The sequence below is a fragment of the Limnospira sp. PMC 289.06 genome (assembly GCF_032350395.1).
GTDB lineage: Bacteria > Cyanobacteriota > Cyanobacteriia > Cyanobacteriales > Microcoleaceae > Limnospira > Limnospira platensis.
Window position 1 is genome coordinate 1 of record NZ_JARPLC010000028.1, and the last position, 46168, is coordinate 46168.

General features: G+C 43.2%; 37 protein-coding genes. 18 read left to right on the forward strand and 19 right to left on the reverse strand.

The genetic code is table 11. From position 1 onward, the window contains the following. The 3 genes from P5674_RS08575 to recJ all read left to right on the forward strand — a co-directional run. The coding region (locus P5674_RS08575; RefSeq protein ID WP_315669932.1) for a hypothetical protein at positions 1 to 275 on the forward strand (275 nt) is incomplete at its 5' end. Between the two features lie 138 nt (positions 276 to 413). Further along, on the forward strand, positions 414 to 1193 hold the full coding sequence (locus P5674_RS08580) for a photosystem II S4 domain protein (RefSeq protein ID WP_006616573.1): 780 nt from the start codon (positions 414 to 416) through the stop codon (positions 1191 to 1193). A 14-nt stretch (positions 1194 to 1207) separates the two neighbouring features. Continuing rightward, entirely contained in the window at positions 1208 to 3577 is a 2370-nt protein-coding gene (gene recJ, locus P5674_RS08585) for a single-stranded-DNA-specific exonuclease RecJ (RefSeq protein WP_315669933.1), read from the forward strand. Here the strand turns inward: recJ and P5674_RS08590 are convergent. The 7 genes from P5674_RS08590 to P5674_RS08620 form a co-directional block, all read right to left on the reverse strand. After that, the gene (locus tag P5674_RS08590; protein WP_315642679.1) at positions 3574 to 4263 is read right to left on the reverse strand and encodes a Uma2 family endonuclease; all 690 of its coding nucleotides are present in this window, start codon (positions 4261 to 4263) and stop codon (positions 3574 to 3576) included. The genes recJ and P5674_RS08590 overlap by 4 nt on opposite strands. A gap of 74 nt (positions 4264 to 4337) precedes the next feature. Further along, positions 4338 to 5030, reverse strand: a complete 693-nt coding sequence (locus P5674_RS08595) for a Uma2 family endonuclease (protein ID WP_035737833.1) — start codon at positions 5028 to 5030, stop codon at positions 4338 to 4340. A 68-nt stretch (positions 5031 to 5098) separates the two neighbouring features. Next, positions 5099 to 5710 carry a hypothetical protein gene (locus P5674_RS08600; RefSeq protein WP_006619307.1) on the reverse strand — a complete coding sequence of 204 codons (612 nt, stop codon included), beginning with the start codon at positions 5708 to 5710 and terminating at the stop codon, positions 5099 to 5101. An 88-nt stretch (positions 5711 to 5798) separates the two neighbouring features. Beyond that, a protein-coding gene (gene prfB, locus P5674_RS08605) for a peptide chain release factor 2 (RefSeq protein WP_126277584.1) occupies positions 5799 to 6924 on the reverse strand; the annotation gives its coding sequence in 2 pieces (ribosomal slippage) (positions 5799 to 6851 and positions 6853 to 6924; 1125 coding nt in all). Between the two features lie 380 nt (positions 6925 to 7304). Continuing rightward, the gene (locus P5674_RS08610; RefSeq protein WP_035737829.1) at positions 7305 to 8015 is read right to left on the reverse strand and encodes a PEP-CTERM sorting domain-containing protein; all 711 of its coding nucleotides are present in this window, start codon (positions 8013 to 8015) and stop codon (positions 7305 to 7307) included. Positions 8016 to 8466: 451 nt separating this feature from the next. Then, positions 8467 to 9036, reverse strand: a complete 570-nt coding sequence (locus tag P5674_RS08615) for a PEP-CTERM sorting domain-containing protein (RefSeq protein WP_014275784.1) — start codon at positions 9034 to 9036, stop codon at positions 8467 to 8469. 299 nt (positions 9037 to 9335) lie between these two features. Continuing rightward, on the reverse strand, positions 9336 to 10505 hold the full coding sequence (locus P5674_RS08620) for a class I SAM-dependent methyltransferase (RefSeq protein ID WP_006619311.1): 1170 nt from the start codon (positions 10503 to 10505) through the stop codon (positions 9336 to 9338). 330 nt (positions 10506 to 10835) lie between these two features. On the opposite strand from P5674_RS08620, the gene P5674_RS08625 reads away from it, so the two are divergent. From P5674_RS08625 to P5674_RS08645, 5 genes are all read left to right on the forward strand, one after another. Next, positions 10836 to 11774, forward strand: a complete 939-nt coding sequence (locus tag P5674_RS08625; RefSeq protein ID WP_006619312.1) for a class I SAM-dependent methyltransferase — start codon at positions 10836 to 10838, stop codon at positions 11772 to 11774. A gap of 164 nt (positions 11775 to 11938) precedes the next feature. Further along, a complete protein-coding gene (locus P5674_RS08630) occupies positions 11939 to 14785 on the forward strand; it encodes a response regulator (RefSeq protein ID WP_006619313.1) in 2847 nt (948 codons plus the stop codon). A gap of 8 nt (positions 14786 to 14793) precedes the next feature. Beyond that, the gene (locus tag P5674_RS08635; RefSeq protein WP_014275780.1) at positions 14794 to 16245 is read left to right on the forward strand and encodes a diguanylate cyclase domain-containing protein; all 1452 of its coding nucleotides are present in this window, start codon (positions 14794 to 14796) and stop codon (positions 16243 to 16245) included. 168 nt (positions 16246 to 16413) lie between these two features. Beyond that, the gene (locus P5674_RS08640; protein WP_006619315.1) at positions 16414 to 17955 is read left to right on the forward strand and encodes a phosphomannomutase/phosphoglucomutase; all 1542 of its coding nucleotides are present in this window, start codon (positions 16414 to 16416) and stop codon (positions 17953 to 17955) included. A gap of 145 nt (positions 17956 to 18100) precedes the next feature. Next, the gene (locus P5674_RS08645) at positions 18101 to 19288 is read left to right on the forward strand and encodes a methyltransferase domain-containing protein (RefSeq protein WP_006619316.1); all 1188 of its coding nucleotides are present in this window, start codon (positions 18101 to 18103) and stop codon (positions 19286 to 19288) included. A 22-nt stretch (positions 19289 to 19310) separates the two neighbouring features. On the opposite strand, the gene P5674_RS08650 is transcribed toward P5674_RS08645, so the two are convergent. After that, complete coding sequence (locus P5674_RS08650) at positions 19311 to 24137, reverse strand: PAS domain-containing protein (RefSeq protein ID WP_014275779.1); 4827 nt, start codon at positions 24135 to 24137, stop codon at positions 19311 to 19313. A 200-nt stretch (positions 24138 to 24337) separates the two neighbouring features. Between P5674_RS08650 and psb27 the strand changes: the two genes are divergently transcribed. From psb27 to P5674_RS08680, 6 genes are all read left to right on the forward strand, one after another. Next, positions 24338 to 24736, forward strand: coding sequence for a photosystem II protein Psb27 (gene psb27 / locus P5674_RS08655; RefSeq protein ID WP_006619318.1), 399 nt, complete (start codon positions 24338 to 24340; stop codon positions 24734 to 24736). 87 nt (positions 24737 to 24823) lie between these two features. Further along, positions 24824 to 26383, forward strand: coding sequence for a family 10 glycosylhydrolase (locus tag P5674_RS08660; protein ID WP_035737827.1), 1560 nt, complete (start codon positions 24824 to 24826; stop codon positions 26381 to 26383). Positions 26384 to 26459: 76 nt separating this feature from the next. After that, a complete protein-coding gene (locus P5674_RS08665) occupies positions 26460 to 27305 on the forward strand; it encodes a prohibitin family protein (protein WP_006619320.1) in 846 nt (281 codons plus the stop codon). Positions 27306 to 27393: 88 nt separating this feature from the next. Then, positions 27394 to 29334 carry an ABC-F family ATP-binding cassette domain-containing protein gene (locus P5674_RS08670; protein WP_062945803.1) on the forward strand — a complete coding sequence of 647 codons (1941 nt, stop codon included), beginning with the start codon at positions 27394 to 27396 and terminating at the stop codon, positions 29332 to 29334. Positions 29335 to 29404: 70 nt separating this feature from the next. Next, positions 29405 to 32266: a hybrid sensor histidine kinase/response regulator gene (locus P5674_RS08675; protein ID WP_014275776.1), complete on the forward strand. Its 2862-nt coding sequence runs from the start codon at positions 29405 to 29407 to the stop codon at positions 32264 to 32266. 308 nt (positions 32267 to 32574) lie between these two features. Next, positions 32575 to 32724: a hypothetical protein gene (locus P5674_RS08680; protein ID WP_014275775.1), complete on the forward strand. Its 150-nt coding sequence runs from the start codon at positions 32575 to 32577 to the stop codon at positions 32722 to 32724. On the opposite strand, the gene P5674_RS08685 is transcribed toward P5674_RS08680, so the two are convergent. After that, positions 32721 to 32975, reverse strand: coding sequence for a hypothetical protein (locus tag P5674_RS08685; protein ID WP_315669934.1), 255 nt, complete (start codon positions 32973 to 32975; stop codon positions 32721 to 32723). The genes P5674_RS08680 and P5674_RS08685 overlap by 4 nt on opposite strands. A gap of 430 nt (positions 32976 to 33405) precedes the next feature. Between P5674_RS08685 and P5674_RS08690 the strand changes: the two genes are divergently transcribed. Next, positions 33406 to 34068 (forward strand): calcium-binding protein, encoded by a 663-nt coding sequence (locus tag P5674_RS08690; RefSeq protein ID WP_231852233.1) that lies wholly within the window; start codon positions 33406 to 33408, stop codon positions 34066 to 34068. A gap of 35 nt (positions 34069 to 34103) precedes the next feature. On the opposite strand, the gene dusA is transcribed toward P5674_RS08690, so the two are convergent. Beyond that, positions 34104 to 35120: a tRNA dihydrouridine(20/20a) synthase DusA gene (gene dusA, locus P5674_RS08695; protein ID WP_035737825.1), complete on the reverse strand. Its 1017-nt coding sequence runs from the start codon at positions 35118 to 35120 to the stop codon at positions 34104 to 34106. Between the two features lie 217 nt (positions 35121 to 35337). Between dusA and P5674_RS08700 the strand changes: the two genes are divergently transcribed. After that, on the forward strand, positions 35338 to 36231 hold the full coding sequence (locus P5674_RS08700; protein ID WP_014275771.1) for an ATP adenylyltransferase family protein: 894 nt from the start codon (positions 35338 to 35340) through the stop codon (positions 36229 to 36231). Here P5674_RS08700 and P5674_RS08705 read toward each other — a convergent pair. After that, complete coding sequence (locus P5674_RS08705) at positions 36228 to 37151, reverse strand: MauE/DoxX family redox-associated membrane protein (protein WP_043469045.1); 924 nt, start codon at positions 37149 to 37151, stop codon at positions 36228 to 36230. The two genes, P5674_RS08700 and P5674_RS08705, sit on opposite strands and share 4 nt — an antisense overlap. A gap of 331 nt (positions 37152 to 37482) precedes the next feature. Here P5674_RS08705 and P5674_RS08710 point away from each other — a divergent pair, with 331 nt between their 5' ends. Together P5674_RS08710 and P5674_RS08715 are read left to right on the forward strand one after the other, a co-directional pair. After that, on the forward strand, positions 37483 to 38442 hold the full coding sequence (locus P5674_RS08710) for a thermonuclease family protein (RefSeq protein WP_006617568.1): 960 nt from the start codon (positions 37483 to 37485) through the stop codon (positions 38440 to 38442). Positions 38443 to 38459: 17 nt separating this feature from the next. Further along, a complete protein-coding gene (locus tag P5674_RS08715) occupies positions 38460 to 38978 on the forward strand; it encodes a heme-binding protein (RefSeq protein WP_006617569.1) in 519 nt (172 codons plus the stop codon). Between the two features lie 275 nt (positions 38979 to 39253). On the opposite strand, the gene cysH is transcribed toward P5674_RS08715, so the two are convergent. From cysH to P5674_RS08755, 8 genes are all read right to left on the reverse strand, one after another. Next, entirely contained in the window at positions 39254 to 40075 is an 822-nt protein-coding gene (gene cysH, locus P5674_RS08720; RefSeq protein ID WP_014275769.1) for a phosphoadenosine phosphosulfate reductase, read from the reverse strand. A 642-nt stretch (positions 40076 to 40717) separates the two neighbouring features. Further along, complete coding sequence (locus P5674_RS08725) at positions 40718 to 41110, reverse strand: RNA-guided endonuclease InsQ/TnpB family protein (protein ID WP_014275768.1); 393 nt, start codon at positions 41108 to 41110, stop codon at positions 40718 to 40720. A gap of 51 nt (positions 41111 to 41161) precedes the next feature. Then, positions 41162 to 41737, reverse strand: a complete 576-nt coding sequence (locus tag P5674_RS08730; protein ID WP_035737818.1) for an RNA-guided endonuclease InsQ/TnpB family protein — start codon at positions 41735 to 41737, stop codon at positions 41162 to 41164. A gap of 310 nt (positions 41738 to 42047) precedes the next feature. Then, entirely contained in the window at positions 42048 to 42686 is a 639-nt protein-coding gene (locus P5674_RS08735) for a dual OB domain-containing protein (protein WP_231852231.1), read from the reverse strand. A gap of 12 nt (positions 42687 to 42698) precedes the next feature. After that, on the reverse strand, positions 42699 to 43154 hold the full coding sequence (locus tag P5674_RS08740; protein WP_006617572.1) for a DUF488 domain-containing protein: 456 nt from the start codon (positions 43152 to 43154) through the stop codon (positions 42699 to 42701). After that, positions 43144 to 43779 (reverse strand): DUF488 domain-containing protein, encoded by a 636-nt coding sequence (locus P5674_RS08745; RefSeq protein ID WP_006617573.1) that lies wholly within the window; start codon positions 43777 to 43779, stop codon positions 43144 to 43146. Before P5674_RS08745 ends, P5674_RS08740 begins: the two co-directional genes overlap by 11 nt. 279 nt (positions 43780 to 44058) lie before the next feature. Further along, a complete protein-coding gene (locus P5674_RS08750; protein ID WP_234933778.1) occupies positions 44059 to 44232 on the reverse strand; it encodes a hypothetical protein in 174 nt (57 codons plus the stop codon). Positions 44233 to 44304: 72 nt separating this feature from the next. After that, positions 44305 to 46168: CHAT domain-containing protein (locus tag P5674_RS08755; RefSeq protein WP_315642678.1), on the reverse strand; the 1864-nt coding region annotated here is incomplete at its 5' end.

Below are 46168 nucleotides of genomic sequence, written 5' to 3' on the forward strand. Positions count from 1 at the left end.
AGAGCCCTCACCCCAAACCCCTCTCCCAAGGGGAGAGGGGCTTTGAAAAGTACCTTACTAATCCGGGAAACGCTATATACTATTTTAAACCACCTTGCGCCCCAGAGATTAATCATCATCAAAAATGCCGAATTTTTTGGGTGTTTTTAAGGGTTGGTTGTTCACGGCAATTAATGCTGGTGGAAAATTACAATATTATCGAGGTGATGCACCCTAAAGTTGTGGCTGTTGGTGATGTGATTTGGCGATATTTAAAGAATCATAACTCACCCTAGACCCCCCCTAGGACTACTACATGACAAAATAACTAGCCAGCAAGATATTTGCCGATCCAGAAAAGAAAATGTGACGATCGCCCAAAACCTGTTAAAATTGAAAATGACTAATTGCATCAACCTACAATCGAAAAACTGATGCTGCCAAGGCAAGAACTACTTAACGGTATTGAAAATCGAGATTGTATCGCCAGAATTATCGACCTGGCGGAACAAGCATTGAAAACCTGGGAAATTACACAGACTGAGTTTCTCTCACCCCCAGAAATCGCAGAAGCACAAGGAATTTTTCAGCGACTGACAGAGGTACAAGCCTTCTCCTGGGGGGGCTATCCGCAAGCAGAACGTCAGCGAATGGCGATCGCCCGATCAGAACTCCCCCTCGACTCAAGCCATGTAGAAATCGCAGCGATCGACATTTCCGGGAACTTTTTATTTGACACGGCTACCCACCGAGACTTTCTGGGTTCCTTATTAGGTACGGGAATTGTGCGAGAAAAAACCGGAGATATAATAGTATTAGGAGAACGCGGCGGTCAGGCTATTGTGATTCCTGAATTGGTCGAATATCTGGAGATGAACCTAACCCAAGTGCGGACGGTTCCCGTCAAGGTTCAACCGATTGATTTAAGCGAGTTGAAAGTCCGAGAACCCAAGAAAAAAGCCATGACTACCGTTGAGGCTTCCTTGCGTTTAGATGCGATCGCTTCTGCCGGATTTGGGATGTCTCGCAGTAAAATGGTGACGCTAATTGATGGGGGTGATGTCCGAGTTAATTGGAAAGAGGTTAAACAAGCCAGCATTGCTATTAAAACCGGAGATTTAATCGCTATTCGCGGGAAAGGTAGACTCGAAATTGGGGAGGTTTCTGTGACCAAAAAACAGCGCTATCGAGTCGAATTAACTAGATATAATTAACAGATAATTAACCTATGTGGAAGGTTCAACCATCCCCAAACATCCCTCATTGGATGATTCCAGAAATCCAGCGACATCACCCTAATATTTCGGGAAAATACTTGTGTCAACTATTACTGTGTCGGGGAATTTCGACGCGGGAACAGTTGACTAGATTTCTGGAAATTGACAGCTATCAACCCGCTAGTCCGGGAGAATTTGGGGCGGAAATGCAAGAGGCGATCGCCCGATTAACTCTCGCTTATCAGAAATGTATCAGCCACAATAACCCTGAAAAAATCGTCATTTGGGGAGACTTTGACGCAGACGGTATCACCGCCACCGCCGTTTTGTGGGAAGGGTTGCGACAGTTTTTTGGGTCCTCTGTTTCCTACACTATTCCTAACCGTTTGACCGACTCCCACGGACTAAACCAACGGACAATTGAAACCTTGGCGGCGCAAGGTTGTAGTCTGATTATTACCTGCGATACCGGAAGCACAAATTTAGCCGAATTACAACTAGCGCAAGATTTGGGTATTGATGTCATTATCACAGACCACCATACCTTACCACCCACACGACCCCCCGTCCTGGCGATTATTAATCCTCGCAATTTACCGACTGACCATCCCCTTTATCATCTCTCAGGAGTAGCGATCGCTTATAAGTTAATAGAAGCATTATATATGGCTTTACCAGGCGTTTCTCAACAGCCTTTAGAGAATTTACTAGATTTGGTGGCTATTGGTTTAATTGCGGATTTGGTTGAACTTAGCGGAGACTGTCGCTATTTAGCTAAACGAGGGATTCAACAACTCCAAAAACAACTAGATCAACCCACCCGTCCGGGAGTTGCGGAATTGCTGAAATTGTGTCAAAAAAATGGCGATCGCCCTACCGATATATCCTTTGGTATCGGTCCGAGAATTAATGCAGTTAGTCGCATTTATGGGGACGTTAGTTGTGTCGTGGAATTACTCACCACCCCCGACCCCCAAAGGGCGAAACAATTAGCCATCAATACCGAAATAGCTAACCTTCGCCGCCGAGAGTTGCAGAAAAATCTCGCCTATGAGGTGCGGGAAAAGTTGCAAAGAATCGACTTATCTACTACTTATGCGATCGTCCTGAGTGACCCTCAATGGTCTGTGGGAGTATTAGGATTAGTCGCCGGTCAAATCGCCCAAGAATATAGCCGTCCTACTATTTTACTGACTACCGAAGGCGGCACAGAAACCGGACTGGCGAGGGGTTCGGCGCGTTCAATCAATCAAATTGACCTCTATGATTTAGTATATAATCAACGGCATCTATTGCATAATTTTGGGGGTCATCCTTTCGCCGCTGGCTTGAGTTTACCCATTGAGAATATCCCCATATTTACACAAGCCATAGACCGAGAACTCCGACAACGTATGGGGGGAATATTACTCTCTCAATCTCCTATTATAGTCGATTTGGTTTGTACTGTGGCAGAATTGGGTTCTCATTTATTCAAAGAGTTAAAATTGTTGGAACCCTGCGGAATGGGAAATCCGGTTCCCAAGTTGTTAATTAAGAATTGCTGGTTTGATAATGTTTGGAATGAAAATCCTTATGATTTACGGGGTAAAAAAGTTCAGTATATTAGGACTACCTATCACCTATTTGATGATTCTACGGAATTAGGTTTTCCGGGGGTTTGGTGGGGTCACTATAAAGAGGAATTACCCCCTGGTCGATATGATGCGATCGTCGAGTTGGATTTTAATGCTCATAAAAGATGCTACGAGGTGCGACTATTGGCTGTGCGTCCTGCTTTATCAGAAACGGAAATTAACCCCCCCTTAATTGCTGTTGATATAGCGGATTTTCGGAATCATCCCCCTGGAGAAAGTACAGTTTTAGATGATGATAATCAGCCGATTAGTTGGGAAAGTAATTATTTGGTGGTGAGTGATTGTCCGGGGAGTTGGGAGGAATTAACAGGCTGGTTTGCTGAGGCTGTCAAGGCTGGTAAAAAATTGGCGATCGCCTATTCTCCACCCCCCAGGATATCCCCCCAAGAAGTTTGGCAAAAACTCACCCAAATCGCGGATAATTTAAGCAATAATCATCAAGGAATTAGTCTCCAGGACTTATTAGAAAAATTAGCCATTGGGGATATAGCTTTAACTAGGGGTTTGCATTGTCTAAAATCCCTAGGCTACCAGATAGAATTAGCTGAGGATACCCCATCAAATAAACTGTTATATATTAGCTCTCAGACCACTGGTAAAATCGCGGATATATCTGAATCTGACCAGGATTTTGGCTCCTTACTAGACATATTTTTTGCCACCATTGAAGAAGAACAATTTACCCGGCAATATTTCTGTGAAGTTCCCCTAGAAACCATTGATGGTATGTGTAGAATCAGTTAACTGGGCATAAATCTTGCCACAAATTCCTGATATTCTGGGGTAGCTATTCCCTCCTGTAACTTAGCTAAAACCTGTGCCATATTACCCGATAATAGCGCATTGACATCTAACCATAAACCTGGGAAAAATTGACTTTTCAGACAACCCGACTCATCTATCTGTTGTAGCTGATAGCGTCCTTCAAAGAGTACATACCAGCGAAATTCTGACCCATCAACTAGCCAGACTAAATATTCCCTTACACCATTACGGCGATAGGCGTGTAGCTTATCGTGGAGGTCTTTTGAGGCGCTACTGGCTGCAATTTCTACAATCAATTCTGGCGGTCCTTCTATATAATCATCCTCACTAATGCGCGACTGTCCCCCCGCCGCCTCTTCCATACGCAATAAAGCGTCTGGTTGGGGTTCATTATCCATGTCTAGGCGAACACTGGTGTTGTCACAAACCATAATGTTAGGTGTAAAACTGCGGTAGAAAACCAGCCAACCAATAACATCACTATGAGGTTTTCCGTGTTGTCGGACTCTAACAGGGGATGTCATATAAACGACTCCTTCCACTAATTCAGCCTTTTTTATATCCGGTAGCAAACTATAGCGACGCTCAAATTCTACCATCGATAAGCGATCGCCATTTTCCAAAGTTGGGAGAATTGTTTGAGAAACTGATGGAGTATAATTCATAACATCACCTAACCATTAAAGTCTATTATTTATTATAGCTATCCGCGATCGCCTTTCCAGCCACTTCCGCCATGTTAGGGATTGATTGACAATCTTTGTACAAATTCCTGATATTCTGAGGTAGCTATTCCTTCCTGTAACTTAGCTAAAACCTGTGCCATATTACCCGATAATAGTGCATTGACATCTAACCATAAACCTGGGAAAAATTGACTTTTCAGACAACCCGACTCATCTATCTGTTGTAGCTGATAGCGTCCTTCAAAGAGTACATACCAGCGAAATTCTGACCCATCAACTAGCCAGACTAAATATTCCCTTACACCATTACGGCGATAGGCGTGTAGCTTATCGTGGAGGTCTTTTGAGGCGCTACTGGCTGCAATTTCTACAATCAATTCTGGCGGTCCTTCTATATAATCATCCTCACTAATGCGCGACTGTCCCCCCGCCGCCTCTTCCATACGCAATAAAGCGTCTGGTTGGGGTTCATTATCCATGTCTAGGCGAACACTGGTGTTGTCACAAACCATAATGTTAGGTGTAAAACTGCGGTAGAAAACCAGCCAACCAATAACATCACTATGAGGTTTTCCGTGTTGTCGGACTCTAACAGGGGATGTCATATAAACGACTCCTTCCACTAATTCAGCCTTTTTTATATCCGGTAGCAAACTATAGCGACGCTCAAATTCTACCATCGATAAGCGATCGCCATTTTCCAAAGTTGGGAGAATTGTTTGAGAAACTGATGGAGTATAATTCATAACATCACCTAACCATTAAAGTCTATTATTTATTATAGCTATCATAGCCCGATACCGCTGATCATGAATTAGCAAATAGGTAATTTACCCGATCGCACAGCGTGTATATATTCACTACCAGAATCCGGCCATCCACGCCGATCCGAGGCTTCTCCTGGCTGTCCCCAACCCAATTGTAACAACATCTCCAAGAAATGGGATTTTTCCCACTTCCAAACACAAGCCCACTCTGTCCTTTGGGCGATCGCATCTATATCATAACCCTTTATTTGGCGGTGATTTTTCCCCCCATTAAGACTCAAATATAAATCCATATTTTCCGTCACCCGATACCAGAAATCAATCAACCTATCCTTAGCCTGTTTGAGAATTTCCAAATCTTCAGGTAAAGCAATTAGTTGTTCTCCAATCATCGGATAATCTAGGATAATTTCTGCCACTTGTATCTGTCGCCACACAATCCCAGACACCTGATTTTCCCGTTGATATTCATGAACCGCCGCCTTAAAATCTTGATAGGCGGTAAACTTCTGAATAGCATCAGGTTTCAAAAAGTGATCAATCACCGGATTTCCCACCCCAGGAGTCGCCTTTAAATTCAGGCGTTTACCATTTAGACAAGCCTTTTTCTCATCTTGTAAAATGCGTAGCAGTTCCTGTGTAGTATAAACTTTGGACATGGAAACTATCCCCTAAAAGGCAGCGGGAGGCAGTCCATAATAATTAGTAATTAACTATTAATTAACCCCTCCCGTAACTCCTCATTTACTAAGCAGACTGATTATCAATTACCTGATTTTCTTGGCGTAGATAGGCTTGAATAAACCCATCCAATTCACCATTCATCACATCATTAATAGCCGTGGTTTCCTCACCCGTCCGCAAATCTTTAACCATCTGATAGGGATGAAATACATAGTTGCGGATTTGATTTCCCCAAGCCGCCTCTACCAGGTCGCCGCGAATTTCTGCGATCGCCTGCGCCCTTTGTTCCTGCGCCACTACCAATAACTTAGCTTTCAGTAAAGCCATAGCCTTTTCCCGGTTTTGTAGTTGGCTACGTTCCTGGGTACAACGAACCGCTATCCCCGTCGGAATATGAACTATGCGGACTGCTGTTTCCACCTTATTAACATTCTGACCACCCTTTCCCCCAGCGCGAGACGTGGTAATTTCCAGGTCCTTTTCCGGGATATCTAAATTTATAGCCCCTTCATCCAGAATCGGCATGATTTCCACTCCCGCGAAACTGGTCTGGCGTTTACCATTGGCGTTAAATGGGGAAATTCTGACCAGGCGATGGGTTCCCTTTTCCGCCTTTAAATAGCCATAGGCGTAGGGTCCCTCCATTTCCAAAGTAGCAGATTTAATCCCCGCCTCGTCTCCTTCCGAAAGTTCCGCCAGGTGGACCTTATAGCCTTGGGCTTCCCCCCAACGGGTGTACATTCTTAATAGCATTTCCGCCCAGTCTTGGGCATCTGTACCCCCCGCTCCAGCGTTAATCGTCAAAACCGCCCCACTGCGATCGTAGGGACCCGATAGGAGTTGTTGTAATTCCCAGCGATCGATATCCCGACCGAGATGGACTACATTAGACTCAGCCTCCTGTCGTAGGGACTCATCGTCCTCTAACTCTAGTAACTCTGCGATCGCCCCAGTATCTTCCAGCGTCTTTCGCCAGTCTTGCTGTTGTTGCAAAACCGATTTAAGGTCACTCAAAGTCTGGAGAGTCTTTTGCGCCTGGGTTTGATCATCCCAAAAGTTCGGTTGGGCCGCTAATTGTTCTAAGTCTTGAATTTTAGCTTCAATCGCTGGTACGTCAAAGATACTCCTGGGTTTTACCCAGGCGGTCTGCCAACAATTCGATTTCTCGTTTAATGTCTGCCACTTCCATTGCGATCGTTACACACTCAGCAAAGTATGTAGCGATTATAGCGCTATTTGCAGTCAACAGAAGTTACAGTCAAAAACCCGGTAATGATGTCCCACAGACTCACTACCGGGTTGGTACGCCAATATGAATATATACCTAGTGATTTTTAGTAGATGCCTATTTTTTGCTGTGGGGGTCCGTTTACAAAACCCCCTCGGAACCGAAAACCAATCTCAGAACCCGACCCTACACAGCCTTAATGTGACAAGTGATTTGGCGAATACAAATATAATTAACCCTGATATTTAATCTATCGCCTAGTTTTGGAAGCTGAGTAAAGATTCTATCGTAGTCAAGCCGGGTGGCTGGAACAATAGTATTGTTCCTACTAGACCTAATGTCTAGCTTTTGCGAGAGATGGCTTTTTGACCAATCATCACACCACCAAGGGCTACCAAACCTAACAGGGTTCCCGGTTCGGGAATTTCTGTTCTGCCGTTGCTGCTGGGGGTATCAAACACATACAGAGTCGCGTGAGACAAGCCAGGTCCTCCTGTTTCCCAGTTTAAATCATTTAATTGGTCGATCCCGTTAAACAGATAAGCCGCAAAACCGTTACCACCTTTAAGCACAAAGGCAAAGTTAGAATCTTTGAGGCTATCATCGAAAAAGGTCATGGTTCCGACACCTTCAGCAGCTTCGGGATCATCATCACGAGCGCTGGTGATGGTGAAAAAGGCGTTAGAACCACTGCTGTCATCAACTTTGTAGTCGTCTAGTCTAAAACCATCGATTACTGTTTTACCAAACATAGATTCAATGGCAGAAACATTGTCATTTCCAGAACTATCTTGGCAGACGTAAGTTAATCCCGCAAACAAATTTTCTTGGCAAGTCGTAACGTTGCCACCGCCACCACCGCCAGAGTTGCCACCGCCAGAGTTGCCACCGCCAGAGTTGCCACCGCCAGAGTTGCCACCGCCAGAGTTGCCACCGCCGCCAGAGTTGCCAGGGTTGGCAGGTTTTTGGGCCATGGCATCCGGTGCAAAGGTGGACACTAAGCCAGTGGCTAAAACTGCGGCAGTTACTATATTTAATAATTTAACTTTCATCTTGGCTCTCCAAAAATCTAGGTTGGACTAGGCTGGAAACATGGCGCTTGTTTCCCTATCTGTTCACCATTATACCCAACACTACCAGAGCCGTCCTCAGTGTTTGCACTGATTTACAGGATCTTTACATAATGCTCACATTTACTTTAAGTTTTTGTTAAGTAAAGTATCCGCCATCAAATCTTATCATTTATAGATGTAATATGGTCAATAATTGACGCTAATAGATATTAGCGGTTTATTTAAACTTCTTTAATTGCGGAAATTCTAGTTATACTAACTAACTATAGTCGAATTTTCTATGATTCCCGTGAACTTAACCCCCAGAGTCTGACTCTCCACAGAAAACAGAAGAAACCGGAACATGAGACAACCTGGCAATTAGCCTTAAAGACCATACCACCGGGTTATTATCCCTAGTTTTTGAAGCTCAGTAGATATCCTAGTTTATCTAGCTTTTGCGAGAGATGGCTTTTTGACCAACCATCATACCACCAAGAGCCACTAAACCTAACAGGGTTACAGGTTCAGGAACTTGTGTTCCGGGAGTAGTCGGGGTGTCGAACACATACAGAGTGGCGTGAGACAGACCAGGGCCACCAGTAGACCAGCTTAAATTACTTAGTTGGCTAATACCGTTGAACATATAAGCTGCATAGCCGTTACCACCTTTAATCACAAAGGCAAAGGTTTTATTAGCCAGTGCGGGATCTAGGAGGTCCAGGGTTCCGACACCTTCACCAGTGCTGGTGATTGTGAAAAACTCGGTAGAACCACTGCTGGCATTAACTTTGTAATCGCTAACTACTTCTTTTTCAAATAGGGCTGCAATGCGAGTAGCATTGTCATTTCCAGCGGGTCCACCAGATACTTGCCGACACTCTTCAAACAAACCACCAAAAATATGATCTTGACAAACAGCGGGGTTGCCAGGTTGAGCCATGGCATTGGGTGCTAGGGTGGACACTAAGCCAGTGGCTAACACTGTGGCTGTGGCGATATTTAAAAATCTAACTTTCATTTCCGTCCTCCAAAAATATAAATTTAACTAAGCACTAAACACGAGGGAATCGTGTTTTAATATAGTAATTATTATACAGGAGATGACCCATTATTTCTTCGGTGTTTCTACGGATTTACACTATCTTTACATAAGGTTTACAAGGGCTTTATGACTTTAGGAAAATTAGCTCCAGAGCATAAAATATTGTTAGCTATAGACCAAAAATGATTAAAAATTTACTGTTGTGGATTAGATCGGATTTTGGGAGGCGGGGCTAATTTTGAGTGAGTGAGAGTAGCTCGATAAGGCACGATTTTCTACCATTGAGGTGAAGTTAACCCCCTGAGTTTTACATCATGGGAGAAAGTACCCTGGATCAGAACACCAAAGTTACCTAATCCCATGGGGTCAATGAGGGAATGTAAAGCCTCCCGCCGCCGTAATACTTGGGAAATTTTTGGGCTTTCGGAAACGGTGGCTATACGATCGCCTAATCCCAAAGCCATCAAAAATAAAGCCTGTTGGGTAAAGCCGATGGTTTGGAGTCCGAGCGATCGCCCTTTTTGTTGTAAAGCGGTAAAATCCACATGGGCGGTTATATCCTGTTGACCTATGTAGATATAGGGGTCATTATGATGGCGATGTTGATAGTAACATTGTAGGGTTCCTTCCCGGCGGGTCGGACTATAAAGGCGATCGGCACTATAGCCATAATCAATAGTTAGCACAAATCCCCGCTGCAACTTCCTAGCGACAGTTTCCATCCACTCTAAAGCGGCTAGATTAACCTCAGTCCGGTAACCTTCGGGGTAAGCATCGGATAATAAATCAATACCGACTAGCCGAAAATAGTCAGCCAGTTGGGGGGTGGAAAGTTCCCCGACTACTTCTGCTAGTTGAAAATTAGGAGATTTCCCGGTAGTGGTTACATAAATTTCCTGTAATTGATTATCCTGGCGGGTGACTAAATGCACTGGGAAAGCGTCGATTAATTCGTTGGAGAAAAAACAGCCAGTAATGGAATGGTTGGCAATATCATCTAAATTACACCAGCGAATTTGGGTAAAGGGTTCGCCCAACTGCTGTAAGCGTTGCTGTTGTTCGGTTTTCAGTCGCCGGGATTTTTCGGCGATCGCATAATCTAAGACCCGGACAACTTGAGGATATTGTCGTTGCAGATAGCCGATAATATCAGCAGCTAAAATGCCTTGACCTGCTCCCATTTCCACTAGGGTAAATGGTTCGGGTTTTCCCAAAACTTCCCACATTTCTACTAACTGTTCAGCTAGTAACTCGCCAAAATCTGAACCGAGGTGAGGAGAAGTGAAAAAGTCCCCCTGTGCGCCAATTTGGGGAGAGTTATGGTTATAGTAGCCGCTTTGTGGGTCATACAGTACCATCTCCATATACTCGGCAAAAGTAATGGGATTTTGAGGATGGTTGCCAATTCGTTGGCTAATGCGATCGACAAGCGTTACAGATACCATATAGAACCCAAATTTTAGCCGATTGTGGGACGACCTATAATTATATCATATAAGTTTGGAAAATTGGGTAAACACAGCCCTAAACTTAATTAAAATTTAACAATTCCTAGGTGATTAATTGATGCTGTCAAGCATCTTGATTGAATCTTTACATAAATTTTACAAAACCCTGAGCCAATCTTTTTTTTTCTAAAACAAATAAATTATATTTAAATCAATAACATCGCTGCGCCTGCTGATTTATGTGGTAGTCGCTTAGTGGCGATCGCCATAATTCAGATATCAATCAGGTGTGGGGAAGTTTCAGTAAATATTACCCAGTCAAAAATCATGACAATTAAGCCTAAAACAATCCCCGGACTAGGGGATTTTCTTGATCCTAAATTTCCGATAGTATCCTATGACCAAGGCATCCCAAAATTTACCATTCCTAATTATACAGCATTTGTACAAGCTAATGCTGAATTTTTCAGCCATCCCGAATGGGCAAAAACCTATTTTGATGCTTGTCATCGTTACCCCAAATTTAAACAACGCTGGCAGGCAGTTAGTGGAACTTGGGATGATAAAATTGTGGTAGATATTGGTTGCGGTCCGGGGAATCTTTACGCCTCTCTTGGTGGCAAACCTAAACTGTTAATTGGTGTAGATGTCGCCCTCGGTTCCCTAAAAATGGCTAGAGAAATTGGCTATACTCCTGTGTTGGCTGATGCCCATCATCTCCCTTTTATCTCTGGTTTTGCTGATATTGTGGCTTTAAATGCTACGGTGCATCATTGCGATGATATGGTTAAAGTGTTGGTAGAAGCGGCACGTTTACTGCGTCCTGGGGGAACTTTAATTGTGGATCATGATCCGCAATTGTCAGCCTGGAATTACCGAGGTTTAGCTATGATTTTGTACAAAATCAGATTACCTTTATATCGGCTATTTTTCCGCAATCTGCATATCAAATACTCGGAAAGATTAGCAGCCTTAAAAACAGAAGCCCATCATCGACCAGGGGATGGAGTTACCTCGGCTTTATTCTATCAGAATCTGCGTCCGTTGGGATTTACGGTTAAACTTTATCCCCATAATAATACTGTCGGGGCTGAAGTTGTTGAGGGTCATTTTGGTCAACCTCCCCATTGGCGTTACGGTTTAGGTCAGCGACTGTCGGGGATTAATCGGAATACCCCGGAAGCGGCTTTGTCTTTGATGTGTGTAGCCAAAAAAGAACAAGAGCTTCCCCTGGAGACTATCCCAGCAGAATTGAGGATTGATTAAGTTGTTACCATGGTTTCTGGAATAGTGCGATCGCCCTAGGGGTCTTTTCCCCTAGGGTATTGGCGTTAATGGCAGAAGCCCAATCCCATGGACTTACCCCACCAGTATAATTAGACTTGATTATACTAACTGATGATAAAATTAGTTGAAATTTGGGGGGAACTATGAGTTCAGAGTTATCGGCTGCATCCCTAAGCCATATTTTAGTGGTGGATGCTATACCGGACAATATAGGTATTTTCTCCCAAATTTTAGCATCGCCGGCTTATAAAGTACAGGTGCTAAACTCTGGAAGTCTAGCGAGGGAGTGGCTGCGCTTCCCGGCTAATTTCCCTGATCTGATTTTACTTAATGGCGATATTCCTGATGTGGATGGCTATCAGCTTTGTGAACAGTTAAAAGCGGATGATGCTACCTGTAATATCCCGGTGATTTTTATTTTAGATGATTTGGCTAATCGGGTGCAAGTGTTTACGGCGGGAGGGGCGGATTATATTACCTACCCGCTGGAATCGGTGGAAATTATAGCTAAAATTCAACATCAACTCGAGTGGCGATCGCTACAAATACAGCTAGACCAGGTAACTGATAATCACCCTCAAACTACTTTGGGAAAATATCAGGTTGCTGCTGATTTGTCTGATTTTAGTGCCATAATTCAGGAGTTAATTGGGGTGAAGCCAGAGGAAATTATGGCTAATCCTAAGATGTTAATGGATATCATTGACATGAAACAAGTTGAACAACGTTTAGCACTGCGGGAAACTCAACTGCGGGCGATTTTTGAACAAGCGGCGGTGGGAATTAATCAAGCTGATATTAAATCGGGTTTATTTATTAGGGCTAATCAATGCTTTTGTGAATTATTGGGTTATAGCGAACATGAACTATATCAAAAAACTTTTGAACAGGTGACTCATCCTGAAGATTTAATACGATGTCTGCCCTTAATGCAGGAGTTACACCGAGGAGAAATTGAGTCAGTTTCTCTGGAAAAGCGCTACCTTCATAAAAATGGTATGGCTATTTGGACGAAGGGGAGTTTTTCGCTAATTTATAATTCTCAGGGTGAGGCTATTTCTCATCTGGCTATTGTGGTTGATATTAGCGATCGCCGTCGCGCCGAAGAAGCGCTGAAATTTAGTCAGGCTAGATTAGAAAGTATTGCTACTAATATTCCGGGGGCTATTTATAGCTATGTTGTAAGTTCGGATAATTTATTTGGGTTTGAATATATTAGCGAAGGCTGTCGAGAACTTTTTGAACTGGAAGCGGAACAGGTTTTAGCTGATTCTAAAATTTTACTTCAACAAATTCATCCAGATGATGTGCCGACTTATTATCAAAAGATTATGGATAGTCAAGCGGATCTGAGTTCTTTTTCCCATGAATGGCGACATATTCTGCCCTCGGGAAAAACTCGCTGGATTTTGGGTAATTGCCGACCGGAAAAACGCCCAAATGGAGATATTTTATGGCAGGGAGTGGTTTTAGATATTAGCGATCGCAAACAGGCGGAGGAGGAATTGGTAAGGGCGAAAGAAGTGGCGGAGGCGGCGAATCAAGCTAAGACTACTTTTTTAACTAATATGAGTCATGAGTTAAGGACTCCCTTAAATGCGATTTTGGGCTTTACGCAACTGCTGAATTATGGCGATAATCTCACGGAACATCAGCATAATAATCTGAATATTATTCAGCGCAGCGGTGAACATTTACTGAGTTTAATTAATGATATACTAGATTTGTCGAAAATTGAAGCGGGACGGGTGACGGTATCTGATGATGATTTTGATTTGTGGCGAATGCTTGATGAAATTAAGGATTTATTTAGCCTGAAAGCTAGTCAGAAAAATCTCTATTTAGATTGTGTTTATTCCCCAGATTTACCCCGATATATTCGTGGCGATCGCCTCAAGTTGCGACAAATTATGATTAATCTAATTGGTAATGCTATTAAGTTTACTGAACAGGGTAGAGTTGTGATAACTGCTGACCATAAATTTATATCCTCATCACCCCCAATTTGTTGTTTACAAATAGCTGTGACTGATAGTGGGGTGGGGATGACTCCAGAGGAAATAGCACAATTGTATGAGCCATTTTTTCAAGCTCAGGCGGGTATTGATTCCCAGGAAGGTACGGGATTAGGGTTAACTATTTGTCAAAAATATCTACAGCTAATGGGTGCGGAAATAGAAGTTATATCCGAGGTCGGTCATGGCACAACTTTTAAATTTAAATTAAAGGTGGTAGTCTCAGAGTATAACCCTAGGGCAAAGAATCTTAAACCCTCCCCAAAACCCCAGCAATTAGACTATAATCATAGTGAGAATAACCGGGAAGGTGAACAGAGGATTTTGATTGTTGAGGATAATTCTGATAATCAGCAGCTACTTTACCAAATTTTATCACCTCTGGGGTTTCAAATTCAACAGGCGACTGATGGAGAAGAAGCGATCGCCATCTGGCAAAACTTTCGCCCCCATCTAATTTGGATGGATCTGAGAATACCCCTAATTGATGGCTATGAGGTGACAAGGGAAATCCGCCGACAGGAAAAAAGCCTAGGCATATCTCCCAATAGTCAGGATAAAACTATTATTATTGCCTTAACTGCTAGTGCTTTTGTAGAGGAAAGGTCGGAGGCGATCGAGGCGGGTTGTGATGAGTTTGTTCATAAACCGATAGAAGTGCCTAAAATTATGACATATATCGCTAAATTCTTCGGCAATGACTATCAATCAACGGAAACTATGGAGGTGATTGATTCTATTTACCCTAATGTTGATAAAAATGTTGATAAAATAGCTAATCAACTGGCACAAATGCCTTTAGAATGGCGGACAGCTTTGGCTGATGCGGTCATGACTCTAAATGAACCGGAAATCAATAGCCTGATTGAAGAAATTTCTCCCCAGGCTTCGGAATTGGCGATCGCCCTAAGTCAATTTGCTATAAATTTTGATTATGAAAGCATTTGGGAAATGCTGGAAGTACAGAATGATTGAAATATCAAATGAACAATATTAATTGTGATTCTCATTCGATACCAGTCACTATTTTAGTGGTTGATGATGTTCCCGATAATCTGCGCCTACTGCAAAATATACTCCGAAAACAGGGCTATGATGTTCGACTGGCTACCAGTGGCAAATTGGCGCTACGAAGCCTAACTAGGTTTCGACCTGATCTGATTTTACTTGATATTATGATGCCAGAAATGGACGGTTATCAGGTGTGTGAGTATATCAAAAAGAACCCGGAAACTCAGGATATACCTGTGATTTTTTTGACGGCTTTAAATCAGGGAATTGATAAGCTCAAAGCCTTTCAGGTAGGCGGCGCAGATTATCTGACTAAACCGTTTCAGATTGAAGAAGCACTAGCCCGCATTCAAAATCAATTGACTCTTCGCTCTCTTCAGAAACAATTAGAAGCCAAAAATCAGGCTCTAATTGAGCAAAATCAACAACTGAAAGAATCCGAAAGAGAAACTCGCCTATTACTGAGCGCTACTTGGGCAATTGGGCGATCGACTACTCTTAAAGAGGCGATCGCTGCAGTTATTGATACTGTCTGCGATAACACTTTATGGGAGTATGGAGAAGCCTGGATGCCTAACCCTAAAAATAATACTTTAGAGTATGTGCCGATTTTGGGAGAAATCAAACCAGAATTTAGCCACTTTCAACAAGTCTCTAGTCAGCGTGTATTTACTATGGGACAAGGTTTGCCTGGTCAAATATGGCTCTCTAAACAACCGGAATGGCTCCCGGAAATATCGGTTTGTTCTCATCATGTTTATGACCGGGCAAATTTAGCCCTAGAAGCCGGTTTAAAATCAATGTTTGGCATACCGATTTTAGTATCTAATGAAGTCTTGGCGGTTTTAATATTTTATACCACGAAAACTACCCATTGTCAAATCCGCATCTTAGAACTAATGCAAGCTGTGGCTACTCAACTCAGTTTTCCTCTGCAACAGGCTGGTCTTTATCAACAACTTAAACAAGCTAATCATAAACTTGACCGTTTGGCGCGCCTAGATGGATTAACTCAGGTAGCAAACCGTCGCCATTTTAATGAATTTTTGTGGTTAGAGTGGCGGCGTATGCAGCGGGAAAAGTTGCCTCTATCCTTGATTTTGTGTGATGTTGATTACTTTAAAAAGTATAACGATACTTACGGACATTTGGCGGGTGATAATTGTTTGATTAGAGTCGCTCAAGCTATCCAAGAATCAGCTATGCGTCCGGGGGATTTGGTGGCTCGTTATGGAGGTGAAGAATTTGCCATTATTTTATCAAATACTAACTGCGAAGGTGCTATACAAGTGGCGATGCGGATTCAGGTGGCAATGCAAAAAACAAATATTCCTCATAGTGCTTCTCTGGTGAGCGATCGCATTACTGTTAGCCAGGGTATTGCCAGCCTAATTCCATCTATTAATACCTCCCCGAACTGTTAAAATCCGCAGAGTCTGCCCTATATCAAGCTCAAGAAAAAAGCCGCAATACTTATATGGTATGGAAAATGGAACGGGGCTAATTCTTAATTATTCATTAACTTTTTGATAACCACTTGCTAGTTATAGTATGATCATCTAGTATAGTCATCAATTCGGGATAAATTAACCATGGCTCAAGTTGCTAATTGGGACTGGAAAAAGCTACAAAATGGGTCGGATATTCGGGGAGTCGCCATAGCAGGTGTAGCCAATGAACCAGTTAACCTAACTCCTGAAATTGCCACTATCTTAGGTAAAGCCTTCGCGAGTTGGGTCAGCCAAAAACTGGGTAAAAATACCGCAGAATTAACTATGGCGGTAGGTAGAGATAGTCGTCTATCTGGACCTGTGCTAAGTCAAGCAGTTATGGAGGGAATTATATCCACTGGGGCTCAGGTTTATGATTTGGCGATCGCCTCAACTCCCGCCATGTTTATGAGTACCGTTACCCCCGGCTGGGAATGTGATGGCGCAATTATGTTAACCGCCAGCCACCTCCCCTTTAACCGTAATGGCTTAAAGTTTTTTACCCCCCAAGGCGGCCTAGGAAAGTCGGATATTTCCGAGATTTTGGAGTTAGCGAAACTCAACGATTTTGCCAACTCTCCCACCCCTGGTTCTATTATACAACATGATTTTATTTCTGTCTATGCCGAAGGATTAGTTAATAAAATTCGCCAAGGTGTCAATCATCCCACCAACTTTGAACAGCCTTTAACTGGATTAAAAATAATCGTTGATGCTGGCAATGGTGCGGGGGGATTTTATGCCGAAAAAGTCTTAAAACCCCTAGGCGCTGATACCACAGGCAGCCAATTTTTAGACCCTGATGGCACATTTCCTAATCATGTTCCTAACCCAGAAAATCAAGCCGCTATGGAGTCAATTTGTCAAGCCGTTATTGACAATAAAGCCGATTTTGGGATTATTTTTGATACCGATGTAGATCGGGGTGCAGCCGTTGATAATTTGGGGAAAGAACTTAACCGAAATCGCCTAATTGCTCTAATTTCAGCGATAGTTTTACGAGAAAATCCCGGTTCTGCGATCGTCACTGATTCCATTACTTCCGATGGCTTAACTCATTTTATCGAGCAGGAATTAAAAGGGGTTCATCATCGCTTTAAGCGCGGTTACAAAAATGTAATTAATGAAGCCATACGACTTAATGAAACCGGACAGGAATCTTGGCTGGCTATTGAAACTTCCGGTCATGGTGCTATGAAAGAGAACTACTTTTTAGATGATGGTGCATATTTAGTTAGCAAGCTATTAATTGAACTAGCTAAAACCCACCTACAAGGTAAATCTCTCACCGATTTAATTGCCAATTTACAGGAACCCGCCGAGAGTCAAGAAGTGCGGATAACCATTCAAAATGATGATTTTAAATCATTAGGTAATAACGTGATTGAAAAACTGAATCAGTTTGTCTCTCAACAAACCGACTGGGAAATTGTCCCCAAAAACTACGAGGGGGTTCGGGTTTCCTGTGGGTCGCCCGACGAGGATGGCTGGTTTTTATTGCGCCTATCCCTTCATGATCCGGTTTTACCGTTAAATATTGAATCAAATGTGGTCGGTGGCGTGGCGAAAATTGCTAACCGTTTATTAGGGTTTTTCCAAGGTATCGACTACCTAGATATCTCGACATTTTCGGGGATTAAATAACTCTGATTTCCTGCGTCAGACCTATAGTGGCTGGCGCATTCCCCCCAACCCATAAATTAACCGGATCTAGTATAATCAAGCTATGGCATTAATTACAGCCTATCTGTGTATAGATCCATATCATCAACCTAAGGATGCTTAAATCATGACTCCAGCTAAATCTGCAAATACTGCTGTTAATTATGATATAGAAAATGAAGTTTTAGAACGCTATAAAGCCGGGGCGAAAGATGTTCAGCCTTCCCTGTGTTGTCCGACATCATATAATGGTAATTATCTGGAGATTTTACCATCAGAAATTATTGAGAAAGACTATGGCTGTGGCGACCCCACCCAATATATTAATTCTGGGGAATTGGTGGTAGATTTGGGGTCTGGGGCTGGCAAAAATTGCTATATTATCGCCCAAAAAGTCGGCAAAGATGGGCGAGTAATTGGGGTTGATTTTAATGATGATATGCTGGCGCTTTCCCGTAAGTATCAAGATGAAATTGCCGATAAGTTGGGCTATAAAAATACTGAGTTTGTGAAGGGAAAAATCCAGGATTTGGGGCTAAATTTGGCTATGGTGCAAACCTGGTTAAATGATAATCCTATTACCTCCATAGAAGATGTATCCCGGTTTGAGGCTATGTGCGATCGCCTCCGCCAAGAACAGCCCTTAATCCCTGATGTAACTGTGGATGTAGTCGTGTCTAATTGCGTTCTGAACCTAGTTAAATCTCAGGATAAACTAAAACTATTTGCCGAGATTTACCGAGTCTTAAAAGTCGGAGGAAGGGCGGTTATTTCTGATATTGTTTGTGACGAACCCCCCACCCAAAAAATTATCAACGACCCCGAATTGTGGAGTGGTTGCATTGCTGGCGCTTTTCAAGAACACGAATTTTTACAAATGTTTGAAAATGCCGGATTTTATGGGGTCGAAATCTTAACCCGTCAGACTGAACCCTGGCAGGTAATTGATGGCATTGAATTTCGGTCTGTAACAGTTTGTGCCTACAAAGGCAAAGAAGGTCCTTGTTTAGAATGCCATCAAGCAGTCATTTATAAGGGACCTTGGAAACAAGTAGTTGATGATGATGGTCATACCCTTTATCGAGGTCAACCTATGGCAGTTTGTGATCAAACCTTTAACATCTATACTAGGAGTCCCTACAGTGACGATATTATCCCAATTCCCCCCTATCAAAATATTGATCTAAAGGATGCTAAAGAGTTTGATTGTCGGCAAAATGCCATCCGCGACCCTAAACTAACTAAAGGTGAGAATTACCACATCACCAACATTAATAATGACGGGTCTTGTTGTTCTCCCTCTAGTTGTTGCTAGGGTTCAATTCTCAGGTATTTAACTACAGAAAATCCCAAACCACTATGCGATCGCGTCCTTGGTCTTTTGCCAGATATAAAGCATCATCAGCCAGTCTGAGTAAATCATCTAAAGTTTGGGCGTGTTGTGGGAAACAAGCTACCCCAAAAGAAGCGGTAATTTTGCCGAGATCTCGGCTTTGGTGTTGCAGTTTTAAACCGCGAATTCCCTCACATAAAAACTGGGCGCGATCGCTCGCTATTTCTAGGGTAGTGTCTGGAAAAATTAACGTCATTTCTTCCCCCCCATAACGGCAAGCCGTATCAGAACTTCTGATATTTGTTTGGATGAAATGAGCAATTTCTTGCAAAACTAAGTCCCCAGCTTCATGACCAAAAGTATCATTAAAGCGTTTAAAATGGTCAATATCTATCATGATAATAGATAAGGGTTCATTCTTGCGGTTAGCCTTGGCTAAGGCTTGATTGAGGGTTTCTTGCAGATAGCGACGGTTAAAGAGTCCAGTCAAAGGATCTCGGATACTTTCTAGGCGTAATTGTTCCTGAAGTTTTAAGTTGAATAAAGCCAAAGATAACTGCTCAGTCACAGTGCGCCCTAGTTGTTCGGAAGACTCCATATTAACGAAAGACGATTCAGTAATCATGTATAATAATCCCCAAATTTTGGTTTTGGCAATTAGGGGAATACATAAAGAATATTTAGGTAGCAGTTCAGAATTTATATGATTACAAAATAAACCCGGTTGCTGGTCACTGGCGACATGAATTTTTCCCCTTCGTAACGCCCAACAGTCTTTGAAAGGAAATTTTATCTCCTGATGTGGGAGTTCACCAAATGTAGAAACCACTTCTAAATCCGATTCCGGGCTATTAGGATCTATTACCAATACCGCCCCAGAAAAATCGGGAAAAAGCTGTTTGAGAAATTCCGCAATCGCTTCATATCCCTCCTCAACTGCATCGCAGGCTTGCAGAAATTCAATCATTTTGCTGACAATTTCCATTTCCCGATTTTTTTGCTTGAGATGCTGATAAGTAGTGTGTAATATTTCTTCGGTTTGTTTGCGATCGGTGAAATCTGTAGCAGTCCCTAAAATTTCTTGAACCCGTCCATCTGAATGGCGACTAAAAACGAGATCCCGACTCAGTAACCACCGCCATTCTCCATTGGCTTTTTGAACGCGATATTCTACGGTATATATTTGACCATCTTGTGCTTTGGACATATCTTGAAAGTGTTTTTCGATGATGGGTAAATCTTCAGGATGGATAATTTCATAGAGTAAAGTGCCTCCGGTTTCTTGGATTTTTTCGTAGGTGTATCCTAGGATATCTTGAATATTGCGGTTGATATAAACATTGCGCTTTTTGATGAGGTCGCATATGTACAAAATATTGGGTATATAATCAGTAACTTTCTGAATAAATGTTTTACTGTTTTGGAGTTGTTCAAGCATGAGTTTTCGGGAGGTAATATCTTCAGCAATTCCGGCAAAACGATAGATTTTACCTGATTTATCAGTAACTGGAAAAACCCGCGCTGCTACCCATCTAATTGTACTATCAGGGCGAATAATTCTGTATTCCTCATCAAAAACCAACTTATCCTGAAACTGGCGCTGATATGCTTCTATCACCCGCTGTATATCTTCTGGATGTACAGAATTAATCCAATGTTGAGGGTTTTCGTAGAGACTGGCGCAACTTTGCCCCCAAATTTTCTCGTAGGCAGGATTAATATACAGAATTGTTTGACCATCAAAAGATGTCATAAAAAACACTTCTCGCACTGTTTCAGCAATTTGACGGAATTTTTCCTCGCTTTCTTGGAGGGCAATTTCTGCCTCTTTTTTATCACTAATATCAATCATAATTCCCTGTAGGAATGTGGGGTTCCCTTGGTCATCGAGAACGACTTTGCCGTTATCACGCACCCAGACCACATTTCCTGATCGCGAAAACATCCGATATTCAACACTAAAGTCTTGATTTTCTTGGATACCTTGACGGATTTCTACCAACACGCGATCGCGATCTTCTGGATGCACTAACTCCAGCCAATCCTTACTATTTTTTAACCACTCACTGGCTGAAATACCCAGCCAACGCTGAATTTGAGGACTAATATAAAGTATGCTAAATTTTTCATCTAAATTAGCCGTATAGGTGGCGGCTGGCATTTGTTCAATCAGACGGCGATATTTAGCCTCGGAAGCACTTAACGCCATCTCCGCTTGTCTTTTTTCGGTGATATCAATTACTGAGCCAAATAAGCGTAACGGTTGCTTTTCGGCATCAAATTCTACTCCTCCCATGCCTTGAATATAACGCATTTCTCCACTGGGACGAAATAGACGATATTCTGTATAAAAAGGTTCTCCCGAAGTCAACGATCGCTCCGTATCTTCCGCGTGGCGATCGCGATCATCCGGGTGCATTTTGTCTCGTAATTCTCCTAAAGTCGGTTCCCCTTGGGTCGGCTCCATGCCATAAATCAGGAACACCTCTTCTGACCAGGTAATTTTACCCGAACTTACATTATATTCCCAAGTGCCAATACCCGCTATTTTTTGAGAGTTGAGCAAATCTTGAGTGATTTTATATAATTGATATTCGGTGTGCTTGGCTTGGGTAATATCCTCAGCAATGTAGCAAAACCTCAACTTGTCTAAGCCCGAATTGAGGATAGGCGAAATCGTAACCGATAAGTGATGTTTCCCATCATTTAGGGTGTGAATATACTCAAATTTAATCGGTTTCCCAAGCTGTTGACTTTCCCGATAATGTTGAGACCAAAACTCAATAATTGAGGCGGGTACACCCATTTCACTACACCGGGCATTTTTCAGACATTCAGGACTTACACCCCAAAATTCAGCCGTTGCATTATTACTAAAAATGTGGATAATATCCTCATCTAGGAGTTCTACTACACCCATCATCATGCTGGTGCTATTATAGAAACTAGACAAGATCGCCTCTCGTTCCGCTGCTGCTATTTCTGCTTGTTTGCGTTCGCTAATATCAAAACCATAGCCCACCACTTCTCTGGGTTTTCCCGCCGCATCTAATACTAACCTTAGATGTTCTTGCATCCAGCGATCGCTACCATCCCCATGAAGAAAACGATATTCATAAAAAGATGTGCCCTTGATAAAAACATCACGAACTTTAGCCCAGGCAAAATCTCGGTCTTCGGGATGGATTCTCTCTTCCCAACACTCGACACTTTCTTGAAATTCTTCTGGGGTATATCCTAGGACATTTTTAACATTGCTACTAATGAATGTTATCCTCATAGTTTTCGGGTCACAACTATAGATAATTGCCAAACTTGAATTAAGTAAATCATTCAATCTTTGTTGAGCAAATATTAGCTGTTGTTGAATCTGATTTACTTGATTTATTTCGAGTTCTAGTTGATGATTACTTGCGGCAATTTCAGCGGTTTTTGACTCGACTTTGATTTCCAGGGATGATGCTAATTGGCGATAGGCTTCCTTCTGGGATTCTAACTCTATTTCTGCCCGTTTACGTTCGGTGATATCTTCTCCCGTACCGATTATATATTCCACTTGCCCATCATCATCACATAAAATTGTATTAGACCAGGCAATTAAACGGCGATCGCCTGTTTTCGTCACCCAGTAATTTTCATGATAACTGGGAAAATTCCCCGCTTTTAAATCCTCAAACACCTTTTTGACCGCGTTCACTTCTTCAGGAACTAATAAAATCTCCCAAAAGGGTCTATCTTGAACTTCTTGCCAAGAATATCCCGTAATTTTAACACAGGCTTGATTAAATTTGACGATGTAACCTTGGGTATTTAAAACCACAATTAAAGCCGGAACCGTATCTAAGATAGCCTCGGTAAAATCTCGCTGTTTTTGCAGTTGTTGGTGAGTCTGATGGTGGTCATTCTGCATCTGTTTGAGCCGTTCACCTTGTAATTTATTAACCTGCTGTTGTAGGGCTTCAATGGTATTATAAAGTTCCAGGGGATTAAGAGTTTGCAGTAAACTGGTTTGAGTCAAAATACCCACTAATTGCTGTTGTTGATCACACACCACTAACCGACGGACTCCCCGTTGCTGCATTTGTTCATGGGCTACCCATAAATTTTCTGTGGGGTGCAAACACCATAGGGGGCTACTCATAATGTCAGCCGCCATCACCTGATCAAAATTAAGATCCAGGGCTGAACACTTGACAATATCTCTTTCTGTGACTATTCCTACAGGATGGCACAGGAAACTATCCCCGATTTTGGGTTCAGCAATGACCACACAACTAACCCGATATTCCGCCATCAATTGAGCCAGATGTAAAATAGAAGCGTTAGGGGTAGCATGGAGCACGTCTCGCGTCATGGCTTCGGCGACTTGACGTAATTTGAACAAATCCCCTGGTTGCAAACACTCGCGCAGGGTTTGTGTCGAAATTAATCCCACCAGTTCACCCGTTTTCGACAAAACCGGAAGATGGCGAATCTGATGTTGACGCATCAGGGTAATAGCAGTAAAAATGTCTTGATGGGGTTCTATTGATAGGGTGACTAGATCGCGGGTCATCACCGCCGCTAAGGTTAAATGGTCAAAGCTGCGATATTGGGTAGCCAGGCGGACGAGATCCCTTTCCGTAATTACACCCACCAGTTTTCCCTTTTTTACCGCCAAGACGCAACTTTTCCGGTGTGGCTGAGTTTCCCTGTCAGAGTCACTTTTTGACTGTGGGCTGATCATGGAGATGACCCCCATTAAGGGAGTTTCAGGAGAAGCCGTCAGTGGGTGTCGATCAATTGCCTTATATAACGGCAAATTGGAGAACAGTAGATCTTGGCTAATCATTAGCTTAGTTAGGAAATGGTGAATAGGGATTGATTCTGTGGCACTGGCATCAAATACATTATCCTATGGGCGAATAGCCGGAAACAAAACTAAGAAAGCCGAGGGTGTGATAGCTATTCTAGGTAACACAACCAGACTATGTGAGTGGCTGTTGGCAATTAGAGGTAGGATTGTAGTTAGGTTATTTTGACAGTCTTTTTATGAAATACTTTGTTTCTCGTCTGGTTGCCCTACTGATGGTCGTTACCGTTGCCCTGGTGGGCTGTGGTAACTCACCCGATGGCCTCACAGGAAATTATAGCCAGGATACCTTAGCAGTTGTGAATAGTTTGAGAACTGCGATCGCCTTACCCGAAGATGCCCCAGAAAAGCCCGCCGCCCAAGCGGAAGCCCGGACTCTGATCAATAGTTTCGCTTCCCGCTACCGTCGAGACCCAGCAGTTTCTAGTTCAAGTTCCTTTACTACTATGCGGACGGCCTTAAATGCCCTAGCAGGTCATTACAGTTCCTACCCTAACCGTCCCGTTCCTGATAAACTCAAACAAAGACTAGAACAGGAGTTTAAACAAGTAGAGGCGGCTGTCAAACGCGGCGCTTAACTCCAGCCCACCTGATTTGTGAGTTAACCTAAGCAACTCAATCTGATCTGTAATGATTAAGAGTTGCTTTTATTTGGTATATGTGCTATGGCTAAATCACCGATCGCCTTAAATTGCTTTCACCGTCTGCTGAGTCTCTATAAACCCATGTTAGTGGCTCTATTATTAAGCCTGTTGGCTACTAGCCCAGGGCGATCGCAAACCATAGCCTATTGTCGCCTCTCCCCAGAGGCGATCGCCGAAAAAGAAACCCTGCGCCAAACTGCCTTATCTGGGGATAGCAATGCCCAACAGCAATATAACCAGATCCTGATTCAACACGCCCAAGCTGTATATCGCTGTCGTCAGCAAAGCCGCCCCCAAAATCAAGCCATTTGGTTAAGACTATATAGCTGTGATGCCCAACCCGGAGCCCTCGAAAAACTGTTAGATGACATCATCAACAAAGGCTATAACCAAGTTTACCTAGAAGTATTTTATGACGCTCAGGTGTTACTTCCCGCCGCCAATAACCCCACCCCTTGGCCTTCAGTCATGCGATCGCCCGGTTTAGAACAAGTAGACCTCATGGCGCAAACAATCCAAAAAGGCAGACAACGGGGGCTACAGGTTTACGCCTGGATGTTTATGCTCAACTTTGGTTATACCTACACCCTACTACCTAATCGCGCCGGAGTCCTTGCCGTCAATGGTAGTGGCGAAACCACCGTTACCGCTAATTTAGACGGCACCGCCAGCAACGATTTTGGGGAAAGCTACATCAATCAGGGTTTCGTTGATCCCTATCATCCCACCGCACGACAAGATTTTAATACCCTCCTGAATGCCGTCCTCCGCCGTCGCCCCAGTGGTGTTCTGTTTGACTATGTTCGCTATCCCAGAGGTTTGGGACCTCAATCAGTAGCCAGCCGAGTTAAGGATTTATGGATTTATGGGGATGCTTCCCAGTCCGCCTTGCTGCAACGGGCCAACAACGACCGGGGACGGGAACTGCTACAACGCTATGTTAGCCAGGGTTTTTTGACAGAAAATGATGTTAATCAGATCAATCAAAAGTATCCTGAGCAAGCACAGCCACAGGAAGCACAGCCACAGGAAGCACAGCCACAGGAAAAACTACCCCTGTGGCATGATGAAACGGCCCTACCGGCTCTCAGTGGCATTCCCAGCCTGGGAAATACCTTTAATCAACAATTGTGGCGGTTGAGTGTCGCTCACGCCCAACAGGGGATTCTGGACTTTTTAAATATGTTTAGCCAGCCAGTACAATCGCGCGGCATTCCGGCGGGGGCGGTGTTTTTCCCGGAGGCTAACCGCCGCGTTGGGGAGCAGGGTTTTGATTCCAGGTTGCAACCTTGGGATCGGTTCTCTAGTGCGATCGAATGGCATCCCATGGCCTATGGAGTTTGTGGCACCACAAGCTGTATAGTTGAACAAGTGGCAACTGTTGCTAACCGAGCCCAACCGGGAACTAAAATTATCCCAGCGATCGCCGGAGACTGGGGCAAATCCATTAAAAACCGCCCCCCCCTAGAACATCAGATGCGCGACATTATCAATGCTATTCCCCAAATCCAGTCTATCAGCCATTATTCCTACGATTGGCAAGAACCACAACTTACACGTGATCGTCAATCATGTCGGTAATCAGCAAAACCTTTAAACTAGAAGATGATACTTTCCCCTCTTCTATACTGTCGTTCATAACTAAGGAGTTATAACTTTGAAAAGCGCACAACCCCAACAGGGTTTACCAGCCATTGTTCTGGGAATTATCGTCGCACTGGCTATTCTGATTGGGCTTAATGCTTTTGTAATTATTAATCCTGGTCAAGCCGCCGTGTTAAGTATTCTGGGAAAAGCCCAGGATGGCGCACTACTAGAGGGGTTACACTTTAAGCCGCCCCTAATTTCTGCAGTCGATGTTTATGATGTCACCGTCCAGAAGTTTGAAGTTCCTGCCCAAAGTTCCACCAAGGACCTACAACAACTTTCCGCCAGTTTTGCCATTAACTTCCGCCTCGACCCGGTAAATGTCGTGCAGATCCGCCGGGAACAAGGTACTCTCCAAAATGTGGTATCTAAAATTGTTGCCCCTCAAACCCAGGAATCTTTTAAAATTGCTGCTGCTAAACGTACCATTGAGGAAGCAATTACCCAGCGGGAGCAACTGAAAGCAGATTTTGACGAGGCTCTGGTGTCACGATTAGATAAATATGGCATTATCGTTTTAGATACCAGTGTTGTCGATCTGACTTTCTCCCCCGAATTTGCTCGCGCCGTTGAAGAAAAACAAATCGCTGAACAACGGGCGCGCCGGGCTGTCTATGTCGCCAAAGAAGCTGAACAACAAGCCCAAGCCGACATTAACCGCGCTAAGGGTCGGGCGGAAGCTCAACGCTTATTAGCCGAAACTCTCAAGGCTCAAGGTGGTGAGTTGGTACTGCAAAAAGAGGCGATCGAGGCTTGGCGACAAGGGGGCTCTCAAATGCCTAAAGTCCTGATTTTGGGTGATTCTAAAAGTAAGGTTCCCTTCTTATTCAATGTCGGCGATCTAACCAAATCCTAATCATTGTCACCCAGTTGTTATTTCCTAGTAGGGGCATCCGCCCCTATTTAAACTATTAAGATTTGCCAGTAAAGCCGTTAACTACAATATGAATATATTAACTCTACAATCAGTTCAAAAAGACTTCGGGACTAAAGAAATTCTTAGGGATGCTAACCTGAATTTAGGGGTTATGGATAAGGTGGGTTTAATTGGCACTAATGGTTCCGGAAAATCCACCCTCTTAAAAATGATTGTAGGTAGCGAACATATTGATGGCGGTCAACTCTGGGTTAACCCGAAAATTAAACTTATATATTTGCCTCAACAACCCGAACTTGATGAAAATAACACCGTTTTAGAACAGGTTTTTGCCGATAGTGGTGATAAACTCCATCTGATTCAGGAGTATGAGGAACTTTCCTTAAAAATTGCTAAATTTCCCGATGATGAAAGCCTCATGACTCGCTTTTCCCAAATTATGCAGCGCATGGATGCTAGTAATGCTTGGGAGTTGGAAACTCAGGCTAAAATTATTTTAACTAAATTGGGAATCGAAGATTTTGATGCCACAATTGGCAGCCTTTCGGGAGGATATCGCAAACGTATTGCTTTGGCGGCGGCGCTGTTACGAGAACCCGATGTTTTATTAATGGATGAACCCACTAACCATCTCGATGCTATGTCTGTGGAATGGTTACAGGATTATCTGAATAGTTATCGGGGTGCTTTATTTTTAATTACTCACGATCGCTATTTTTTAGATAAAGTCACCAACCGCATTATTGAAATCGATCGCGGTGATTTATATACCTACTCCGGCAACTATTCCTATTACCTGGAAAAAAAAGCCGGAATGGAAGATGTAGCCGTTAGCCAACAACATAAACATAAAGGGGTTTTGCGCCGAGAATTAGAATGGTTAAAGCGGGGGCCAAAAGCTAGAAGCACTAAGCAAAAAGCCCGGATTCAACGCATTGAAGAAATGCAGGATGTTGAGTTTAAATCTACCCTCGGTAAAGTCGAAATTTCTACCCCTGGTCGCCGCATTGGTAAGAAAGTAATTGAGTTAAAGAATATTGCAAAATCCTATGATGACAAAACTTTGATTAAGGATTTTACCTATACATTTAACCCCCAAGACCGCGTGGGAATTATTGGCAGTAATGGAGTCGGAAAATCTACCCTTTTAGATTTGATTACGGGTCGGGTTCAACCGGACTCGGGAAGTGTCGAAATTGGCAGCACTATTCATATAGGCTATTTTGACCAACATTGTGACAACCTGTTGGAGGCGATGAATGAAAATCAGCGAGTTATTGATTATTTAAAAGAAGTGGCAGAATATGTGACTACCGCTGACGGAACCCAAATTACGGCTTCCCAAATGTTGGAGAGGTTTCTATTTCCTCCCGCCCAACAATATGCTCCCTTAAATAAGCTATCTGGCGGCGAAAAACGGCGTTTGTTTCTATTGCGGGTATTAATGGAAGCACCTAATGTTCTGATTTTAGATGAACCGACTAATGATTTAGATGTGCAGACTCTTTCGGTATTAGAAGAGTATTTAGAGGAGTTTAATGGATGCGCGATTGTCGTATCTCACGATCGCTATTTTTTAGATCGCACCGTCGATATGATTTTCGCCTTTGAGTCTCAGGGAGTCCTCCGTCAATATCCCGGTAATTATTCGGTTTATTTGGACTATAAACAAGCCGAAGAAGCCGAAAAAGCCGCTAAAGCACAATCACAGCAAATCCAGGTTGAGGCTACCCCCAGCCAACCAGAAGCGGAAAAATCCCCCCGCTATTCCTGGGGAAAAGACGGACGGCGCAAACTTTCATCTAAGGAAAAGCGAGAGTATGAAAACCTGGAAAAAGAAATCGCTAAGTTAGAGGAGAAAAAACAGCAGTTAGAGGCGGAACTTTACCAAGCATCATCAACTTCTGTAAGTCGGGTTCAGGAGTTGCACCAGCAAGTTGAGTCTTTGGCGATCGAAATTGATCAGGCGACAGAAAGATGGATGGAGTTGGCAGAAATTGCCAGTTGAGCTTAGAATAGGGGGGGTCTAGGCTTAAAAAATCACCATTTCACTGTAGCATCTTGAGCAAAAAATTATCATGGCTAAGTTAGACCCGCTTCCCGAAATTCTTGATGCCCTAGCCAGGTCAATGGAAAAGCAATTCCAGGGGGGATTATGTTCGATTTTACTATGCGACCACGGGAAACTACACCACGGCGCAGCCCCTAATTTACCCAAGGCTTACTCCGAGGCTTTAGATGGGATGCTCATTGGTCCGGAAGCCGGTTCCTGTGGAAAAGCTGCTTTTTGTCGGGATATTGTCATCGTTGCTGACATTGCTACTGACCCCCTATGGCAAAACTTCAGACATTTAGCCCTAGAATATCAATTGCGGGCTTGTTGGTCGGCTCCGGCGATCGGTAGTGACCAAGAGATTTTAGGAACTTTTGCGGTTTATTTCAAGACCTGTCGCACTCCCCAAAATCAAGACTTAGAAATTCTCAGCCTCAGCGCCCATATTGCCTCTATTGCTATTGAGCGCGATCGCACTACCCAAGCCTTAGCCGACTTAAATCAACAGTTAGAAGTGCGTGTAGAAGAACGTACCGCCGCCCTCCGAGAAAGTGAAGCTAAGTTAGAAGCAATGCTCAATTTTGCTCCGGCGGTAATTTATGTCAAAGACCTACAAGGACGACATATCTTTGTTAACAGAGCATTTCTGAAATTATTTAACTGTACTCTAGCAGATATCATTGGCAAAGTTAACCATGATTTTTACCTCCCCGAAGTGGCTGATGTTTTTGAAAAACATGACCGCATAGTAATTGAATCTTGTCACTTCCATCAGTTTGAGGAAGATGTGAAAATCCATGATAAAAATTATACTTTCCTCTCCCATAAGTTTATCCTGTTTGACCAAAATCAACAACCCTATGCCCTCTGTGGTATTTCCAATGATATTACCCAGCGCCAGGCTTTCTACAATGCCCTCCAACGCAGCCAAGAACAACTCAAGGCAACTTTACAAGCGATTCCTGACCTAGTATTTAGACTGAACAGCCAAGGGGAATATTTGGCTATTTATCCATCCGAATATGTCGGCAATTTAGTAGATACCAAACTAGCCATTGGTTACTCTATTATGGAACTATTACCCCCCCCTATTGCTGCCAAATATAGTCAGGTTACGCAAACCGCCCTAGCCACTAAAACCCTACAAACCTATGAACAAGATGTAGTGATTGATGGAGTTTTGCGCCATGAAGAAGTGCGGGTGGCTCCCTGTGGTGACAATGAGGTAGTTTTTGTAATTAGGGATATTACCGAACAGGAAACAGCACTTAGGGAACGCCAAAAAGCCGCCGACACTATCAAGAAAAGTGAAGACCGATTTGGGCGCATTGCTAATAATATGCCGGGGGTTTTATATCAATATGTTTTGCATCCTGATGGCTCCCATAATTTTATGTATATGAGTGAACGCTGTCAAGAAATTTTTGGCTTAGATGCTGATACAATTACCCGAGATGCTAATCAGTTATTCCAACTTTTTGAAGCGGAAGATTTTATATCTCTAAAAGCATCAATTTTGCTATCTGCTACCACTTTAAACACTTGGTCTTGGGAAGGTAAATTAGTCACTCCATCTGGTGAAAATAAATGGATACAGGGCATTTCTCAACCGGAACGACAAGTTAATGGCGATATTGTTTGGGATGGGGTAGTTGTAGACATCAGTGAACGTAAATTGATGGAAATTGAATTGCAAAAAACTGTAGCCGAGTTAGACCGAGCTACCCGCCTTAAAGATGAGTTTCTGGCGAATATGAGCCATGAACTGCGTACCCCTCTTAATGGGATTTTGGGGATGTCGGAAGCATTAAAAGAAGGAATATTAGGGGCTTTGAACTCTAATCAACATCATGCGATCGCCATGATTGAAAAAAGTGGGAAACACTTACTAGAATTAATTAGCGATATTCTCGATATATCTAAGATAGAAGCGGGGAAACTAGAACTATATTTAACTGAAGTCCGAGTTCAGGAACTCTGTACTTCTAGTTTAACTTTGGTCAATCACTTGGCGTTTACCAAACAAATTAATATAGAGATTAATATTCCCCAAGCATTAGAAAAAACTTTGATAAAAGTAGATAATCGGCGGCTGCGTCAAGTGCTAATTAACTTGCTCAGTAATGCGTTAAAATTTACGCATAAATCTGGTAAAATTAACTTAAATGTGGGCATCAAAACATCTCCTAATGCGGCTATTTCAACTCCTCAATCTATCTATTTTTCAGTGATAGATAACGGAATTGGGATTGCTCCCGATGATTTAAATAAACTGTTTTTACCTTTCACCCAAATTGATAGTAGTCTCAATCGTCAATATAGTGGTACGGGACTCGGATTAGCTTTAGTTAAACAAATCATAGAATTACATGGCGGTTGTGTTGAGGTGAGCAGTCAACTGGGGAAAGGTAGCTGTTTTACAGTTTATTTACCTTATCATAAAACCTCAAATTATCTCACCAATTTACCGGATAAATCTAACTGGCAATTACCGAGTTATTTTACTGTTAATAATCCCAAATCTCCGTTAATTATGTTAGCGCTAAATAACCAACCATTACTGATTACACTGTCTAGTTATCTGGAAGCTAAAGGCTATAGTTTATTGATATCCCAAAATGGACAGGAGGCGATCGCTTTAATCGAATCCCAATCTCCCCAATTAGTTTTAATTGATATTCAAATACCTGTGCTTGATGGTTTAGCAGCCATTACATATATTCGCCAAAATCTCAAGTTAACTAACTTACCAATTATTGCATTAACCGCCTTAGACACCACTGGCGAACCTGAAAAATGCCGAGAAGCTGGAGCTAATGAATATCTAACTAAACCCATTAAATTAAAACAGTTATCCAACCTGATTCAAAACCTTTTGAATTGCTAACAATTACTGTCGATACCTGTCCCGATAACTAGAGCCAGTTAAGTTCACCATCTCCCCTTTTCAATCATAGCAATAAATCCAGCCAAGATGTTAATTTTTGATAAAGTTTCCATCTCATCAGAAACCCTGAGATATAATTGAATTGAGAAGTACAGACCTGATGAGGGTTTGGGTTAGTGGCTGGGGGTTTTATCATGGCTGCGATCGCACAATTTTGGCCATATAAATAGCATCGAATCGACGAGTCAACTACCCTAACCCTAGGTGTACTACCCGGAGTTTTATATTAATTTGGAGGACTACTTACAATGGATGATGAATTTTCCGATTTTGATGAATCTCAACTAGAACGTGATGCGGAAACCGAAACCGAGCTAATTATTCATGATTCGGAAGCCGAAATACAACCAACTTTTGATGATTCGGAACCGGAAATAGAACCAACTTTTGACGATTAGGAAGCCGAAACCGAGCTAATTATTGATGATTCGGAAGCCGAAATACAACCAACTTTTGATGATTCGGAAGCCGAAACCGAGCCTATTGTTGATGATTCGGAACCGGAAATAGAACCAACTTTTGATGATTCGGAGCCGGAAATAGAATCCGAACCGGAAACCGAGCCTATTGTTGATGATTCGGAAACAGAATCCGAACCTGAAACAGAATCCGAATCGGAAACCGAGCCTATTGTTGATGATTCAGACACAGAATCCGAATCGGAAACCGAGCCTATTGTTGATGATTCAGACACAGAATCCGAATCGGAAACCGAGCCTATTGTTGATGATTCAGACACAGAATCCGAATCGGAAACCGAGCCTATTGTTGATGATTCAGACACAGAATCCGAATCGGAAACCGAGCCTATTGCATTAGAACCAGAACCAGAACCGGAGCCTATTGCATTACAACCGCAACCGCAACCGCAACCGCAACCAGAACCAGAACCAGAATTAGAAGCGCAGCCTATTGCATTACAACCGGAACCGGAACCGCAACCGGGACTGTTTTTTGAGGAACCTGTCGCCTCTCAAGAATCTCTTTTCTTTCCGATTCAACTTCCGACTTTTGATGAAACATCAATATCAATAGGACCCGAACAACTGGGAATAGAAGCAATTAATCAATTGATTAATTTGGATAATTTCATCCCAGAAATCCCGGAAGTTTTACCAGGAGGTAATGATGGGTCGATTACTCAACCTTTCCCCAATCAGTGGTTTGGTAGTGACAATAATGATGTAATTATTGGGACAGCATCAGATGAAACTTTGCTAGGTTTTCAAGGTGATGATTTCCTGAACGGTGTCGAGGGAAATAATACTCTGTTTGGTGGTCGGGGTAATGATACCCTAGTTGCTGGTAATGCTGATGATATCTTATTAGGAAATAAGGATGATGATCTGCTATTTGGAGGAAACGGTAATGATTCCCTTTATGGTGGTCAGGGTAATGATACCCTGATCGCAGGTGATGGTAATGATATTTTGTTTGGAGACAAGGGTAATGATATCCTATATGGAGGAGCAAAAGGTACTGATACTCTCGTGGGAGGGGAGGGAAATGATACTTTTGTAATGCTTCCGGGGGAAGGTTACAGCATAGTAAGTGACTTCGATATCAATCAAGATATCATTGTTTTAATCGGTAATCCTGATGACTATCGACTTGAGGTGACACCAACGGAGGTTAATAATGGCACAGCTATTTATATAGCGGGTTCTGACCAACTGGTTGGTATCATAGACCAGGTGATTGATGTGAGTTTAGAAGATAGCAATATCTTCAGTTTTTTCTAGGTTAATCTAGTTGTCAGTGCGATCGCTTTTGGGAGTCAGGGAACCTCGGCTAAAGCGGCTTTAACTACTTCCACGCCAGCGCCGGGAAGGTGTGCGTTTTCGCTTAAATGTCGCTTCCAGGCTTTAGTTCCTGGTTGTCCAGCGAAAAGTTGTAGAATATGGCGGACAACGCTGTTAAGCCGCCCTCCCTGACTTAACCAATTTTCGATATAGGGAAGCATTTGTTCTACTACTTGATGACGGGTGGGTGGGTTGATATTGTCGCCGTAAATTTCTCGGTCGGCGATCGCAAATAAATAGGGATTATCATAGGCGGCGCGACCCATCATTACCGCATCGACTTTTTTTAGTTGTTGTTTCACCTGTTCAAGGGTAGTAAATCCTCCATTAATTTCAATTGTCAAATGGGGAAATTCTGCCTTGAGACGGTGAACATCTCCATAACGCAGGGGGGGTATATTTCGGTTATCTTTGGGGCTTAATCCTTGTAGCCATGCTTTGCGCGCGTGAACGGTAAAACGCTGACACCCAGAGGCGGCGACCACCCGCACAAATGCGGTCATATCTTCATAGCGATCGCGATTATCGATACCAATACGATGCTTAACTGTTACGGGAATATTAACGGCTTTTTTCATGGCTGATATAGCTTCAGCAACTCTTTCGGGTTCCGCCATTAAACAAGCGCCAAAGTTACCATTTTGCACCCGCGCACTCGGACAACCCACGTTCAGGTTAATCTCATCATAACCCCAATCTTCGGCGATTTTAGCACAGGTCGCCAGTTGTTCAGGATCATCTCCCCCAACCTGAAGAGCGAGGGGTTTTTCGACTGGTGAAAAGTCCAGTAATTTGTGGCGATCGCCGTTAATAATTGCCGCACTTGTCACCATTTCTGTATACAGTAGGGGGCGGCGGGTAATTTGTCGCATGAAGTAACGAAAATGGCGATCGGTCCGATCCATCATGGGTGCAATACTCAGGATATGACTTCGATAATTGTCCTCACTTAACCTGGGTTCGCGACTCATGGCTGTCATGTTTACCATCATAGGCTATGCTACAATTAGACTATCTAATAATTGTATACCATTACTGGTTTTTCTGGCAATCTTTCCCCCCCCCAAAATTTAGGCAAACATGACTGGGCGGCATATATTCCCGGCGACATCATCCATATTAATTAAACAGCGATTTCCGCAAATATCACAGCTAAAACTTGATATAATTGCTGGGCTTACTGATGACTTACTGAGTCCATAATTAACCATGCTAGAACCAGGGACATTACTGTTCAAACTTCAACAGCAAACCGCACGGGCTTTAGAGGTCGGTGCATTACAGCCTATTAGCACCCATTACCAAATTGTAGAACAGGCGGAAATCCCTTTTTTGGTCAGGGTGATAGATAATCTACAACGCAAGGCTACAGCCCAGCCAAAGCAGGTCACCACCCAGACCGTCACCGGGGTAGAATTTAATCCTTTTTTACCCTATGATCCTGATTTATTTGTGGAGAATTTATCAGTTACTCATGTGGGTTTACTTAATAAGTTTAATGTCGTCGATTATCATCTGTTAATAGTAACGCGGGATTTTCAAGAACAGGATAGTTTACTAACCTTAGAAGATTTTGAGGCTATGTGGCTGGCTTTGACCGAAATTGACGGTTTAGCCTTCTATAATGGTGGTCGAGAGGCGGGGGCTAGTCAACGCCATAAACACCTTCAACTTGTGCCGTTTCCCCTAATTCCTAATGGGTTAAATGTGCCGATTGAAAAGGCGATCGCATCTAGTATTTTTTCTGGTTCAATTGGTAAAATACCCCCCTTTGAGTTTCGCCATACTTTATCATTATTTGAACCCGGTTTAGTCACTGATTATAAATTAGCCGCCCAAGTCACTTTGGCAGAGTATTTAAAATCATTGGATTTCCTCAAAATCTCAATTAATGATAATGGGAAACCCGCCACACCTTATAACTTATTGGCGACTCGAAATTGGCTGTTAATTATACCGCGATCGCAAGAAACTTTTCACAACATATCCGTTAATTCTTTGGGGTTTGCGGGGGCGCTACTGGTTGGCAATGATGCACAATTGGCACAACTCAAGCAACAACAACCTTTAACCATTCTCAAGTCTGTGGCTTTCCCTATTTAACCCACAGATAGCGCCTGTTTAATGCGTTGAACAAATGATGCAGGCATTCCCGCCACCCATTTTTCTCGGATGATGCCATCTTCCACTATTACAGCGGTGGGGACAGTATCAATTTTTAGGCGATCGTATGCTACGCTATCTAAAGCGACCACCGAAAAATTGAGTTGATGACTATCAACAAACCACCGCATTTCATCATAATTAGTAAACGCCACAACCCCTAAAACATCAGGCAATTCGTGGCAATCATGGACAATTTTTAACACCTGTAACCAGTCCTTACACTGAGGACAGCGGGGACTCATAAAAACGATTAATTTTGAACCCAAACTTAGGTCTAAATTTACCGCTTCCCCTAACCATTGATTTTGCCAAGGTCTGTTGGCTTGAATCGGCGCTAAATCAATTAGTGGATAGCCATGATTATCTAAATACTCTAGGGAAGCCGAGGCGGCTGCATAGCCAATTAAAAACGTGGCTATAACTATCATCCACCGCCATAAAATAGTCCCTTCGTTATAGTTACCAATTAAACCCACACCTAGGCAAATAATATACAGTAAATTCAACAGTAAACTTTGATTAGGGGTGATTTTTAGCCAGCCATTATAACAGCCACAATCTTCCGTTTTTCCCGTCGATGTACTCCAATAAGTTAACCCCGAAAGACCGATTAAAATTATGATACTCAACGGGATGATCATGGCGGGTGTCGCCCCGAAAATTAACGCGCTTCCTATGGTGGCTTCTACGGCTATAAAAGTTATAGTTATCAGTTCAATTAACCGAGAATTAAATAGCCTCAGTTGGGCGATATGTTGGGCGAATTTCCAGGGCTCAATAATTTTGGCGATCGCTGTTAGTAAAAATACACTTCCCACAAATACAATACCAAAATTAGCTAATGTTAGGGATATCATAGTTAAATGATGGTTAAGCATTAATCACAGGAGTTTAGCTTCCTACAGGTCATCCCCGAGTAAACTAGGGACCAGGGGAAACCTAGACTAAGGAAAGGACATCTGACAATTATCTGATCAAACTTGGCATTTTTGGAGATTTAACCTTCCCATATTCATGATATCATTGTTTATCTTCAATAGTAGCTTTACCTCATTTCGGTATCCAGGACTGAGGCGATCGCTTGCTTCTTTTTGAGGGAAACAGACTCCCAATCCTGCTACCTGATTATGGCACTTTTAGCTGAAATTATCGAAGAATGTTGTCAATTACCAGTATAGTTATAGAAAAGTGGGAACTAGAATTAACAACCTACAAGTTACTAAAATTGTAGATGGAGATACTATCAAAGTCTTGCTAAATGGTCGCCGAGAACCTCTGCGATTGCATTGTGTTGATACTGAGGAATCATTTGCTAAAGGTTCCAAACCGGTCACGCAAACCGGAATAGAGGCTTCAGCAATGGCTAAAAAATACTTCACAGAAGCTGATGGAACATTAACTAAAGTGGATTTGGAATTTGATAGTGATGATTCCTTAGAAGTCTGTTTAGACAAATACCGAGATACCTATGGTCGCTTGATTTGCTATGTTCATAAAGGCGATGATCATTATAACTTGCGATTAATTCAAGAAGGTTGGAGTCCCTATTATATTAAATATGGGCGATCGCAATTTTATCACCGCCAAATGATGGAAGCAGAAGCGATCGCTCAAGCCCATAATCGCATTATTTGGGATCGCAATTTACCTCAAAATAAGCCCTTTCGTGATTATGAACTCTTAAACTGTTGGTGGTCATTAAGGGATGGTATTATTCAAGATTATCGCCATCATGGAAAAACAGCCGGAGTTCTTTCTGTCCGTTTTGACTATCCCGAAATTCTAGCCGCCGCCGCTAGTAAACAATGGATTACTATATTTTGTGATTTACAAGATGGTATCACCAAATGGATTGGTAATAGCGCCTTAATTCATACCGGCTCAAAAGACCATATTATCAAGTTATGGATACCAGAAGCCAAAAGCGAGAAAAATGCACCCATTGTCCGATTAATCAATCGTCGCTATGCTGGTCTGGGGCGAGGATATGTTTATATTAGCGGTCGAGTTATTATGTATCGAGACAAACCCGAAATCACCATAAATCACCCACAGCAATTATCAGATTTTTGTCCCACACCACATCACTTACAGCAATTGATAACACTTGAGGAACCTGATCATGTACAATCACAGATAATTGTTTAATCTAGGAGTTAATCAAAATGCCAGCCGATTTACCCAAAGGGTTCCCAGAACCTACAGACATTGGAACTATTGAAGTTAAAAAATACCCCCATTATCGGGCTGTTACCTATCGCCACCAGGGAGATTTAACCGTCGCCACCCGCATGGCATTTAACCCCCTATTCCAACATATTAGCACTAATAATATCGCCATGACAACCCCCGTCGAGGCGCGATATTTACAGGAGGGTTCCTGGGAAGAAACATCAGCGGCGGATGTCTCTTTTTTATACTCTCAACCCGAAATTAATCCCCAAACTGTTGATGCTGATGTCACCGTCACAGATACCCCAGAAATGATGGTAGTTAGCATTGGGATTCAAGGTCCTTATACTTGGGAAAGCTACCAAATACATTTGGATAAATTGAAAGACTGGCTACAACAACATCCAGAATATCAAATTTTTGGACCCCCAAGACGCTTGTTTTATAATTCCCCTATGACTCCCCCTTATTTAAAATATAGTGAAGTACAAATTCCCATTACCCCTCGTTAACCGCTGAGGGTTGACAAGTTTTAGAGACTCATGATAAGATATTGACATATACTTTTTATATAATCGAAATCTGTATCCGAATAAAAAAAATGTATATATTCCCATTCTCTAAATGATACCACCAAACGAATCAGAAATCAAGGAGCGACCTCTCAAAAAAAATTTCGCAACATTTCTTAATTTTTTGTTACAAAAGTTAACATAAAGTTAACATAATTATTATAGACGGAAGCCGGGGAATCGCCCTGGGTGTCACCATAATAGGCGAGACCATGTTACAGGGAACTAGAATCCAAACTCTTGGCTTCTTCGTCGCTTTTGGGAAGGTGTAAGCCACACTCTTGTTTAAGTCCCCGGAACCGGGTATCACGATCGCTTTCATCACTATCCGTCACTGGGCGACTGGAATGCCAATCACCAACAGTAGTGTAACCCAGGTCGAAATAGGGATGATAGGGGAGGTCGTGGGCGGTTAGATATTTATAGACATCGCGGGAATGCCAATTGAGAATCGGGTAAACCTTATAACGACCCGATTGGTAATCAATACAACGTAAAGTTTTGCGGTGTGCGGTCTGATCAGCCCTAAGTCCCGCCAACCAAGCCGTAGCCCCAAGTTCATTTAAAGCCCGTTGCATAGGTTCAACCTTGCGGATTTGGTCATAGCGGTTAAAGGCTTCGAGATCATTGTGTTCCCACAGACGACCATAAAGGGCTTCCATCCTAGCCGGAGACATGGAAGATTGATAAACTTTCAGATTGAGTTGGAGGCGCTTAGTCAATTCTTCAGCAAAGCGGTAAGTTTCAAGGGGAAGATAACCCGTATCGACCCAAATCACCGGAATATCTGGAACTACCTGGGTAACTAGATGTAGCATCACCGCCGATTGGATGCCGAAACTGGTACTCATCAACAACCCTGAGCCAAAAGTGTCCGCAGCCCATGTCACAATATCAGTAGCATTAGCATTTGTGAGGTGATCGTTAATGCTATCGAGATCCAGTTGCTCTAAAGTGCGATCGTCACAGCACCCGTTTTGGTCTGACGGGATAGATGCAGATTGTCCGTTGGAATTAATTAGACTCAAATTCGTCATCTTTTTTCCCTCCTAGAGACCCCCGCCATAGCTGTATTCAGCTGGGCTGGCTGCCGGAGTAAACGAGGGGCAGCACTTAGTTGGCATACGAATAACCATCCTTCTTGTGAATATTTGACTCTCTCCACGCTAAAGCAACGGAGATTCGGGAATGAACCAAAAGTTCTCACAGGCGTAGTCAAAGCGCCCCTATAGGTAACCATAAGGCTTCCCTTTACTTTTTTTCGATGTCCCTTTTGCCTCTCGCCGATGAAACCACTTTGCTACCGACATTTCTGCATTATGCAAGTCTGCCCTCACGGGATGTTAAGCCCCTTTCATTCGGGTCTTAGAGAAGGCAGTTATATGATACCATAGCACCCGCTGGCGTAAGCACGCCTGTCGCTTTTCCTCCCCGTTAAAGAGACGGGGCTACCAAGCCACCGAGCTTTCAGCGTGTTGAGATCTTAAAACTTCCAGCAGTAGCCGTGGTGCAACCCACAGAATCAATCGTCCGGTATGATGACTTATCCGCAGTCCCCACAGCGGGTTTAGGCATAACCCAAACAAATCTTACCCCAAAATTCCCTGAGCAACTACCCTTGTTTTGACGCTCCCCGCTCTAAATAGACGGGGATTCTTCATTCATAGACTTGCCATAATTTAGCAGGATTTCTCCAACCAAACTAGAGGGCAAATCTCTGAAGCTTGAGATTTGGTGCGCCCCACCATACTTAATCCTTTTGGCAATATGTTTAAAGCAGCGTTTCTATCACGGAAGTCTGTATATCTGCAATGAGGGCAGACATGAGTGCGAGTAGATAACGACTTTTCTGCCCTTTGGTCACAATTAGAACAATTCTGAGAAGTATTATGGGGTGGAACAGCAATAACCAATTTGCCATACTTATCCCCAAAATACCCTAGCCATCGTTTAAAAGTAGCCCATCCTGCATCGGTTATCGACTTGGCTAAACGATGATTTCTAACCATACCTCGAACATTCAAGTCTTCACAAACTACCAAACCGTTAGATTGGACTAAACGGAGTGCCACGCTTTTGACAAACTCTTCTCGCTGTCTGCTTACTCTTAAATGTTTTTGGGCCTAAGGAGTTAAAGGGGTTATGGTATCTCTAGGATCTAATTTGATGGAGAATTGAACATAATATCCATCTGCTTGTCTAATAATCCTCACTCGCTTAATCTGTTCAGGCTGATAGTAATTAATATCCCTAGAGCCTATCAGCTTGAGCTTACCAATACCTTTTTTGTCGGTAAAAGTGATCTGCGGTTTATTGTCTGATAGTTTCCATCCAGAGACTTTATATTCTACCGAACGAGAATGTTTTTTGAATCTTGGATACCCCTTCTTCCCCTTGACCTGGTTTTGGCAATTCTCGTAAAAACGAGTAATCGCACCGAGAACTCTTTCAACTGCCGTTTGACAAGCATGATAGTTTAAATCTTTGACCAAATCAAACACCTTCCGCAGTGCTGTGTTGCATCGAAATAAGTCAACCTTACCTATGCCACGATTGTCCATCCAATAACGAAGCACCTTATTGCCGACAAACTGTGCTGTCCGTATTGCTTCATCAATGGCTTCGACTTGATGTGGCTTGGGTTTGACTTTGTATTCGATCACCAACATTTTGACACTGTACGCGCTGGTATCAGCCATTATAGCCTAAAAAATAAACGCGGGTTAAAACCCGCGAGTCGCCCTAACCCTCCCTTGAAAGACGAGGGCTTGCGGGCATCCCGTGTGATTTTCGTCAGATCCATAGCCAAAATTTTGGTGAAAATTTCTTGATTTCCTCCACAAGATCTTCACAATCTCATGGTTTGATGAGAATTAACTACTTTAGTAAACCGCCAGCACCCCTTTTATAAAATCGCTGGCCTATATTATCAAAGCATAGCCTGAGTCCATCGGACTTGGGCTATGTTGTCTGCGAGGAAAAAGTTGGTTTTTGCCGGGGCGGGTTTATTTACAGCTCCAGAACAGCAACCACTAGCCTGTAACATAGAAGTTCATCATCAGAATTCGGCTTTTTCCAAGGTTGAGAAAGGCTAAGAACCACCAGACATTCAGGACTTAAAATATAGTCATTGTCTAGTTTAGTACAAAGCTCTGGATCAGTCACGTTCAAGACTAAGCTGTGACCGCCCTGTAAAGGAATTTCCCCTTTCCATTTGCCGTAATTATTGCGCCAAGTTTCAAACCCGTCAACCTTGACTATTTGTAATGTACGTCTTTGATGGCGAGGCAATGAAGATATGTATGAATAGGGGATAGCATTCAGCCAATCATGACGATGACTATGAATAATTTCATCATCACAATAACAAACTACGTCCGTAGGGCTAACTCTGCCAACGTGCTTCCAGGAACCCCTTAAAATCAGTCGATTCTCACATTCATATCCATTTCCTGTATCACTTAGAGGTATATCAACAATATCTAGTGGTTGGATAAGCCTTCCATTAATCTGAGACATATTTACCGGAATGCGACCATCATCGAAGCTAGTCACAGGACGAACCCATTTCCCTGTAGATATTTCTATCCCAGCAATACAACGGTCATTGTGCTTCCGAGAATTAGCAAGACAAATTAACTTTGACATCATCCTTACCACTTATAGGTGATGAATGTTTACATTTCCCCATTTTTGGTTTAAGTATTCCGCAACTAAGCGACGATGACAGTTATGAGGTTTAGCCTCACTGCAAAGCAAACAAGCCCCATCAGCTAAATCTGGGGACAGCTTTTTTTCGATTTCACGATCCGCCATCAGCTTTAAAAATTTCTGCTCATATATCGACCAATCTCCCTTTTTCTTTTTATACTCATCAAGAATATCTTTGGTGGGAGCCAAGTCTAAAATATGCACATAATCAATATCGTCGATAGTTTTCAAGAAATACTCTAAGTCTGCTCTTTTGGCGAATCCAGCTAATTGAGATACATTATTTAAACGAGTGTCTATAACTTTCTTAACACCTGCTTTTTTCAGAGTTTCAAAGAAAATTTGTGCGCTTTTTTGAGTGAAACCTATGGTGAATAAATCCACCTGATTTTTCTTAGTTTTCATGGGTCTTATTTTCCTTTTCTACATAAGCAATCTCATCCCCCTGAAGTTGATAAGCTTGGCTCAAGCATTCTTCTCTTGTTGGTAAACTCTTTGGGGAAAATAGGGAAAGCTGAACTTCTTGTGCATCGCCAAAATCCCTAAAACCATGCTTAACAAGCATTCTATCTTCCAAATGCTCATGAGATTCTAAATCCCCATTCTTTAGGATGTGATTTATAGGGATATCAAAATCCCGTAAGTGCTGACAGACCAAGATGGCTCGGTGACAGGTTAATGGATCTTGTTCAGCACACATCAGCGAAATCTTATGTTTTTTCAAACCTTTATGAAGTCGCTTAATTCCTTGGTGAAAAGCATCTGTAAGAGCAATTCTTTCATATACTGCTTTACCATTGATATAGCAGTCGGGGTTACTAGGTCTTGCACCCAGTTCCCGTCCCAGAAAAACATATTGAATTCCTTGTTGAGCGAGAAACTCTTGTAGGGATGAGCGATTGAAATGTGACAAGAATCGGCTGTAGGGATGTGAACGTACATCAGCAACAGCGGTTACTCGATGCTTTTGGAGTAGGGAGATGAAAGCATCTATCTCATGATTAGAGTGACCGATACTGAATAACTCCATACTGATCCTCTGTTGCTACCTAGTCATACTATTTTATTTGGCGTTCATTGTCTATGAACCCTCATTATTATGGTAGTACAGACCGGCTTGGCTTGTCAATCTTAACCAGTTTCCAGATCAGCTATAGGAGAGATATCTAAGTATTAATCAGACAACGGCAACTCAGCACAACTACGATCGCCCTATGCCCTATGCCCTATGCCCTATGCCCTATGCCTTATGCCCTATGCCAATTATCCCCCCCATTAGCTTCCCAGGGAAAAGCGATCGCTTAGGGGATTAACGGAGAACTAGAGGCAAAATACCAATGGCTTGGGTGTTATCTTCTGCGAGGCGATCGCCATTTACAGCCACAAATTCCTTAAACTTCTCCCCATCTTTGATTGGGGATAATTGAATGTATTTTCCCGGTTTTATTATAGGCGATCGCCTGTGCGTAGCACATACTGCCATCAGCGGTTTTCTGATATTTTGATCAACTGACCTAATCATAACCTGTAACTACGTCAACGCGCAGCGCTATAATTATCCCGACGGGCCGGCGATCGCCACAAAAGCCGCCCAGTAGTGAGGAGACTCAAAGGGCGGGTCATCAAATAAACTCAAACGGTCTTCCACTTCTTCCAACTCTTCCTCCGTCGCTTTGAACTCATGTTTGAGCCAGTCAAGAACATCATCACAAGATAACCCCCGTAACCAGGTTTGAGCCGCTTGCAGGGCAGCCGTAACCGAGGGATAGTCGGGTAAAATTTGATAGAGGCGCAGCGTCACCAGAGTCGCCGCCAGTTCATCCACATTCCAGAGACTGGCGACCACCGTTCGCGCTCCGGTCAATAAAAAGGCACTGGATAATCCCAGATAGTCATCCGTGAGGGAGGTTTCCACCAAGCCCGTTTGGCTAGAACAGAGAACCAGGAGGCGACACACTGGAAGACTAAGACTGGTAACAATATCCACAAAGGTCAGCTTTTCCCCATTCGCCAGTCTCAGATAGGCGTTGAGGGGGTTGCAAACGTCAAATTCACCGTGACAGGCAAAGTGGACCGCGTGACTCTGCTCAAGAAAGGTTTGGGTGTCGGGTTCAGTTAAATTAGCCAGTCGGGCTTGGTCATGGCGCAAGACTTGATGGGGGCTAAATTTCCGGCACAACAGTTCCACCCCTAAATTTTCATAGTCGAGGTCTTCTGTCGGGTTTTGAATGGCGAAGAAGGGGGCTATTTCCCGGTTGACGGGGGGAAGGTTTTGGAGGTAGTTGAGAATTTGACAACTGGGGGCATATTGCACCGGGAACCAGTCTTGCAGGGGTTTGGTTTCACTCCCAGAAGGCGAGGGGAGAGAGACGGGGAGAGCGTGGAGGGGAATGAGGTGCAGTTCCCGGTGGGGAATCAGGATGAGGTGTTGAATCTCCGATAATTCAGCCAGCAGGCGGGGGAGTTGCAGGGCGGCGCTGAGGGTTTCCAGGCGTTGGGGGAGTTGCTGATTCCAGGAGGGTTTTCCGTAGTCGCTGCGGTAGTCCTTTAGGGCTTGGTCGAGGTGTTGACGGTCTTCGGCGCTGAAGTGGTGGGGAGTAATCTGGATTTGCTGGTCTCGGCGGCGAGTGACGAGGAAGGCGTAAAATCCGGATTCCGCTTCACTGGGGAGATACCACTCGATGAGGGCAGTTTGGGGCGGCAGGAGGCGGCGTAAGTCCGGGAGTTGGGCGGGGACTTGTGCGGTGAGGGTGAAGTTGGGGTCGTCGAGTTCCGTGAGCAGGTCTTGGAGTTGCTCGTTAGCGGATTGGAGTTGTTGGCGGATGAGGGTTTCGGGTGAGGGTTGGTTGAGGTTGTTTTCGGTGGTGGGGGTGTAGGCGAGTTGTTGTTGGTAGCTGCCGATTTGACGGCGCAGGTCGCTGATGCGTTGTTTTTGTGCGTTGGTGGCGTTTTTGGGGTAGAGGTTGGCGCTGTCGAGGAGTTCGAGGAGGGTGCGGGATTTACTGCGTTCGACGGTGAGCAAGGCTTGGGGGTAGTCTTGGTTGTTGATGCAGGCTTGCACCATGTTTTCATAGATATCGAGGGAGTTGGCGACGAGTTCCCGTTTGGTGGCTTCGGAGGTGGCCCAGTAGCGGCTTTGTTCAATGGCAAGGATAGCTTGGTTGTAGCCTTCGATGGTGGTTTCCCAGTTTTGGAGGTCAAAGGCAATATTGCCCAAATTGCGACCGAGTTCCAAGGCTTCTAAGGGGAATCTGTCTGGGGAACAAATGGCTAAACCCGCTCTCCAGGCGGCAATGGCTTCGGGAATTTTATTTAATTGCCGATGGACAAATGCCAGAGAATTGTAACTGATGCCCATGCCTAAGCGATCGCCCAATTCGGTTCTCAATTCCAAAGATTGCCGATACAGACGCTCCGCG

Excerpts from the sequence above, each read along its gene's own strand:
- P5674_RS08675 (WP_014275776.1), top strand. The coding sequence starts at position 29,405 with ATGGCTAAGTTAGACCCGCTTCCCGAAATTCTTGATGCCCTAGCCAGG.
- P5674_RS08625 (WP_006619312.1), top strand. The coding sequence starts at position 10,836 with ATGACAATTAAGCCTAAAACAATCCCCGGACTAGGGGATTTTCTTGAT.
- P5674_RS08595 (WP_035737833.1), bottom strand. The coding sequence starts at position 5,030 with ATGAATTATACTCCATCAGTTTCTCAAACAATTCTCCCAACTTTGGAA.
- P5674_RS08640 (WP_006619315.1), top strand. The coding sequence starts at position 16,414 with ATGGCTCAAGTTGCTAATTGGGACTGGAAAAAGCTACAAAATGGGTCG.
- P5674_RS08670 (WP_062945803.1), top strand. The coding sequence starts at position 27,394 with ATGAATATATTAACTCTACAATCAGTTCAAAAAGACTTCGGGACTAAA.
- P5674_RS08620 (WP_006619311.1), bottom strand. The coding sequence starts at position 10,505 with ATGGTATCTGTAACGCTTGTCGATCGCATTAGCCAACGAATTGGCAAC.
- P5674_RS08650 (WP_014275779.1), bottom strand. The coding sequence starts at position 24,137 with ATGATTAGCCAAGATCTACTGTTCTCCAATTTGCCGTTATATAAGGCA.
- P5674_RS08600 (WP_006619307.1), bottom strand. The coding sequence starts at position 5,710 with ATGTCCAAAGTTTATACTACACAGGAACTGCTACGCATTTTACAAGAT.
- P5674_RS08630 (WP_006619313.1), top strand. The coding sequence starts at position 11,939 with ATGAGTTCAGAGTTATCGGCTGCATCCCTAAGCCATATTTTAGTGGTG.
- recJ (WP_315669933.1), top strand. The coding sequence starts at position 1,208 with ATGTGGAAGGTTCAACCATCCCCAAACATCCCTCATTGGATGATTCCA.
- P5674_RS08735 (WP_231852231.1), bottom strand. The coding sequence starts at position 42,686 with ATGTCAAAGTTAATTTGTCTTGCTAATTCTCGGAAGCACAATGACCGT.
- P5674_RS08745 (WP_006617573.1), bottom strand. The coding sequence starts at position 43,779 with ATGGAGTTATTCAGTATCGGTCACTCTAATCATGAGATAGATGCTTTC.
- P5674_RS08705 (WP_043469045.1), bottom strand. The coding sequence starts at position 37,151 with ATGATATCCCTAACATTAGCTAATTTTGGTATTGTATTTGTGGGAAGT.
- P5674_RS08700 (WP_014275771.1), top strand. The coding sequence starts at position 35,338 with ATGCTAGAACCAGGGACATTACTGTTCAAACTTCAACAGCAAACCGCA.
- P5674_RS08660 (WP_035737827.1), top strand. The coding sequence starts at position 24,824 with ATGGCTAAATCACCGATCGCCTTAAATTGCTTTCACCGTCTGCTGAGT.
- P5674_RS08680 (WP_014275775.1), top strand. The coding sequence starts at position 32,575 with ATGGATGATGAATTTTCCGATTTTGATGAATCTCAACTAGAACGTGAT.
- P5674_RS08715 (WP_006617569.1), top strand. The coding sequence starts at position 38,460 with ATGCCAGCCGATTTACCCAAAGGGTTCCCAGAACCTACAGACATTGGA.
- P5674_RS08580 (WP_006616573.1), top strand. The coding sequence starts at position 414 with ATGCTGCCAAGGCAAGAACTACTTAACGGTATTGAAAATCGAGATTGT.
- P5674_RS08740 (WP_006617572.1), bottom strand. The coding sequence starts at position 43,154 with ATGAAAACTAAGAAAAATCAGGTGGATTTATTCACCATAGGTTTCACT.
- P5674_RS08730 (WP_035737818.1), bottom strand. The coding sequence starts at position 41,737 with ATGGCTGATACCAGCGCGTACAGTGTCAAAATGTTGGTGATCGAATAC.
- P5674_RS08645 (WP_006619316.1), top strand. The coding sequence starts at position 18,101 with ATGACTCCAGCTAAATCTGCAAATACTGCTGTTAATTATGATATAGAA.
- P5674_RS08615 (WP_014275784.1), bottom strand. The coding sequence starts at position 9,036 with ATGAAAGTTAGATTTTTAAATATCGCCACAGCCACAGTGTTAGCCACT.
- psb27 (WP_006619318.1), top strand. The coding sequence starts at position 24,338 with ATGAAATACTTTGTTTCTCGTCTGGTTGCCCTACTGATGGTCGTTACC.
- P5674_RS08750 (WP_234933778.1), bottom strand. The coding sequence starts at position 44,232 with ATGGCAGTATGTGCTACGCACAGGCGATCGCCTATAATAAAACCGGGA.
- P5674_RS08635 (WP_014275780.1), top strand. The coding sequence starts at position 14,794 with ATGAACAATATTAATTGTGATTCTCATTCGATACCAGTCACTATTTTA.
- P5674_RS08610 (WP_035737829.1), bottom strand. The coding sequence starts at position 8,015 with ATGAAAGTTAAATTATTAAATATAGTAACTGCCGCAGTTTTAGCCACT.
- cysH (WP_014275769.1), bottom strand. The coding sequence starts at position 40,075 with ATGACGAATTTGAGTCTAATTAATTCCAACGGACAATCTGCATCTATC.
- dusA (WP_035737825.1), bottom strand. The coding sequence starts at position 35,120 with ATGATGGTAAACATGACAGCCATGAGTCGCGAACCCAGGTTAAGTGAG.
- P5674_RS08590 (WP_315642679.1), bottom strand. The coding sequence starts at position 4,263 with ATGAATTATACTCCATCAGTTTCTCAAACAATTCTCCCAACTTTGGAA.